At 71.8% G+C, this 57,671-nt stretch carries 42 protein-coding genes, 2 tRNA genes and 2 pseudogenes (1 of these 46 cut by a window edge); 5 read left to right on the forward strand and 41 right to left on the reverse strand.

Going from position 1 to position 57,671, the window contains the following annotated elements:
* From KUM32_RS31820 to KUM32_RS31890, 15 genes and pseudogenes are all read right to left on the reverse strand, one after another.
* Positions 1 to 549 (reverse strand): annotated as a pseudogene (locus KUM32_RS31820) (MBL fold metallo-hydrolase); the annotation flags it as partial.
* Between the two features lie 341 nt (positions 550 to 890).
* On the reverse strand, positions 891 to 2,027 hold the full coding sequence (locus KUM32_RS31825) for a ComEA family DNA-binding protein (protein WP_217145420.1): 1,137 nt from the start codon (positions 2,025 to 2,027) through the stop codon (positions 891 to 893).
* A gap of 116 nt (positions 2,028 to 2,143) precedes the next feature.
* On the reverse strand, positions 2,144 to 2,989 hold the full coding sequence (locus KUM32_RS31830) for a DegV family protein (protein WP_217145421.1): 846 nt from the start codon (positions 2,987 to 2,989) through the stop codon (positions 2,144 to 2,146).
* Between the two features lie 72 nt (positions 2,990 to 3,061).
* Positions 3,062 to 3,802 carry a hypothetical protein gene (locus KUM32_RS31835; RefSeq protein WP_217145422.1) on the reverse strand — a complete coding sequence of 247 codons (741 nt, stop codon included), beginning with the start codon at positions 3,800 to 3,802 and terminating at the stop codon, positions 3,062 to 3,064.
* Between the two features lie 200 nt (positions 3,803 to 4,002).
* Entirely contained in the window at positions 4,003 to 6,897 is a 2,895-nt protein-coding gene (gene leuS / locus KUM32_RS31840; RefSeq protein ID WP_217145423.1) for a leucine--tRNA ligase, read from the reverse strand.
* A 362-nt stretch (positions 6,898 to 7,259) separates the two neighbouring features.
* Positions 7,260 to 7,332 (reverse strand) — tRNA-Ala (locus KUM32_RS31845).
* A gap of 185 nt (positions 7,333 to 7,517) precedes the next feature.
* The gene (locus KUM32_RS31850) at positions 7,518 to 7,751 is read right to left on the reverse strand and encodes a hypothetical protein (RefSeq protein WP_053750770.1); all 234 of its coding nucleotides are present in this window, start codon (positions 7,749 to 7,751) and stop codon (positions 7,518 to 7,520) included.
* A gap of 3 nt (positions 7,752 to 7,754) precedes the next feature.
* Positions 7,755 to 7,928, reverse strand: a complete 174-nt coding sequence (locus KUM32_RS31855) for a hypothetical protein (RefSeq protein WP_217145424.1) — start codon at positions 7,926 to 7,928, stop codon at positions 7,755 to 7,757.
* A gap of 201 nt (positions 7,929 to 8,129) precedes the next feature.
* A tRNA-Ala gene (locus tag KUM32_RS31860) sits at positions 8,130 to 8,202 on the reverse strand.
* A 155-nt stretch (positions 8,203 to 8,357) separates the two neighbouring features.
* A complete protein-coding gene (locus KUM32_RS31865; RefSeq protein ID WP_217145425.1) occupies positions 8,358 to 9,029 on the reverse strand; it encodes a histidine phosphatase family protein in 672 nt (223 codons plus the stop codon).
* Positions 9,026 to 9,472 carry a ribosome silencing factor gene (rsfS, locus tag KUM32_RS31870; RefSeq protein WP_217145426.1) on the reverse strand — a complete coding sequence of 149 codons (447 nt, stop codon included), beginning with the start codon at positions 9,470 to 9,472 and terminating at the stop codon, positions 9,026 to 9,028. Before rsfS ends, KUM32_RS31865 begins: the two co-directional genes overlap by 4 nt.
* Positions 9,473 to 9,557: 85 nt before the next feature.
* Positions 9,558 to 11,333, reverse strand: a complete 1,776-nt coding sequence (locus KUM32_RS31875; protein WP_217145427.1) for an LCP family protein — start codon at positions 11,331 to 11,333, stop codon at positions 9,558 to 9,560.
* Positions 11,334 to 11,349: 16 nt separating this feature from the next.
* Positions 11,350 to 12,060, reverse strand: coding sequence for a nicotinate-nucleotide adenylyltransferase (gene nadD, locus KUM32_RS31880; RefSeq protein WP_217145428.1), 711 nt, complete (start codon positions 12,058 to 12,060; stop codon positions 11,350 to 11,352).
* Between the two features lie 58 nt (positions 12,061 to 12,118).
* Positions 12,119 to 12,286: a hypothetical protein gene (locus tag KUM32_RS31885; RefSeq protein ID WP_217145429.1), complete on the reverse strand. Its 168-nt coding sequence runs from the start codon at positions 12,284 to 12,286 to the stop codon at positions 12,119 to 12,121.
* A 121-nt stretch (positions 12,287 to 12,407) separates the two neighbouring features.
* Positions 12,408 to 12,569 carry a hypothetical protein gene (locus tag KUM32_RS31890; protein WP_217145430.1) on the reverse strand — a complete coding sequence of 54 codons (162 nt, stop codon included), beginning with the start codon at positions 12,567 to 12,569 and terminating at the stop codon, positions 12,408 to 12,410.
* A gap of 142 nt (positions 12,570 to 12,711) precedes the next feature.
* Between KUM32_RS31890 and KUM32_RS31895 the strand changes: the two genes are divergently transcribed.
* Positions 12,712 to 13,854: a M48 family metallopeptidase gene (locus KUM32_RS31895; protein WP_254406430.1), complete on the forward strand. Its 1,143-nt coding sequence runs from the start codon at positions 12,712 to 12,714 to the stop codon at positions 13,852 to 13,854.
* 530 nt (positions 13,855 to 14,384) lie between these two features.
* Here KUM32_RS31895 and KUM32_RS31900 read toward each other — a convergent pair.
* The 5 genes from KUM32_RS31900 to proB all read right to left on the reverse strand — a co-directional run bounded on the left by KUM32_RS31900 (position 14,385) and on the right by proB (position 19,454).
* On the reverse strand, positions 14,385 to 15,449 hold the full coding sequence (locus KUM32_RS31900) for a hypothetical protein (RefSeq protein ID WP_217145432.1): 1,065 nt from the start codon (positions 15,447 to 15,449) through the stop codon (positions 14,385 to 14,387).
* 84 nt (positions 15,450 to 15,533) lie between these two features.
* Positions 15,534 to 16,133, reverse strand: a complete 600-nt coding sequence (locus KUM32_RS31905) for a hypothetical protein (RefSeq protein WP_217145433.1) — start codon at positions 16,131 to 16,133, stop codon at positions 15,534 to 15,536.
* A gap of 105 nt (positions 16,134 to 16,238) precedes the next feature.
* A complete protein-coding gene (locus tag KUM32_RS31910; protein WP_217145434.1) occupies positions 16,239 to 17,525 on the reverse strand; it encodes a glutamate-5-semialdehyde dehydrogenase in 1,287 nt (428 codons plus the stop codon).
* Positions 17,526 to 17,623: 98 nt separating this feature from the next.
* Positions 17,624 to 18,016 carry a hypothetical protein gene (locus KUM32_RS31915; protein ID WP_217145471.1) on the reverse strand — a complete coding sequence of 131 codons (393 nt, stop codon included), beginning with the start codon at positions 18,014 to 18,016 and terminating at the stop codon, positions 17,624 to 17,626.
* 313 nt (positions 18,017 to 18,329) lie between these two features.
* Positions 18,330 to 19,454 (reverse strand): glutamate 5-kinase, encoded by a 1,125-nt coding sequence (proB, locus tag KUM32_RS31920; RefSeq protein WP_217145435.1) that lies wholly within the window; start codon positions 19,452 to 19,454, stop codon positions 18,330 to 18,332.
* Between the two features lie 361 nt (positions 19,455 to 19,815).
* Here proB and KUM32_RS31925 point away from each other — a divergent pair, with 361 nt between their 5' ends.
* Positions 19,816 to 21,870 (forward strand): hypothetical protein, encoded by a 2,055-nt coding sequence (locus KUM32_RS31925; protein ID WP_217145436.1) that lies wholly within the window; start codon positions 19,816 to 19,818, stop codon positions 21,868 to 21,870.
* A 110-nt stretch (positions 21,871 to 21,980) separates the two neighbouring features.
* On the opposite strand, the gene galE is transcribed toward KUM32_RS31925, so the two are convergent.
* A complete protein-coding gene (gene galE / locus KUM32_RS31930; protein WP_217145437.1) occupies positions 21,981 to 22,952 on the reverse strand; it encodes a UDP-glucose 4-epimerase GalE in 972 nt (323 codons plus the stop codon).
* A 345-nt stretch (positions 22,953 to 23,297) separates the two neighbouring features.
* Between galE and KUM32_RS31935 the strand changes: the two genes are divergently transcribed.
* Positions 23,298 to 25,529 (forward strand): bifunctional glycosyltransferase/CDP-glycerol:glycerophosphate glycerophosphotransferase, encoded by a 2,232-nt coding sequence (locus KUM32_RS31935; protein ID WP_217145438.1) that lies wholly within the window; start codon positions 23,298 to 23,300, stop codon positions 25,527 to 25,529.
* A gap of 23 nt (positions 25,530 to 25,552) precedes the next feature.
* The gene (locus KUM32_RS31940) at positions 25,553 to 29,161 is read left to right on the forward strand and encodes a bifunctional glycosyltransferase/CDP-glycerol:glycerophosphate glycerophosphotransferase (protein WP_217145439.1); all 3,609 of its coding nucleotides are present in this window, start codon (positions 25,553 to 25,555) and stop codon (positions 29,159 to 29,161) included.
* Between the two features lie 68 nt (positions 29,162 to 29,229).
* On the opposite strand, the gene KUM32_RS31945 is transcribed toward KUM32_RS31940, so the two are convergent.
* The 17 genes and pseudogenes from KUM32_RS31945 to KUM32_RS32020 form a co-directional block, all read right to left on the reverse strand.
* Positions 29,230 to 31,200 carry a glycosyltransferase gene (locus KUM32_RS31945; RefSeq protein WP_308408766.1) on the reverse strand — a complete coding sequence of 657 codons (1,971 nt, stop codon included), beginning with the start codon at positions 31,198 to 31,200 and terminating at the stop codon, positions 29,230 to 29,232.
* Between the two features lie 351 nt (positions 31,201 to 31,551).
* Positions 31,552 to 32,988: a GTPase ObgE gene (gene obgE / locus KUM32_RS31950; protein WP_217145441.1), complete on the reverse strand. Its 1,437-nt coding sequence runs from the start codon at positions 32,986 to 32,988 to the stop codon at positions 31,552 to 31,554.
* Positions 32,989 to 33,092: 104 nt separating this feature from the next.
* Positions 33,093 to 33,347 carry a 50S ribosomal protein L27 gene (gene rpmA, locus KUM32_RS31955; protein WP_003976205.1) on the reverse strand — a complete coding sequence of 85 codons (255 nt, stop codon included), beginning with the start codon at positions 33,345 to 33,347 and terminating at the stop codon, positions 33,093 to 33,095.
* A 14-nt stretch (positions 33,348 to 33,361) separates the two neighbouring features.
* On the reverse strand, positions 33,362 to 33,682 hold the full coding sequence (gene rplU / locus KUM32_RS31960; RefSeq protein ID WP_004931419.1) for a 50S ribosomal protein L21: 321 nt from the start codon (positions 33,680 to 33,682) through the stop codon (positions 33,362 to 33,364).
* A gap of 409 nt (positions 33,683 to 34,091) precedes the next feature.
* The gene (locus KUM32_RS31965; RefSeq protein ID WP_217145442.1) at positions 34,092 to 38,384 is read right to left on the reverse strand and encodes an Rne/Rng family ribonuclease; all 4,293 of its coding nucleotides are present in this window, start codon (positions 38,382 to 38,384) and stop codon (positions 34,092 to 34,094) included.
* Positions 38,385 to 38,658: 274 nt separating this feature from the next.
* Positions 38,659 to 39,423 carry a TIGR03936 family radical SAM-associated protein gene (locus KUM32_RS31970; RefSeq protein ID WP_217145443.1) on the reverse strand — a complete coding sequence of 255 codons (765 nt, stop codon included), beginning with the start codon at positions 39,421 to 39,423 and terminating at the stop codon, positions 38,659 to 38,661.
* 48 nt (positions 39,424 to 39,471) lie between these two features.
* Positions 39,472 to 39,677 (reverse strand): annotated as a pseudogene (locus KUM32_RS44100) (hypothetical protein); the annotation flags it as partial.
* A gap of 221 nt (positions 39,678 to 39,898) precedes the next feature.
* Complete coding sequence (locus KUM32_RS31975) at positions 39,899 to 41,839, reverse strand: TIGR03960 family B12-binding radical SAM protein (RefSeq protein ID WP_217145444.1); 1,941 nt, start codon at positions 41,837 to 41,839, stop codon at positions 39,899 to 39,901.
* Between the two features lie 102 nt (positions 41,840 to 41,941).
* Positions 41,942 to 43,141 (reverse strand): rod shape-determining protein RodA, encoded by a 1,200-nt coding sequence (gene rodA / locus KUM32_RS31980; protein ID WP_217145445.1) that lies wholly within the window; start codon positions 43,139 to 43,141, stop codon positions 41,942 to 41,944.
* Positions 43,138 to 45,465: a penicillin-binding protein 2 gene (gene mrdA, locus KUM32_RS31985; protein WP_217145446.1), complete on the reverse strand. Its 2,328-nt coding sequence runs from the start codon at positions 45,463 to 45,465 to the stop codon at positions 43,138 to 43,140. Before mrdA ends, rodA begins: the two co-directional genes overlap by 4 nt.
* Before the next feature lie 120 nt (positions 45,466 to 45,585).
* Positions 45,586 to 46,257, reverse strand: a complete 672-nt coding sequence (gene mreD, locus KUM32_RS31990) for a rod shape-determining protein MreD (protein ID WP_217145447.1) — start codon at positions 46,255 to 46,257, stop codon at positions 45,586 to 45,588.
* A gap of 13 nt (positions 46,258 to 46,270) precedes the next feature.
* A complete protein-coding gene (gene mreC / locus KUM32_RS31995; RefSeq protein WP_217145448.1) occupies positions 46,271 to 47,257 on the reverse strand; it encodes a rod shape-determining protein MreC in 987 nt (328 codons plus the stop codon).
* Positions 47,258 to 47,501: 244 nt separating this feature from the next.
* The gene (locus KUM32_RS32000) at positions 47,502 to 48,521 is read right to left on the reverse strand and encodes a rod shape-determining protein (RefSeq protein WP_030381728.1); all 1,020 of its coding nucleotides are present in this window, start codon (positions 48,519 to 48,521) and stop codon (positions 47,502 to 47,504) included.
* Positions 48,522 to 48,840: 319 nt separating this feature from the next.
* Positions 48,841 to 49,254, reverse strand: a complete 414-nt coding sequence (gene ndk, locus KUM32_RS32005) for a nucleoside-diphosphate kinase (protein ID WP_217145449.1) — start codon at positions 49,252 to 49,254, stop codon at positions 48,841 to 48,843.
* Between the two features lie 114 nt (positions 49,255 to 49,368).
* Entirely contained in the window at positions 49,369 to 49,728 is a 360-nt protein-coding gene (locus tag KUM32_RS32010) for a DUF4233 domain-containing protein (RefSeq protein WP_217145450.1), read from the reverse strand.
* 6 nt (positions 49,729 to 49,734) lie between these two features.
* On the reverse strand, positions 49,735 to 51,258 hold the full coding sequence (locus tag KUM32_RS32015) for a folylpolyglutamate synthase/dihydrofolate synthase family protein (protein WP_217145451.1): 1,524 nt from the start codon (positions 51,256 to 51,258) through the stop codon (positions 49,735 to 49,737).
* 185 nt (positions 51,259 to 51,443) lie between these two features.
* The gene (locus KUM32_RS32020) at positions 51,444 to 54,068 is read right to left on the reverse strand and encodes a valine--tRNA ligase (RefSeq protein ID WP_217145452.1); all 2,625 of its coding nucleotides are present in this window, start codon (positions 54,066 to 54,068) and stop codon (positions 51,444 to 51,446) included.
* A gap of 137 nt (positions 54,069 to 54,205) precedes the next feature.
* Here KUM32_RS32020 and KUM32_RS32025 point away from each other — a divergent pair, with 137 nt between their 5' ends.
* Positions 54,206 to 55,174, forward strand: a complete 969-nt coding sequence (locus KUM32_RS32025) for a hypothetical protein (protein WP_217145453.1) — start codon at positions 54,206 to 54,208, stop codon at positions 55,172 to 55,174.
* A gap of 73 nt (positions 55,175 to 55,247) precedes the next feature.
* Here the strand turns inward: KUM32_RS32025 and clpX are convergent, their stop codons facing one another.
* The 3 genes from clpX to KUM32_RS32040 all read right to left on the reverse strand — a co-directional run.
* The gene (gene clpX / locus KUM32_RS32030) at positions 55,248 to 56,534 is read right to left on the reverse strand and encodes an ATP-dependent Clp protease ATP-binding subunit ClpX (protein WP_076974314.1); all 1,287 of its coding nucleotides are present in this window, start codon (positions 56,532 to 56,534) and stop codon (positions 55,248 to 55,250) included.
* A gap of 192 nt (positions 56,535 to 56,726) precedes the next feature.
* On the reverse strand, positions 56,727 to 57,407 hold the full coding sequence (locus tag KUM32_RS32035; protein ID WP_308408767.1) for an ATP-dependent Clp protease proteolytic subunit: 681 nt from the start codon (positions 57,405 to 57,407) through the stop codon (positions 56,727 to 56,729).
* Between the two features lie 84 nt (positions 57,408 to 57,491).
* Positions 57,492 to 57,671 carry the final stretch of an ATP-dependent Clp protease proteolytic subunit gene (locus KUM32_RS32040; protein ID WP_217145473.1) on the reverse strand. 426 nt of this gene lie beyond the right edge of the window, so only the last 180 of its 606 coding nucleotides appear in the window; its start codon lies off the right edge, out of view — the gene reads right to left on this strand; the stop codon is at positions 57,492 to 57,494.

The raw sequence follows: 57,671 nt of genomic DNA on the forward strand, positions 1-57,671 counted from the left end.
CGGCGGGCCACCGGGAACGTCCGTGGCGTCCGTGGCGTCCAGGTCCACGAGCACCAGCACCGGCGTCCGTGTCGCCGTCACCGTGCCGACCGCCTCCGTCACCCGTCGCGCTTCGGCTTCGATCAGCACGGTGGGCGGCATCGCGTGGTTCCCCCGGACGCGGGGGCGGGTGAGGCGGGGATCGGCGGTGATCTCCACCTCGGAGGTGACGGTGGCGTACTGCCGCGCCAGCGCCGGAAGAGGTCCGCGGCGCAGGTCCGCGCCGTGCAGCGCGGCCGAGGTGGCGGCCGCGGCGACGCAGAGGAGCAGGGCGGCGACCGACGCCTGGGGACTTCCGCGAGGCGTGCGCCGCCGCCTCGTCCACAGCAGCAGCGTGCCGGCCGCCGTCAGAGCCCCGACCACGGCACTCACGGCCCACACGGTCGGCACGTCGAGCACCAGCGCCGCCGTCCCCCAGGCCGCGAGCGCGGGTGGCACCAGCCGCAGGTCGGCGGGGGCCTCCTGCCGGGGGTGGGCGGCACCGAGCCGATGCCCGGAAGCGACGTGCACGGCCGCACGCGGGGACACCGCCCGGTCGGCGGAAGCGGCAGGAGCGGCGGAGGGGGCCGCACGGCCGACGGAACCGGCAAGGACGGTGGGACCAGCGGGGGCGGCGGAGTCGGCGGGACCTCCGGGGGTGGCGGAGGGGGCCGCACGGCCGACGGAACCGGCAAGGACGGCGGGACCAGCGGGGGCGGCGGAGTCGGCGGGACCTCCGGGGGCGGCGAGGACGGTGTGATCGGCAGCAGCCGCGGACGCGGCGGCGTGCGTGGACCGGGCGTGGGAGGTCCGGCGGGTCGGTGGGCCGGCGGGGCCTCTCGGCCGCCCCGGGCCCTGGCCGGGTCGCGGGCTCATGGCCGCACGAGGTCCCGCAGGTCGGCGAAGCGGCGCTCGCCGATGCCGTTGACCTCGCGCAACTCGTCCACCGAGCGGAATCCGCCGTGCTGTGTGCGGTAGTCGATGATGTGCCGGGCCAGCACGGGGCCGACGCCCGGCAGCGTGTCGAGCTGGTCGACGGTGGCCGTGTTGAGGGACACCGGTGCGGCGGGGGCCGCCCCCGCCGTGCCACCCGGGCTGCCTGGGCCGCCCGGTCCGCCGGTTGCGCCGGCCCCGCCCGGACTGCCGGGGGCGGCCCCCGTGACCGGTGCGGGGGCACCGACGATCACCTGTTCTCCGTCCACCAGGAAGCGGGCCCGGTTCAGCCCTTCGGTCCTGGTGCCGGGTCGTACGCCGCCGGCCGCGCGCAGGGCGTCCGCGACCCGTGAACCGGCCGGGAGACGGTGGACACCGGGCTTGCGGACCCTGCCCCCGACGTCCACCACGATCTCGGCACCCGCCCCGGACGGCCCGGCCTTGGTCCCGGACGTGCCGGTCCCGGACGTGCCGGTCCCCGACGTGCCGGCTCCGGACCTGCCGGTCCCGGCCCCGTCTCCGGCCGCGCCGCTCGCGTCCGCCCGGCCGAACGCCGCCGCCTCCCGCACCACCTCGGGCGCCGCCACCGGCTGGGTGCGGCCGGTCCAGAAGTGCTGCACGGCGAAGACCGCCGCGACGACGAGCAGGACCGCGAGCGCGGCCACACTGCGCCGCTCCAGCCCGCACCGCGTCTGCAGCCACACCGGTAACCGCTCGCGCAGCGCCGAGCCGGCCCGCCCCCGCCAGGCCGCCGCGTCGCCGTCGGCCGCGTCCGGGGCCTCTCGCTCCTCCCGCCTCCGTGCCGCACCGCCGTCCGCGGCGCCGCCGGAGCGTTCGTCGCCGTACGGCCCGGCCGGCGGCGGCCCCTTCCCCGGCTCGCCCCACTGACCGGCGTGTTCGTCGAACAACGCCTCCGCGCGTCGCCGGAGCTCCTCCGCCGACGCATCACGGTGCCCGTGTCGCGCCCGGCCGAGGGAGCGGGGAGCGCGGCGGTGGCGGAGCCGGCCGTCGGAGGCCGGTCCACGACCCGGGCCGCTGGTCGCGGTCGCTGTACGTGAGCGTGATCGAAGAGCCATGCGCCGAGGATCGGTCACCCCGGCACTCCCGCGATGATCATGCTCGATTCCAGGGGACTACCGCCGGGTTGTGGACAACTCCGGCCCCCGCACGGGTGACACGGGACGGCCGGCCCTCAGCGGGACGAGACCACGACCCCCAGCAAACCGGGCCCCGTATGCGCCCCGATCACGGCGCCGACCTCGCTGACATGGAGGTCGGCCAGCCCGGGCAGCCGGTCCCGCAGGCTGTCCGCCAGGGCCGAGGCCCGGTCGGGGGCCGCGAGGTGGTGGACGGCGATGTCGACGGGTGCGCTGCCGGCGCGGTCGGCGACGATCTCCACCAGCCGGGCGATGGCCCTGGACGCCGTACGGACCTTCTCCAGGGGCTCGATGCGGCCGCCGTCCAGCCGCAGCAGCGGCTTCACCGCGAGCGCGGAACCGAGCAGGGCCCGGGCCGCCCCGATCCGGCCGCCACGACGCAGGTAGTCGAGGGTGTCGACGTAGAAGAAGGCGGAGGTGCTCGCGGCCCGTTTCTCCGCGGCCGTGACGGCTTCGTCCACCGTGCCGCCCGCCTCCGCCGCCTCGGCCGCGGCGACGGCGCAGAATCCGAGGGCCATCGCGATCATGCCGGTGTCCACGACGCGCACGGGAACCGGGGCCTCGCGCGCGGCGACCACGGCCGCGTCGTGGGTCCCGGAGAGTTCGGCCGAGAGGTGGAGGGAGACGATGCCTTCGGCGCCGGATGCGGCGATCCTGCGGTAGGTCTCGGCGAAGAGCTCGGGACTGGGGCGGGACGTGGTGACGGGGCGCCGCTTCTGCAGGGCCTGGGCCAGCGAGCGGGCCGAGATCTCGGTGCCCTCCTCCAGTGCCCGGTCACCCAGGACGACCGTCAGGGGTACCGCGGTGATGCCGTGCCGCTCCATCGTCCGGGCCGGGAGGTAGGCCGTTGAATCCGTGACGATAGCGACATGGCGGGACATGAGCTGGAGGTTACCTGGCGTAGCGCCCGTGCGGCAGACCGGCCCCGACGACCGGGTGTCCACGGTCCCGTGTCAGGTCGTGCTCTCCGGGCGGGCCTTCTTCTGCCAGGGGTACACGGGGCTCTGGACGGGCGGGGTGATGGCGGGCCGCGCGGGATCCTCCGCCGGACCCTGACGCGGGGTCTGCGGCCGGGGCTGCCGCGCGGCGGGGGCGTCGGCGACCGGGGTCCCGGGCCAGGACGGCGGCGCGGCGGCGGGTTCCGTCCCGGCCTCCGTCCAGTGCCGCAGGGCGCCGGCCTCGACGTCGATCTGGGCGCTCAGCGAGTCCAGGTCGTCGTCGGCGAAGCGGCGGGCCCGGTCGCGGGCCGCCCAGCGCAGGGCCTCCGCGGAGCGGGTGATGCGCTCGGTGCGCTCGCGCAGCGCGGGCAGGCGCTCGCCGAGCGTGGCGCGGTCGGGCTCGGCCTCCAGCCGCCTGAGCTCGCCGTCCAGTTCGAACCCGTGCGCGCTGAGCCGCTGGAACAGGGCGAGGGACTCCTTGAGGGACTCGTCCTCGGCCACGCCGGCGTGCAGCGCGTCCTGCGTGGCCCGCATCGACGTGCGCAGGGCCAGCCGGAGCTGGGCGAGCTCGCTCGCCGGGCCCGTCTGCACCAGGGACTTGGCCCGCAGTGTGTGGTCCTCGACCGTGCGGCGGGCCTGGGTGATGCCGCGGTCCACGCCGCGCTTGGCCGCGCCGACGGCCTTGACCGTGGCGTAGGCGCCCAGCACGAGGGCGAGCACGAAAAGCAGGGCGAAGACTGCGATCACTGCTTCCACGATGCTCCTCCTCCGAGCGTCCGGCCCGTGGACCGGCGAGCCGCGGCACGGCACCCGCCGCGCCGCTCTTCCACGGTAAACGCAGCGGGCAGGCCCAGGGTTCCGACAGAACCCCGAACCTGCCCGCACAGAACCCCGAACGAGCCCGCACAGAACCCCGCACCAGCCCGTAGGGGCTACCCCGAGCCCCTGGTCACCGCCTAGGCGGGGACGATGTTCACCAGCTTGGGCGCCCGCACGATCACCTTGCGGATACCCGCCCCGCCCAGCGCGGCCACGACCTTGTCGTCGGCCAGCGCGGCCTTCTCCAGGTCGTCCTCGGAGATGGAGGGGGCGACCTCCAGCCGCGCCTTGACCTTGCCCTTGATCTGGACGACGCAGGTCACGGTCTCGTCGACGACGTAGGCCGGGTCGGCGACCGGGAAGTCCTGGTGCACCACGGAATCCGTGTGCCCCAGCCTGCGCCACAGCTCCTCGGCGACGTGCGGGGCCAGGGGCGCGACCAGCAGCACCAGGCGCTCGGCGACCGAGCGGGGGACCACGCCTCCGGCCTTCGTCAGGTGGTTGTTCAGCTCCGTGACCTTGGCGATGGCCGTGTTGAAGCGCATGCCCTCCAGGTCCTGGCGCACGCCGTCGATGGCCTTGTGCAGGGCCCGCAGGGTGTCCGTGTCGATGTCGGACTCCGCGACGTCCGCCACCGTCACCTCACCGGTGTTCTCGTCGACGACGTTGCGCCACAGCCGCTGCAGCAGCCGGAACTGGCCCACCACCGCGCGCGTGTCCCACGGCCGGGAGACGTCCAGCGGCCCCATCGCCATCTCGTACAGGCGCAGCGTGTCGGCACCGTACTCGGCGCAGATCTCGTCGGGGGTGACCGCGTTCTTCAGGGACTTGCCCATCTTGCCCAGCAGCCGGGAGACCTTCTCGCCCTGGTAGTAGTAGGCGCCGTCGCGCTCCTCCACCTCGGCGGCCGGCACCGCGATCCCGCGGCTGTCCCGGTAGACGTAGGCCTGGATCATGCCCTGGTTGAACAGCTTGTGGAACGGCTCGGCCGAGGAGATGTGCCCCAGGTCGAACAGGACCTTGGACCAGAAGCGCGCGTACAGCAGGTGCAGCACGGCGTGCTCGGCACCGCCGACGTACAGGTCGACGCCGCCGTGCGGCAGGCCCTCGCGCGGGCCCATCCAGTACTGCTCGGTCTCCGGGTCGACCAGCCGCTCACCGTTGTGCGGGTCCAGGTAGCGCAGCTCGTACCAGCAGGAACCGGCCCAGTTGGGCATGGTGTTGGTCTCGCGGCGGAACCGGCGGGGGCCGCGCCCGTCGCCCAGGTCCAGGGTGACGTCGACCCAGTCCTCGTTGCGGGACAGCGGGGTCTCGGGCCGGGTGTCGGCGTCGTCCGGGTCGAAGGTGCGCGGGGAGTAGTCCTCGACCTCGGGCAGTTCCAGGGGCAGCATCGACTCGGGCAGGGCGTGGGCGACGCCGTCCTCGTCGTAGACGATCGGGAAGGGCTCACCCCAGTAGCGCTGGCGGCTGAACAGCCAGTCGCGCAGCCGGAAGTTGACGGTGCCCGCGCCGACTCCGGTACGCTCCAGCCACTCGGTGATGCGGGCCTTGGCGTCGGCGACGCCCAGGCCGTCCAGGCTGATCTCGTCGTTCGACGAGTTCATGATCTTCGCGTCGTACGACCCGAAGGCGTCCTCCCACGTCGCGGGGTCGGTGCCCCGGCCGTCGGTCGGCTCGACGACGCAGCGGATCGGCAGCTCGAAGGCGCGCGCGAACTCGAAGTCGCGCTGGTCGCCGGCGGGGACGGCCATGATGGCGCCGGTGCCGTAGCCCATCAGCACGTAGTCGGCGATGAAGACCGGGATCCGTTCGCCGTTGACCGGGTTGGTCGCGTAGGCGCCGATGAAGACGCCGGTCTTGTCCTTGGCCTCGGCCTGCCGCTCGACGTCGGACTTGGCCGCGGCCTGCGCGCGGTACGCGGCGACGGCCTCGGTCGGGGTGGCGTGGCCGCCGGTCCACACCTGGTGGGTGCCCTCGGGCCAGGCGGCCGGGGTGAACTTCTCGACCAGCGGGTGCTCGGGCGCCAGCACCAGGTAGGTCGCACCGAACAGGGTGTCCTGGCGGGTGGTGAAGACGGTGATGTGCTCGCCGTCGACGGGGAAGTCGACGCGGGCGCCCTCGGAGCGGCCGATCCAGTTGCGCTGCTGCAGCTTGATGGCCTCGGGCCAGTCCAGCTCGTCCAGGTCGTCCAGCAGCCGGTCGGCGTAGGCGGTGATCCGCATGTTCCACTGGCGCAGCTTGGACTTGAAGACGGGGAAGTTGCCGCGCTCGGAACGGCCGTCGGCGGTGACCTCCTCGTTGGCCAGTACGGTGCCCAGGCCGGGGCACCAGTTGACGGGCGCGTCCGAGGCGTAGGCCAGGCGGTACTCGCCCAGGACGTCAGCGCGCTCGGCCTCGGTCAGCCGGTCCCAGGTGCCGCCCTGGGGCAGCGCGCGTTCACCGGACTCGAACTGGGCGACCAGTTCGGCGATCGGGCGGGCCTTGCGCGCCTCCTCGTCGTACCAGGAGTTGAAGATCTGCAGGAAGATCCACTGGGTCCACTTGTAGTACTCCGGGTCGATCGTGGCGAACGACCGGCGCTTGTCGTGGCCCAGGCCCAGCCGGCGCAGCTGGCTCTGCATGTTCTTGATGTTGGCCTCGGTGGACACGCGCGGGTGCGTGCCGGTCTGCACGGCGTACTGCTCGGCGGGCAGGCCGAAGGCGTCGAAGCCCAGGGTGTGCAGGACGTTGTGTCCGGTCATCCGCTGGAAGCGGGCGAAGACGTCGGTGGCGATGTAGCCCAGGGGGTGTCCGACGTGCAGGCCCGCACCGGACGGGTAGGGGAACATGTCCATGATGAACTTCTTGGGCTTGGCGACCAGCTCCGGGTCGCCCGCCAGGTCACCCTCGGGGTTCGGCGCGGCGTACGTCCCCTCGGCGTCCCAGAAGTCCTGCCAGCGTGCCTCGATCTCGGCGGCCATGGCAGCCGTGTAGCGGTGCGGCGCGGCGTCCGCCGACACGGGGGCGGTCGCCGCGGGGTTCGTCTCGCTCATGATCCTCAAAGCTCCATCGATCGTCTCTGCCAGCGGCTGCGACATCCGGAAACGAAAAATCCCCTCGCACAGGAGGGGACGCCGCGCCGATTCCGGCCACCGGACTACGACCGGGGCCGGGACTGATCAGCGCGGCTCGCTAAGCAGAAGGCGTACGGCACGCATGGCGTCAGGGTACCGCAGTCGCCGAGCGACCGGCGACGGGCTTGCGGGCCACGCCTGGCCCGGAGACCCGCGGACCGGCCCCGCCCTCGCGCGCCGGTCTGCCGGCGCTTGCCCCCGGGCCGGGGACGACGGGCGCTCAGGCGCCGGCATACGAACGAACCCCCCGGATCGATGATCCGGGGGGTTCGTTCTTCCTGTGGAGCTAAGGAGAATTGAACTCCTGACCTCCTGCATGCCATGCAGGCGCTCTACCAACTGAGCTATAGCCCCTTGCTTTCATGCGGTTGGGCCGCATGCTTTCCGTGTCGCCCGGTTTCCCCGGCGGCGACGCCAACATTACACGGTCCACCGGGTCCAACACCAAATCGTTTCCGTTCTGTCCGATTTGGAGTAGTTCGACTTCGGAGCGGTCCTGCGCTGGTCCGACGACGCCGGTGCGGTGGCTTGGGTGGCCGCTAGGCCGTCACGAACGAGTAGAACCGCTTGAGCGTGCAGTGTTCCTCGAGAAGCCTGCCGTAGATCGGCTCACCCTCGAGTTCGCGGTACGTCTCGATGGGGTCGCCTTTTATGATCAGCGCCCGCGCGCACTCCTCGCACCAGTACTGGTACTCGGGGTTGACCGGCTCCATGTCCCGCACGATCGGGGTGCCGCTGCCGCACCAGTCGCACTTCCGCCTGTGTGCACCCATCGGTCAGCTCCAGCTGTGGCCGCAGGCCGTGCACACGTACGAGATCCCGCCGTTGTCACCGAGGACCTGGGCCACGTGTGCGGAACCGCAGGAAGGGCAGCCGAGGCGGGTGGCCGTGTTCCGTGCCACCGTTCCGCCGAGGAGGTGACCGACCTCCTCGAGGATGCTCGAAGGCATCGCCACTCCCTCCCGTCGGGCCGCGGTCCCCAGCCGGCCGTTTGATTCTGCCACGACCGGGCCGGGGCGGTCAGCGACGCCTCAGTACCAGTCCGGACACGGAATCCCCAGGGGGTATGCGCCCGTGGGGCTCGTGTTGCCCCAGCGCAGGAAAACGAAAAATCCCGCCCCCCGAAGGGGACGGGATTCGTCCGTGGACTGTGGAGCTAAGGAGAATTGAACTCCTGACCTCCTGCATGCCATGCAGGCGCTCTACCAACTGAGCTATAGCCCCTTGCGGCCACCCGGCCAGGCCGTGTGGTGTTTCGCCCCGCTCGGCGGGGCGAACAAGAAGAACTTTAGCCTGCGACCTGCCGGAAAGTGAAATCCGGGTCCCGGGCCCCGCCACCTGCGGCTCAGTCGTCGTCGCCGGGCCCCGCCACCTGCGGCTCAGTCGTCGTCGCCGAGCACCGGCTCCGGCAGCGTGCCGGCGTTGTGCTCCAGCAGGCGCCAGCCGCGGGCGCCCTCGCCCAGGACGGACCAGCAGCAGTTGGTCAGGCCGCCGAGGCTCTCCCAGCTGTGCGGCTCCAGCCCGAGCAGGCGGCCGATGGTGGTGCGGATCGTTCCGCCGTGGCTGACGACGACGAGGGTGCCGTCCTCGGGGAGCTTCTCGGCGTGCCGGAGCACCACGGGGGCGGCACGGTCGGCCACCTCGGTCTCCAGCTCGCCGCCGCCGCGGCGCACCGGCTCGCCGCGCTTCCACGCCGCGTACTCCTCACCGTGCCGGGCGATGATCTCGTCGTGCGTCAGCCCCTGCCAGGCGCCCGCGTAGGTCTCCCGCAGGCCCTCCTCCAGCGTCACCTCGAGGCCGGTGAGCGCGGCGAGCTCGGCGGCCGTGTCGGCGGCCCGGCCGAGGTCGGAGGCGACGATCGCGTCGGGACGCAGGTTGACGAGCAGCCGGGCGGCGCGACGGGCCTGGGCGACGCCGGTCTCGGTGAGCTGGACGTCCGTGGAGCCCTGGAAACGGCGCTCCACGTTCCACGAGGTCTGGCCGTGCCGCCACAGGATGACGCGACGGCCGCGGCCGGGCCCGCCGGCCGTCACCTCACCGGTGGCGCTCATCGCCAGTCCCCGTCGGTCTCCGTCGCCTCCTCGGCGGCCTGGAGCCGGGCGTGCTCCTCCGCCTTGCCGCGGGTCTCCTTGGCGTCGGCGGGCAGCTCCAGCTCGGGGCAGTCCTTCCACAGCCGTTCCAGCGCGTAGAAGACGCGCTCCTCGCTGTGCTGGACGTGGACGACGATGTCGACGTAGTCGAGCAGGATCCAGCGCGCGTCACGGTCGCCCTCTCGGCGGACCGGCTTGGCGCCGAGCTCCTTGCCCAGCCGCTCCTCGATCTCGTCGACGATCGACTTGACCTGGCGGTCGTTGGGCGCGGACGCCAGCAGGAAGGCGTCCGTGATCGACAGCACGTCGCTGACGTCGTAGGCGATGATGTCGTGCGCGAGCTTGTCGGCGGCCGCCTGGGCGGCGGTGTTGATGAGTTCGATGGAGCGGTCGGTCGCGGTCACTGCCTGGCTTTCGGGTCGGCGGTCGGTTGACCTCAAGGGTCTCACGACCGCCGACGGCACCCCACGTGACGAACGACGCCGCCGGCTACGACGCCGGTTCGTAGTCCCGGCCGAGGACCACCGAGACCTTCGCGTTCGCGGAGACCTCGCCCTGGGTGACGGAGTCGGTGGGCAGGCCCAGCGTCTTGGCGACCTCGACGGCGTCCTCCTTGTCGGCGGCCTCGGCGTAGACGACCTTCGACGTCGCCTCGGTGCCGGACGCGGTACCGCCCTCCAGGAAGGTGAAGCCGCCGTTGAGGAGGACGACGCGGGCCTGGCCGGCGCGGTCCTCGACGCCGGTGGCGTTCCGGACGGAGACGCTGACGGCCGCGTCCTCGTCGGGGCTCTTGGCGGTGCCGCCGAGGACGTCCTTGACGACGCCCTCACCGGCCCCGGCGCTGAGCCGGCCGTCGTCCTCGACGGGCAGCAGCGCGGTCTTGAAGTCGCCGCCCTTGGCGAGGTCGGAGAGGCCGGCGAGGAAGGAGCCGAGGTCCTTCTCGGTCAGCGGCGGGTCGAGGATCAGCCCGAGGGTCTCGATGGTGGTCGTCGCGGCCTGCGGGTCGGAGGACAGCTTGCGCAGCACCCCCTGGAGGACCTGCCCGAACCGCTGCAACTGGGCGTCGGCAGCCTCGCCGGAGCCGCGGTGGGTGGCGTAGGCGACGGCCATCTTGCCGCTGAGGGTCTGGCCCTCGCCCTTGCGTACGAGCGGCGTCGCGCCCTTGTCCTTGGCATCCGGGTCGGGGACGTCGGCATCGGTGTCGATGTCGATGGTGCCGACCAGGTCGACGAGGACCTGGAGGTAGGGGGTGTCCAGGCGCCAGGTGCCCTCGATGTCGGTGCCGAGGGCCGTGTCGAGCGCGGTCCGGGTCGCGTCGGGGCCGTCGTCGTCGACGGACTTGGCGAGCGTGGTGGAGGTGCCGTCGTCGCTGGTCAGGGTGAGGGAGTTGGGCACCAGGACGGCGGTGCCGCGCTTGGTGGTGGTGTTGTCCACGAGCAGGGCGGTGGAGGTGCCGCCGCCCTTGGTGTCGTGCAGGTGGACGGCGATGACGTCGCGCTTCTGGGCGCCGGCCGCCGTCGTACCGCCCGGCTCGGAGTCCGACGAGGACAGGCCGGGCAGTTTCCCGGCGTACCAGAGGTAGCCGACACCGCCGACCACGACCAGCGCCAGCACGACGGCCAGGGCGACGACACGCGTGCGTGCGCGACGCCGGGCCTCCTCGCGGCGCTCGGTGCGGTTCTCCGTGAACTTCATCCAGTCGATGACGTCCTCGGAGTCGTCGGCCGGCTCCTCGACGAAGGCGAACTGCTCCGTGCGGTAGTCCCGGTCGGGTTCGGCGGGGCCGGCCGCCGAAGCCGCCGCCTCCGTCTCCTCGGGCGGGCCCGCCTGCTGCGGGATGTGGGTGGTCTGCTCGGGGACCCGCGGCTGCGGGCCACTGGTCGCGGCCCGGCCGTACGGGTCGTACGGCGCCTGCGTGGGCAGGCCTCCCTGGGGCGCGGCGGCGACGTGGCCGTCGCCGTGGGCCGGGTACTGCTGACCGGTGTCGTAGCCGGTCTGGGAGCCGTAGGCGTCGTAGGGGGCGTACGGCTGCTGGGCGGGCGGCTGTCCGCCCGTGGCGTACGGGTCGTAGCCGTGGCCCTGCTGCCCGTACTGCTGCTGCGCGTACGGGTCGTACGGCTGCTGCGGGCCGGGCTGTGCCGGGTCCTGGCCCTGGGGATGGGTCTGCGCCTGGGCCGGGCGGTACACCGGCCGGCCGTACTCGTCATAGCCGACGAGTTCGTACGGGTCGCCGCCCCCGTACCCCGCGTCGTATCCGTCGTTCACCGGTGCCCCTCTCGGCTCACTCGCCGCGGTACAGCTGGCGCTTGTCGATGTAGCGCACCACTCCGTCCGGCACCAGGTACCAGACGGGGTCGCCCTTGGCGACTCTCGCACGGCAGTCCGTGGAGGAGATGGCGAGGGCGGGGACCTCGACGAGCGAGACGCCGCCCTTGGGGAGTCCGGCGTCCGTCAGCGTGTGTCCGGGCCGGGTGACGCCGATGAAGTGCGCGAGGGAGAAGAGCTCCTCGCTGTCGCGCCAGGTGAGGATCTGCGCGAGGGCGTCGGCGCCGGTGATGAAGAACAGGTCCGAGTCCGGGTTGAGCGCCCGCAGGTCGCGCAGGGTGTCCACGGTGTAGGTGGGGCCGCCGCGGTCGATGTCGATGCGGCTCACCGAGAACTGCGGGTTCTCGACGGTCGCGACGACCGTCATCAGGTAGCGGTCCTCGGCCGCCGAGACCGTGCGGTGGCTCTTCTGCCACGGCTGTCCGGTGGGCACGAACACCACCTCGTCGAGGTGGAACTGCGCGGCGACCTCACTGGCCGCCACCAGGTGTCCGTGGTGGATCGGGTCGAAGGTGCCGCCCATGACGCCGAGGCGGCGCTTGCCCGATCGCGACGGGCCGTTGCCCGGGCCGGTGGCGCGGGCGGGCACCGCGCGGTTCTGCGTGCCGCGCGCCGGAGCGTGCGCCGTGTCGTGCGCCGACCCCGTAGGCATGTCCTGCTCTCCCATGCGTGCAGACCCTACCGGCCCGGCCCGGAGGCTCCGGCCGGGCCCACGGCCCGCGCGCTCAGCGGTCGCGGTTGAACCGGGTGGTGATCCACAGCAGCAGCATCAGGATGACGAACGCGCCGATGCCGGTGACGTAGGGGCTGAGGCTCTCGTGGTTGCCGCCGTGATCCTCGCCGCCCTCGGCGGCAAGGGTGACAAACTGGGCAGCGGTGCTGGGGAAGCTCATCGTCGGCAGGACCTATCCGGTGTGGGCGGGACAAAGACGTCCGCTCATCGTATGCGGGCGTCCCGGCGGCGATCACGCCGACTCCGCCGTTGGGGACGGTCGGGGGAACCTTCGGATCGCCTCAGTCGTCCTTCCGCTTGTACCCCCGCAGCAGGAACCACGCGGTCAGCACACAGCCCAGCACCATCACGACCAGGATGACGCGGAGCAGGTTTCCCGGCCCTTGCTGTCCGGCCGCGGTCGCCGCCGCGGCGAGCCAGTCGGTGTGGGGGGTGTGCGCCATGACGTGGACTCCTTCGCTGTACTGCCCGTCCACGGTATCTCCGCCTAGGCTGGGCTCGGCCTCGGGGGTGCAAAGGGCCGCACAAGGGTTCGCAAAGGGCCGTACACACGCACAGGCCACACAGACGCACATGGGGGAAGACATGTCCGACGGCCACCAGCACAACGGGCACGAGAACGTGCCGAGCAGGCAGCGCAGGCGCTTCCCGGGGATCTCCTCGCGTGCGTACGAGCATCCGGCCGACCGCAGCGCGCTGGTGGCGCTGCGGAAGCTGAGCGGCTTCGACACGGTCTTCAAGGCGCTGAGCGGGCTGCTGCCGGAGCGGAGCCTGAGGCTGCTGTTCCTGTCCGACTCGGTGCGCGTCTCGGACCGGCAGTTCGCCCATCTGAACGTCATGCTGCGCGACGCCTGCTACATCCTGGACCTCGAGAAGGTCCCCCCGATGTACGTCAACCAGGACCCGACTCCGAACGCGATGTGCATCGGCCTGGACGAGCCGGTCATCGTCGTCACCACGGGCCTCGTCGAGCTGCTGGACGAGGAGGAGATGCGGGCGGTCGTCGGGCACGAGGTCGGGCACGCGCTGTCCGGGCACTCGGTCTACCGGACCGTCCTGCTCTTCCTGACGTCCCTCGCGGTCCGGGTCGCCTGGATCCCGCTGGGCAATCTGGCGGTCATGACGATCGTGACCGCGCTGCGCGAGTGGTTCCGCAAGTCGGAGCTGTCCGCGGACCGGGCGGGTCTGCTGGTCGGCCAGGACCTGCAGGCCTCCATGCGGGGCCTGATGAAGATCGCGGGCGGCAACCACCTGCACGAGATGAACGTGGACGCGTTCCTGGAGCAGGCCGACGAGTACGAGGCAGGGGGCGACCTGCGCGACTCCGTGCTGAAGATCCTGAACGTGCTGCCCCGCTCGCACCCCTTCACCACGGTGCGGGCCGCCGAGCTGAAGAAGTGGGCGGCCACCCGGGACTACCAGCGGATCATGGACGGTCACTACCCGCGGCGCGAGGAGGACAAGGACACCTCGGTCCGGGACTCCTTCCGTGAGTCGGCGTCCAGCTACGCCACGCACGTCCGCAGCTCCAAGGACCCGTTGATGAAGCTGGTGAACGACATCGCCGGCGGCGCCGGTGACCTCGGCGACCGGGTGCGGCGGGGCTTCGGCGGCTTCACGGCCTCCCCGCCGAGGCCGCCCGAGGACACGGAGGGACCGGAGGGCCCCGGGGACACCGGCGGCGGCCCGCGGACCCCGGACGACCGGCCACCGCACGACAGCGCCTGACCCTCGCCCCCGGCGGTGGCGCCACGTGCGACCGGCGCCGCCCTCCGGCGCGGACGTGCCGCCCCGCCCGCCGCGCGCCCGGACCCGGCCGCGTTCGGCACACGACGGTCGGGGGGCGGTACACGGGTACGCGACGGCACCCCGGCAGCCCGCCCACGGGGCACGAGTCCGCCCACGGGGCACGAGCCGGCACGCGGGGCGCCGCGCGGGCGTCGGCGCTCAGCCGGTCCGGCGCCCCCGCCTCCCGCCCCGCGACACCGGCCGAAGCACCCAGTACGCCCGGCCCCGCCCGGGCCACACCGCGTCGGCACGCCGCCCACGGCACGAGCGGGCACGTGGGCACCGGGCGCCCAGCCGGTGCGGGGCCCCGGGCCGCCCCTTCTGCGACACCAGCCGAAGATCCCGGCACGGCCGGCCCCGCCCGGGCCACACCGCCTCGGCACGCGCGCCTGCGCACGGCGCTCGGTGGCAGGCGCACGCCGGCGCCTGACCGGTGCCGTCGGCCGGCTGGGGTGGGTGGTGGCCCGGGCTCAGGGCGTCGGCTGGGCGCCCTTCGCGAGGGTGCCGCACAGGGCCGTGGCGCTGTCCGCGGTGTACGGGTCGGTGCCGGCGGGGCCGCCGGTCCTGGCCGTCTGGCCCGCGAGCAGCGGGCGGAGGTGGTTGGCCGAGTCCTCGGCGCAGGAGAGCGGGCCCGCCTGCACATGGGTCGCGACGAGCTGGGTCTGGTGCAGCCGCAGGTCGTCCCGGTCGAAGCGGAAACGCAGCTCGCGCCGGACGGTGAACAGGGAGGCCTCGGCCCGCTCCTCGCCGGCCGCCCGCAGCGGGTAGACGATGGTGTGGTCGGCGGTGACCTCCAGCGTGGAGGCGTCGCTCTCCTCGGCCCGGAGGCTGCCCCGCACCCGGATCTCGTCGTCGGCCAGCTCGGCCCGCGCCGGGTCGAAGCGCACCAGCCACCCGGTGGGCGCGTGCCGGCCGTCCGCGGCGGGCCGGCCGAAACTCGCGTCGAACTGGTCGAGCTGCTCCGGGTCCAGCAGCGTCCGCACCGAGCGGACCTCCCCGCCGCCCAGCACGCCCGGGTCGAGCGACGAGCGCACGACGTAGCTCCTGGCGGTGGTCAGCGCGCTCATCACCTGGTCGTCCGAGAAGTGCGCGGTGCGCCTGGCGTCCGGCAGCGGGACGCCCTCGGCGCCGGACCGGAAGCGCGCGGCCGGGCTGTGGTCGTACAGCCGGGCCACGTCCTCGGCCCCGGGCACCCGGCCCTGGGGGGCCAACGGGACGACGGTCATCCGCACCGGCTCGGCGGGCCGTGCGGAGGGGCTCTGGTACGGGTGCCGTACGCCCATGTAGATCGCGGTGCCGAAGGCGACGGCGATCAGCACGACGAGGACCAGGGCCTGCCGGGTCAGTCCCCGGTGCAGGGGCGCCCGGCGGCGTACGGCCGGCGTGTGGTCGGCCATGCGCTCCCGGGCGGAGAACTCCTGGAGGCGGGCAGCACGGACGAACGACTCGTCGAACACGACGGATCGGTACTCGTCCTCTCCGCCCCCGGGGGCGCCGTCCGGCGTCCCTCCAGGCGGGTCGCCAAGCCCTGCCATACCTTCAGGGTAGGTCTGGGGAAGGTCGCGTAAACGCGCTGGTGCAGGTCAAGTTGGGCCAGGTTCGGGCCGCCGGACGGCAGGTCAGGGGCTGCGCGGAATCACCGGGACGGCCGGCGGGGAGTAGTCGGCGGAGGCCGAGGGTGCCAGCGGCGGGCCGCCCTGCTCGGGGCCGGTCGAGACGGGCGGCGGCACCTGCTCCGTGCTGCTGTCACCGGACGCGCCCCGGTAGACGGCCGCGAAGGCCAGCGCGACCATGCCGACGCCCATCACGAGGGCGAGCATCCAGGCGACGGGACGGTGCCAGCGGACCTGCTTGCCGTACGCCGCGGGTGCGCCGTACGGCCGGTCGAGGAGGTCGCGGTCGTCGTCCGGATCGTCGAAGTCGGGATCATGGCCGAAATCGCCGTACCCGTCGTCGTATCGCTCGGCTCTGGCGCGGCCCCGGCGGGCCGCCTCCGCCTCGGTGGCCTCGGCTCTGGCCTCCGCGGCGGCCAGGAGGCGTTCGACGGCGGTCGGCTCATGCACCTCGGCCGCCCGTACGAAGGCCTCGTCGAAGACCACGGAGGCGAACTCTTCGTCCGACACCCCGTGGTCGTGGTCGTCGTCGGGCTCCCAGCCGTCAGGGAACGGCCTACCCCCCACGTCCTCCGGCACGGGTCCACAGTAGACCCGGTGGGTCAATTTGGGCAGACGGTAGGGAAATTCATCCAGTGGGTGAGATGCCCCGATCGGGTCACGGGCGCACCCCGCGGCATGTGCCGTTCACATATGCCGCCGGCGCGCGCCTCAGCGGCGCACGTGCCCGTCACCCGTGACGATGTACTTGGTGCTGGTGAGCTCCGGCAGCCCCATCGGGCCCCGGGCGTGCAGCTTCTGGGTGGAGATGCCGATCTCGGCGCCGAAGCCGAACTGGCCGCCGTCGGTGAAGCGGGTGGAGGTGTTCACGGCCACCGTCGTGGAGTCGACCAGCCGGGTGAAGCGCCGGGCGGCCTGCTGCGAGGTCGTCACGATGGCCTCGGTGTGGCCGGAGGTCCACAGCCGGATGTGCTCGACGGCCTTGTCGAGGGAGTCGACGACCGCCGCGGCGATGTCGTAGGACAGGTACTCCGTCTCCCAGTCCTCCGGTGTGGCCTCGACGGCCGTCACCTTGGAGTCCTCGGCGTACGCCATCACGCGCTCGTCGGCGTGCACGGTGACCCCGGCCGCCGCGAGGGCGTCCAGCGCGCGGGGCAGGAAGTCGGCGGCGATGTCCTGGTGCACGAGGAGGGTCTCGGCGGCGTTGCAGACGCTGACGCGCTGTGCCTTGGAGTTGATCAGGATGTCGACGGCCATGTCGAGGTCGGCCTGCGCGTCGACGTAGACGTGGCAGTTGCCGGTGCCGGTCTCGATGACGGGGACGGTGGACTCCTGGACGACCGTGTTGATCAGCGAGGCGCCGCCGCGCGGGATGAGCACGTCGACCAGGCCGCGGGCCCGCATCAGCTCGCGCACGCTCTCCCGGCTCTCGCCGGGCACCAGCTGCACGGCGTCGGCGGGCAGCCCGGCCCCGCCGACGGCGTCGCGGATCACCCGGACGAGGGCGGTGTTCGACTGGTACGCCGAGGAGGAGCCGCGCAGCAGCACGGCGTTGCCGGACTTCAGGCACAGGGCGGCGGCGTCGACCGTGACGTTGGGCCGGCCCTCGTAGATGATGCCGACGACGCCGAGGGGCACGCGGACCTGGCGCAGGTCGATGCCGTTGGGGAGGGTGGAGCCGCGCACGACCTCGCCGACCGGGTCGGGCAGCGCGACGACGTCGCGGACGTCGGAGGCGATGGCGCGGACCCGCTCCGGGGTCAGGGTCAGCCGGTCGATGATGGCCTCGCTGGTCCCGGCGGCGCGGGCCTTGGCCACGTCCTGCGCGTTGGCCTCGACGATCTCGCTCGTGCGGACCTCCAGCGCGTCGGCGACGGCGAGCAGCGCGTCGTCCTTCGCGGCCCGCGGCAGCGGCGCGAGGTCGGCCGCGGCGGCCTTGGCCCGGTAGGCGGCCCGGGTGACCGGGGACATCGAGTCGTACGGCGAGAGCGTGGTCATGGGGGGAAGGGTAGTGGGCCGGGGCTGACCGGCCGGTGCCCGTCCCGCGCATCGAGACACGCACCCGGAGGGGGTGGAAACGCGCGTACCGGACAGGGTCAGAAGGGGTGGACCCCGACCGGCGTCGCGGGCGCCGGTCCGTACCCCGCGGCGATGCGCTGGTGGTAGGTCGCCCGGTCGATGACCTCCAGGCCGACGATCTCCCAGGGCGGCAGCCCCGCGGTCTGCCGGTGCTCACCCCACAGGCGCAGGGCGACGGCTGCGGCGTCGTGCAGGTCGCGGGCCTCTTCCCAGTACCGGATCTCCGCGTGGTCGTCCGCGTATCTGCTGGTCAGCAGGAAGGGGTGGTCGTGGGCGAGCTGCTCCAGGGCACGCCGGACCTCGGGCAGCGGGGCCCGGGCGCCGGAGACGCTGAGGGTGACGTGCCACAGGCGCGGGGTGTGCTCGGGCTCCTCGCCCCGGAACCGGTCGCCGGCCGAGACGCTGGCCAGGGCGCGCTCCTCGCCGGTGGTGCGGGATCCGCCGCGGGCACCGCCGCCGGGGCGGGGTCCCGCGCCGGTGCGGGAGGCCCCGCCGCCTCGGGAACCGGTGGCGCTGCGGGAGCCGTTGCCGGCGCGGGAGCCCGTACCACCGTGGGGCGCCGCCGCCCCAGGGCGCACTTCGCTCACGAGGGGCCTCCTTCACGCGCACGGCTCGGCCCGGTGGTCGGCCGGGCTTGTCCCTGAGGAAAGTTGAGCAGGCCACACAAGATCGCGGGGCGGTTTTACGGAACGTCCACCGCTGGGTCAGGGACGTTTCGGCCGATTACGGGTGCAGGATGACCAGATCGTCCCTGTGTACGATCTCCCGTTCGTACGCCGGCCCCAGTTCCCGGGCCAGTTCCCGGGTGGAGCGGCCGAGCAGCCGGGGGATCTCCTTGGCGTCGAAGCTGACGAGCCCCCGGGCCACCGCGCGCCCCGCGGTGTCCCGCAGCTCCACGGGGTCGCCCGCGGCGAACTCGCCCTCGACGGCCGCGATCCCGGCCGGCAGCAGTGACTTGCGGCCCTCGACGACCGCGCGCACCGCCCCGTCGTCGAGGACGAGCGCCCCCTGGGGGGTGGAGGCGTGCTGGAGCCACAGCAGGCGGTCGGCGGAGCGTTTGCCGGTGGCGTGGAAATAGGTCCCGGTGTCCCTGCCGGCGAGACCGTCGGCCGCGTGCACCGCGCTGGTCAGGACCACGGGGATGCCGGCGGCGGCGGCGATCCTGGCCGCCTCGACCTTGGTGACCATGCCGCCGGTGCCGACACCGGCCTTGCCCGCGCTGCCGATGTCGACCCCCGCGAGGTCGGCCATGTCCCGGACCTCGGCCAGCCGGGAGGTGCCCGGCCTGCTGGGGTCGCCGTCGTACACGCCGTCCACGTCGGACAGCAGCACCAGCAGGTCGGCGCGGACCAGGTGGGCGACGAGGGCGGCGAGCCGGTCGTTGTCGCCGAAGCGGATCTCGTCGGTGGCGACGGTGTCGTTCTCGTTGACGATCGGGAAGGCGCCCATCGCCAGCAGCTTGTCCAGGGTGCGGGAGGCGTTGCGGTGGTGGGCGCGGCGGCTCATGTCGTCGCTGGTGAGCAGCACCTGGCCGACACGGACGCCGTGGCGGGCGAAGGAGGCGGTGTAGCGGGCGACCAGCAGCCCCTGCCCGACGCTGGCGGCGGCCTGCTGACGGGCCAGGTCCCTCGGGCGGCGGCGCAGGCCCAGCGGGGCGAGGCCGGCGGCGATGGCGCCGGAGGAGACGAGGACGATCTCCTTGTCCGTCCCCCGCACCTTGGCCAGCACGTCGACGAGCGCGTCGACCCGGTCGGCGTCGAGGCCGCCCGCCGCGGTGGTCAGCGACGAGGAACCGACCTTGACGACGATCCTGTGGGCCTCGCCCACGGCCTGCCTTGCCCCTGCCACTGTGTCGTCCGCCCTCCCGCGCCGACGCGCGCCGGTCCGCGCGCTCGCCAGGCAATCTACGCGAAGGGGATCGCGCCCCGCGTCGCGGTCCAGGCTGCGGACAGGGCGGCGGACGGGGCCGGCGTCCGTCGCGTCGAGGGCGCGGTCAACACGCGCGTGTCGTCGGGAGGTCGCCGGGCGTTAACCCGGACGTCCGATGCGCGACGAGCCTGGAGCGACCGCAGTGCCCCTATCCCTGCCCCGCCGCCGTCTTCCCCGCCGCCGTCTCCCCCATCCCGGTCCGCTCCATCCCGGTCTGCCCCGCCCCGGACGGCCCCGCCTGGGTCTGCCCCGCCTGGGCCTGCCGCGTCGGCGGACCGCCGTGAAGCTGCTCGTCGTGGGGACCCTGGCGGCGGCCTGCGCCGCGCAGGTCGTGGCCGCGCTGCTGCCGCACGTGCCGCTGCTGCTCGTCGCGACCGCCGGTTCACTGGCCGCCGAGGGCGTGCTGTACCGGTGGCAGCGGGGCATGGTGTCGCTCTTCGCCAAGTCGCACGCCGACGTCACGGTCCGGCACGTGCTGCGGGACCTGCTGCTCGTGGTGGGCCTGCTGCGGCTCGGCGAGCAGCACCGGGAGACGGTGTACGCCCCGCTCGTCGCCGGCCTGCTCGCCTTCTACGGGCTGCACTGGGCGATCCAGGCGGTCTCGGTCCTGGTCCGGCGCACCCGGACACTGCCCGTGGTGACCCGGAACATCGACGTCTCGGCCCTGCGCCTGTCCCCGGCACCCCCCGCGCTGCTGCGCCGTCCAGGTCCCCGGCTGGCGGTCTTCGGGCTGCCGGCGACGGCCGGTCTGCTGGCCACGGCGGCCACCGACGCGCCGGTGTACGGCGCGGCCGGCCTCGCGCTGTCCCTGGCGGCGGCGCTGGCCGGCCTGGGCGCGCTGCTGCTGCGGCTGCTGCCGGGGCGCCGGCCCGCGAGCGAGCAGGAGGTGCTCGACTGGTTCGACGGGTGGCTGGCCCGGTACCGGCCCACCGTCGGCCTGTACTTCTCGGGCGGGGCGTCCTCGGCGTACCAGGCCAACATGTGGCTGGAGCCCCTCGCGCGGCTGGACGGGCGAGCGCTGATCGTGCTGCGGGAGCGGCACATGGTGCAGCGGATCGCCGCGACCGGCATCCCGGTCGTGTGCCTGCCGAAGGTGTCGACACTGATGCGTCTGGAGCACTCCACCCTCCGGGTCCTCCTCCATCCCTCGAACTCCGGGAAGACCTCGCAGGTCCTGCGCATCCCCACGATCAAGCACGCCTTCGTCAACCACGGGGAGAGCGACAAGCTGTCCTCGTGCAACCCGTACGCGAAGGCGTACGACGAGGTGTGGGTGGCGGGTCCGGCGGCGCGGGAGCGGTACGCGCTGGCCGAGGTGGGCGTGCAGGACCAGGACGTGGTGGAGATCGGCCGTCCGCAGCTGGGCGCCGTGCGGCCGTACGCGGGGCCGCCCGCTCCCGGCGCGTACACGACCGTGCTCTACGCGCCGACCTGGGAGGGCTGGGACGGCAACCCCGGGAACACGTCGGTGATCGAGGCCGGCGAGAACCTCGTACGGGCGCTGCTCGCGGATCCGGGCGTACGGCTGCTGTACAAGCCGCATCCGCTGACGGGGTCGGTGGATCCGCGGGCGCGCGCCGCGGACCTGCGCGTCCGGGAACTGGTCCGGGCGGCGAACCGGGAGCGGGGCGGGCCCCGGCCGGACGCGGCGGCGGCCGCCGCGCTGAGCCGGCGGACGGCGGAGCTGGACCGGCTCACGACGGCCGGATTCCGCTCCGCCGCGGACCAGGCGGAGCGGATGCTGTGTCAGCCCGCGCCGGAGCCGGGGCGGGCGGGGGCGGTGGCGCGGGCGACGGCCGCCTGGGAGGAGGCGTACTGGGCCTCGCGGCCCGACTGGGAGCACCAGGTCGTCACGGACGCCCGGCCACCGCTCTACTCCTGCTTCAACCGGGCCGACCTGCTGATCAGCGATGTGTCCAGTGTGGTCAGCGACTTCCTGGCGAGCGGCAAGCCGTACGCGGTGGCCAACACCAGCGGGCTGGCCGAGGACGTGTTCCGCGCGTCGTTCCCGACGGTGGCGGCGGCGACGGTGCTGACGCCGGACGCGGCCGGGGTGCCCGCGCTGCTGGACGCGGTCCGTCATCCGGAGCGGGACGAACTGGCCGGGGCGCGCGCCGCGTTGGCGCGCCGTCTGCTGGGACCGGCCGAGCCGCCGTCCCAGGAGCGCTTCGCCGCGGCCGTGCGGGCGCTGTCCGCGGCGGCCGGTGAGCACCGGGCGCGCAGGGCGCGGCGGCTGATGTCGGAGTCCCCGCTGCCCGGGCCCCGGCAGCATCCGCCCGTGTCCCCGTCCGCCACCGCCGCGCCCGATCCGGCCGGCCCGCCCCGGGTGCTCTGAGCCGGGCCGCCGTGCGGCGCCGGCCCCGGGCCGCGGTGCGCTGGGCCGAGGGGGCCGCCGCGCACCGGCCCCGGGCCGCCGTGCCCGGCGTCCTCAGCCCGCCGGCCGGTTCAGCCGTGCCGGTGGCACCAGCCCTGCCAGGCCGACTCGATCATGTCGTCCAGGCCGTGGCGGGCCGACCAGCCGAGTTCCTCACGGGCGCGGTCGGCGGAGGCGACGACGCGGGCCGGGTCCCCGGGCCTGCGCTCGGTGACCTGGGGGACGACGTCCTGCCTGCCGGTGACCTTGAGGATGCGGTCGACCATCTCCCGGACCGAACTGCCCTCACCCCGCCCGATGTTGAGGGTGAGCGAGGTGCCCTCCGGGGCGTCGGTCAGGCGCCGGGCCGCCGCGAGGTGGGCGGAGGCGATGTCCTGGACGTGGATGTAGTCCCGTACGCAGGTGCCGTCGGGGGTGGCGTAGTCGGCGCCGAAGACACGGGGGGCGTCGCCCTCCGCCAGGCGCTCGAAGACCATGGGGATGAGATTGAAGACACCGGAGTCGGACAGTCCGGGTTCGGCCGCGCCCGCGACGTTGAAGTAGCGCAGGGAGGCGGCCCGGATGCCGTGGGCCCGGGCGGCGGCGTTGATCAGCCACTCGCCGATCAGCTTGGTCTCGCCGTACGGGCTCATCGGCAGGCAGGGGGTGTCCTCCGTGACGAGGTCCACGTCCGGCATGCCGTAGACGGCGGCGGAGGAGGAGAAGACGAGGCGGCCGACACCGGCCGACGTCATGGCCTCCAGGAGGGTCTGCAGGCCCGTCACGTTCTCCCGGTAGTAGTGGAGCGGAAGCTCCACCGACTCCCCCACCTGCTTCTTGGCGGCGATGTGCACCACACCTGTCACAGCATGGTCACGAATCGCGCCCTCCAGGAGCGTCCCGTCCAGCACGCTGCCGACCACCAGCGGCACGCCCTCGGGCACGCGGTCGGTGCTGCCGGTGGACAGGTCGTCGTAGACGACCACGCGCTCACCGCCGTCGACCAGGGCGCGCACCACATGCGCACCGATGTACCCGGCTCCGCCCGTGACCAGCCAGCTCATCCTCATGCCTCCCAGGTCTTCGTCACTGGGTGCAGACTCGTCCGTACGCCGGGGAAAATCGAGTCGGGCACTTGGGACGGAAGGCGACCAACGCCAATAAAGGGGACAGGGGGACGGACTGTGAGGAAGTTCTCCAGCCGCCCGGAAGCTGTCGATTCGCCCCCGGACCGCGGACGTTTCCCGCCGTGGCGGGGCGGGGACCCTCCGCCTACCGTGCCCGCGGAAACTTCGCGTGAATCCTTTACGCTGATGCGGCGGCGCGCTCCAGGCCCCCCTACGGCGCCGGGAACGCGTTCCGGTCGCAGCCCGCGGTCCCGTGGTCAGTTCTCGGAACAGGTTGTAAGGATGCCCAAACTCTCTCTCGTCGTCCCCGTGTACAAGGTGCAGGGCTATCTGCCCGAGTGCCTTGACTCCGTACTCGGACAGGACTGCACGGACTTCGAGATCATCGCGGTCGACGACTGCTCGCCGGACGGGTCAGGGGCCATCCTCGACGAGTACGCCAAGCGTGACTCCAGGATTCATGTGATTCACCTCACGGAGAACGTGGGGCTGGGCCGCGCGCGCAACGCCGGGCTGGAGAAGGCCACCGGTGAGTACGTCCTGTTCCTGGACAGTGACGACACGCTGTCCGACGGCGCGTTGTCGGCCATTCGCGACCGGCTGGAGGCCACGGGCAATCCCGAGATCCTCGTCTTCGACTACGCCCGCACCTACTGGGACGGCAGGCGCCGCCCGAACATGCGCGCGGACCTGCTCAAGGAGGAGGGCCCGGACGTCTTCTCCCTGGACGAGCGCCCCCGGCTGCTCGACCTGCTGCAGATCGTCTGGAACAAGGCCTACCGGCGGGACTTCGTGACCCGCACCGGGCTCACCTTCCCGCCCGGGTACTACGAGGACGCCCCCTGGACGTTCTGCTCCCTGATCAGTGCCGAGCGGATCGCCGTACTGGACCGCGTCTGCGTGCACTACCGGCAGCGCCGCGAGGGCGGCAACATCCTCAAGACCGTCAGCCGCAAGCACTTCGACGTCTTCGACCAGTACCGGCGCGTCTTCGACTACCTCGACGCGCACCAGGAACTCGCGCAGTGGCGAGGCCCGTTGTTCCGGAAGATGGTCGACCACTACCTGACCATCCTGGAGCGGCCGGGCCGCCTGCCGCAGGACGCGCGGGCGGAGTTCTTCCACCGCGCCGCGGCCGACTACCGCGCCCGCGTCCCCAAGGGCTTCTCCCGCCCGCTCGGCGGACGCGGCCACAAGTACGGGATCCTGGAGCGCGACGCGTACGCGACCATGGTCAGCGCCCTGGCCGCGGTGAAGTTCCGCCAGCGGGTCAGGACCAGCACCCGCTCCGCGCTCAACCGTTCCAAGCGCAGCGCGATGGGTGCCTTCTACCACTCGCAGCTGAGGCTGCCGCTCGACGACGACCTGGTGTTGTTCTCCGCCTACTGGAGCCGCAGCGTCTCCTGCAACCCGGCCGCCATCGACGCCGAACTGGCCCGGCTGGCGCCGCGCATGCGCCGCGTCTGGGCGGTCCGCGCGGAGAACGTGGCCGACGTGCCCAAGGGCGTGCGGGTCGTGCGGGTGGGCTCGCGCGAGTACTGGTCGGCCGTGGCCCGCGCCAAGTACCTCGTGAACAACGTGAACTTCCCGGACGCCGTGGTCAAGCGCGAGGGCCAGGTCCACGTGCAGACCCATCACGGCACCCCGCTGAAGACCATGGGCCTGGACCAGCAGAAGTACCCGGCCTCCACCGACATGGACTTCGACAAGCTCCTGGAGCGGTGCGACCGCTGGGACTACAGCATCAGCTCCAACCGGTTCTCGACCGTCGTCTGGGAGCGGGTCTACCCCTGCTCCTACACCACGCTGGAGACCGGCTACCCGCGCAACGACGTCCTCGTCAACGCCACCTCCGAGGACGTGCGCGCGGCGCGTGCGGCGCTGGGGCTGGCCGACGGCACCAAGGCGTTCCTCTACATGCCGACGCACCGCGAGTACCAGCCGGGCTTCACCCCGCCGCTGGACCTGGCCCGGCTCGCCGACGAGCTCGGCCCGGACGTGACCGTGCTGGTGCGCGGCCACTACTTCTACGGCAGCTCCCCGCACGTGTCCGAACTGCGCCGCACCGGCCGCATCGTCGACGTGTCCGGGCACCCCCGGGTGGAGGAGCTCTACCTCGCCGCGGACGCGCTGATCACGGACTACTCCTCGGCGATGTTCGACTACGCCGTGCTGGACCGCCCCGTCATCAGCTACGTCCCCGACTGGGACGTCTACTCCGCCGTGCGCGGCACCTACTTCGACCTGCTCCAGGAACCGCCCGGCGCGGTGGCCACGACACAGGCGGAGCTGCTGCGGCTGCTCGCCTCGGGCGACTACGACAGCCGGGAGACGACCGAGCGCCGGGACGCCTTCCGCCGGCGTTTCTGCGAATTCGACGACGGACACGCAGCCGAACGCGTGGTGCGACGCGTCTTCCTCGGTGAGGAGACCGCGCTGCCCATCGTCCCGTTCGACGAACGCCCTCACGCCCCGACCCCCGCCCAGGCGCTCGAACTGGTCGAGCGGGCCTGACCCCGAAAGGAGATCACCAAGCCATGGCCCCTCGGCTCAGTGTCATCGTCCCCATCTACAACGTGGAGCGGTATCTACCCGCGTGTCTGACGTCGCTCGCCGCGCAGACCATGCCCGACCTCGAAGTCCTCATGATCGACGACGGGTCCCCCGACGGTTCCGCTGCCATCGCCGAGGAGTTCGCCGCGCAGGACCCCCGCTTCCGGCTCGTGCGGCGGGAGAACGGCGGCCTGGGCGCGGCCCGCAACACCGGTCTGGAGCACCTGGCGCCGGAGAGCGAGTTCATCGCCTTCGTCGACAGTGACGACATCATCCCCTCGGACGCCTACCGCCTGATGCTGGCGAGCCTGGACGCGAGCGGCTCCGACTTCGCCACCGGCAACGTGCTGCACATCAACAGCAGCAAGATCTGGCAGTCGCCGATGCACCGCATCCTGTCGCGCGGTGCCGTGCAGGGCACGCACGTCTCCCGGGACCGGCGCCTGCTGACCGACCGAATAGCCTGCAACAAGGTCTTCCGCAGGTCCTTCTGGGAGGAGCACCACTTCCGCTTCCCGGAGGGCGTCCTGTACGAGGACACCCCGGTGATCGTCCCGGCCCAGTTCCTGGCCCGGTCGGTCGACGTCATCAGCGCGCCGACGTACTACTGGCGGCTGCGGGACGGTGAGGCCGCCCCGTCGATCACCCAGCGCCGCGCGGAGCCGAAGGCGGTCCGCGACCGCACGGCCGCCGTGGAGTCCGTCAGCCGGTTCTTCGGCGGGCGCCCCGAGCCGACGGCGGCCGAGCTGAAGCGCGAGTACGACCGCACCGCGCTCACCGGCGACCTGCGGATCTTCCTGAACGTCCTGCCACAGGGCGACGAGGAGTTCCACGCCGAGTTCTTCCGGGTGGTCAACTCCTACCTCGACCAGGTCGATCCCACGCTGGTGATGGAGCTGCCCACCCCCGCCCGGGTCAAGTGGCTGCTCGTGCGCAAGCACGCCCTCACCGAACTGCTCGAGCTGTTCGAGTCGGAGCGGCGCGGCGACCGCGTCCGCATCGAGGGCCTGCTGCGCAAGTACGCCGCCTTCTCGGCGCTGGAGAACAGCCAGGTCCGGCTGCCCAAGCGGGCGCTGCGCATCGATCCCGACATGAAGGCCACCGCTCCCCTGCGGGAACTGGAGTGGCGGGGCGGCAAGCTGCGCATCGCCGGGCACGCCTGGATCAACCGGGTGGACCAGTCCTCCCCGCGCAGTGCCGTCAAGGTGCTGGCGATCAAGCGGGACGGCTCGCGCAAGCGCACGGTCGTGCCGCTGCGCAACGTGCACGCTCCCGAGTGCACGACGCTGTCCGGCCAGCGTCAGTACAACTACGACTGGGCGGGCTGGGAGTACGAGCTGGACCCGGCGCGGCTGCGACGCGGCAAGACCTGGCAGGAGGGCACCTGGCACCTGGGCATCGGCATCGTCGCCTCGGGTCTGGTCCGCAAGCGCGCCATCCACACCAGCGGTGCCGCGGCCCAGAACCACGCCACCTACCAGTGGCTGGACGACGACTTCCGCCTGCTGCCCAGCACCGCCACGGGCTCGCTCAAGCTGCGCATCGAGCGGGTGCGCGCGCTCATCACCGCCCGCCGCCAGGTCGGCGACCTCCTCGAACTGGAGGGTGAGGTCCGGGTGCCGCTGGCGGCGGACGAGACGGTCTCCCTGGCCGTCACCAACCGCAAGAGCGGCGAACGCCTCGACTACGAGGTGGAGCTGAGCCCGGCCACGGGTGAGCGCACGCCGTTCCGGGTCCGCGTCCCGCTGCAGGACGTCGCGCTGCTCCCCGAGCACATCGACGCCACCGGGACCGACGTGTCCAGCGGTGGCGCCGACCCGGCGCAGGTGGCCCAGCGCAACTGGTCGACGCAGCTGGTGGCCACGGACGCCGACGGCAAGCAGCGCAAGTTCGGCACCGTGGTCGCGGACAGGCTCCCGGACCTCCAGGTCCGCCTGCCGCAGTCGCTGGGCGAGCAGGTCGACCGCTTCGAGCTCGCGGTGACGGCCGGCAACACGGGCTACCTCAAGTTCTCCAGCCGCTCCCTGCGCGCCCGCATCACGGACGTGCGCTGGGCGGACGGCCGGTTCTCGGTGTACGGCGAGGCCCCCCGTGACGTCACCGGCTGGACGTTCCTGGTCAAGGCCCGCGACTACTTCGACGAGAAGACCGTCGAGCTGAAGGCGGACACGAGCGGTCACTTCGAGGCCCACTTCACCCCGTCCCGCATGTCCGGCCCGTCGAAGACGCTGCCGCTCAAGACGGGCCGCTGGAACCTGTACCTGCGGTCCTCGGACGACGGGCCCGACATGCCCTGCGTCCTCGACCGGCACGCCACCTCCAAGCTGCCGCTCTCCGGCGAGCACGACGGACGCGGCTACGACTTCGAGGCCCGCTGGTTCGACCACCCGCAGCTGCACTGCCTGCCGGACCTCACGATGCAGGAGCGCGGTGCCTACCACCAGGCCCGGATGCGCCGGGAGGTGTACGAGGCGGGCCGCAGCAAGCCGCTGCGCGAGGCCATCCTCTACATCAGCTACAACGGCAAGCAGTACTCCGACAGCCCCCGGGCCATGCACGAGGAACTGGTGCGCCGCGGCACGGACCTGGAACACCTGTGGCTGGTGCGCGACGGCCAGGTGGAGCTGCCGTCCACGGTCAGCCCGGTGCGCTTCCAGAGCAACGACTGGTACGACGCGCTGGCCCGCTGCCGCTACATCGTGACCAACGCGCACCTGCCGCACTGGATGGAGCGCCGCCCCGAGCAGGTGATCGTGCAGACCTGGCACGGCACCATGCTCAAGAAGATCGGCCTCGACATCGCCGCTCCCAAGTTCAACCCGGACTACCACGAGCAGCTCAAGCAGGAGGCGGCCAACTGGTCGATGCTGGTCTCCTCCAACCGCTTCAGCACCCCGATCCTCAAGCGGGCCATGGCCTACGACGGCGAGATCGTGGAGACGGGCTACCCCCGCAACGACTACCTCTACGCCGCGGACCGCGACGAGCGGGCCGCCGAGATCAGGCGGCGGATCGGCATCCCCGAGGGCAAGAAGGTCGTCCTGTACGCGCCGACCTGGCGCGACGACCTCTCGCACCGCCGGGGGCAGTTCAAGTTCGAGCTCCGTCTCGACCTGGACGACGCGCGGCGGCGGCTCGGTGACGACCACGTCCTGATGATCCGCAGGCACTCGAACGTCGTGGACAGCATCCCCGGCGCGGGCAACGGCTTCGTCTTCGACGTCTCGGAGTACCCGGATATCGCGGACCTGTACCTCGCGGCGGACCTGATGATCACGGACTACTCGTCGGTGATGTTCGACTACGCCCACCTGCGGCGCCCGATGCTCTTCTTCACCTACGACCTGGAGCACTACCGGGACCGGCTGCGCGGCTTCTACTTCGACTTCGAGAACGACGCCCCCGGTCCGCTGATCCACACCTCCGCGGAACTCATCGACGCGATCCGGGACATCGACGCCGTGTCGCAGAAGTACCGCGCGGAGTACGAGGAGTTCCACCGGCTCTTCTGCGACCTGGACGACGGCCACGCCGCCGAGCGCACCGTCGACCTGATGTTCGAGCAGGCGCGCAGGTTCGCCGGCGAGAACTGATCGGAGACACGGAAAGGGCCGCCCGTCGACGGACGGGCGGCCCTTTCCCATGGGGTGCCGGGCGAGTGTCAGACGGTCACCGTCTTGACGGACAGCTGCGCCCCGCTGTTGAAGTACGGTCGCACCTCCACGCCCTTGGGCGCCCGGGGGGCGGTGGTCCCGTTCACCTTCCGCGCCACCCGGCGGATCTGCTTGGCCAGGGGCCCCGGTTCGGCGGCCGCGGGGGTCCGCAGGACCGGCCGCGGGTAGGTGAAGACGTCGATCGGGTGCAGGACGTCGGTGGCGAGCTTGCTGAGCGGAAGCCTGTCCTCGCCGGGAGCCGGCCGGAGCCACAGGTCCCAGATGGTCTCCTTGGCGTTGTGCTCGTCGATCAGCAGCCGGCTGTCGATGTCGGCCACCAGGGTTCCGTCCGCGCCCGGACGCGCCTCGAAGGAGAGCGTCTTCGCCTCCTCGCCGCGCCGCGACGCCTCGATCACGGTCCCGTTCGCCACGGCACCCCACAACGCGGTGTCGATGCTCAGCGTCAGCCCGTCGACGGTGAGCCGCGCCACCTCCGCGTGCCGCTCCCTGACGCGGCTGCGGATCCGCAGCCGGCCGTCGTCGTGCCGGTGGGGCAGCAGCAGGGCCAGGGCGGGACCGGCGGTACGCGGCAGCGGCACCGAGAGCAGGTCACGGGTGTCGATGCCGAAGCCGTCGGTGGTCAGCGGCACCTCCACGCCGTCCGGCGTGCCGACGAACACCTCCCACTCCCCCTCGGGCAGTCCGTCCCGCCACGGCACGACCGCCTCTCCGGCGGGCGACAGCGGGAACCGGAGCTCCACTTCGTCCCTGCCGAGCCTGCGGCAGATGACCTCGACCCCGGAGAGGTCGACGGGCATCCGGTCGGCGGTGAGCAGCACGGACCCGTCGGCCTGCACTCGGGCGGTGGCGCTGCCGGGCAGACGGCGGCGCACCAGGGCCCGCTCGATGATGGCCTCGAACCGCTCGCGGCTCGCCGTCTCGTGGAAGCGCTCGGCGTTGCGCACCGCCGCGCGGCCCATGGCCCTGCGGCGCTCCTCGTCCTCGACGAGTTCCGTCATCGCGGCGGTCATCGCGGCGACGTCGCCCTTGGGCACGACGAACCCGTCCTCGCCGTGGGTGATGATGTTCCGCGGACCGTGGTCGGCGTCGGTGCTGATGACGGGCAGTCCGGCGGCCATCGCCTCGACGATGACGTTGCCGAACGCCTCGCGCTTGGACGGCATCACGAAGATCGAGCCCTTGGCGAACTCGGGCGACACCGGCGTGGCCGGTCCCATCAGCAGCACGTCGTTGTAGAGACCGAGCTCCTCGATCTGCTTGCGGAGCTTCGCCTTCTCCGATCCGTTGCCGTAGATCCTCAGCTTCCAGCCGGGGTGCTTGGCGACCACCGGGGCGAACGCCTCGATGGCCATGGCGAAGTTCTTGTTCTCCTTCAGCAGGCCCGCGGCGATGATCACCTTGTGGTCCCCGGTCGACCGGTGCGTGGAGGCCGGGACGCAGTTGGGCATGACCTCCAGCCGGTTGCGCACGCCGGGCACCTGCTTGCCCAGGCTCACGACCTCCTCGGGGGTGAGGGCCGTGATGGCGTCCAGCACGTGGTACGTCTTGAAGAGCGGCTTCTTCTCCCACTCCGCGTAGATCGCGGGCATGGAGTGCTCCTGGGCCATGCGCAGAGGTTCCTTGCGCGCATGGCTGAGCATGACCGTGATGCGGGGGTTGGAGCTGACCACCACGTCGGCGTCGGTGTTCGCGAGCCACTCCAGGAGCCGGAGCTCGGCGAGCCGGCTGATCCACGGAACCTTCTCGTTCGGCGGGGCCGGGTAGACCTTGGGCGCGACGCCGATCAACGGGTCGTCCAGGTCCGACACCGGGGAGTTCCCGCGCAGGTCCGTGAGGACGGTGACCCTGACCCGCGAGTCGAGCGGGAAGTACGACTCGTCCCGCGACTTGCGCAGGCACACGATCTCGACTTCGTGCTTCTCCGCCAGCGCCCCGGCAAGGTTCTGCGTGGCGCTCACCACTCCGCCGATATGGCAGAGGTTGCTGACAATGAAGGATATTTTCATCTACGTAATCTCATCCAGCGGGGAAGCGTTGCATCCCCGGCGAGGGCCACAATCGTCTCATGAAAGACTCACAAACCGCCCTCATGGTTGTGCGCGCACGGCCGGTATGTGCGCGGGCACGAGAGCGGCGGGCCGGGACCGCTTCCACGGGACGCGGAGCCGCGGGCCCCGGAGGGACACCGGGCCCGGCCGCCACGACGGAGGCCGCCGCCGCCCCGGGAACGCCGAAGTGACCGGGCCGACGGCACATCGCCGTCCCGGTCACTTCTCGCGTGCCCGCCCCGCGGGACGGGGCGAAGGAGCCTAGAAGGGCTCGAAGCCGTCGAACTCCCGCTCCGCCTCGTCCCGTTCGGCGTCCCGGTCCCGGCGTCGCTGGGCGGCGGGGCGCGGCGCCTCGAACCGGTGGTCCTCGCCGCGGCGGCCGAGCATCTCGGCGCCGGCCGTCACCGACGGCTCCCAGTCGAAGACGACCGCGTTGTCCTCGGGGCCGATGGCCACGCCGTCGCCGCCGCGGGCGCCGGCCTTCAGCAGCTGCTCCTCGACGCCGAGGCGGTTGAGACGGTCGGCGAGGTAGCCGACGGCCTCGTCGTTGTTGAAGTCGGTCTGCCGCACCCAGCGTTCGGGCTTCTCACCGCGCACGCGGAACAGGCCGTCCTCCTCGCGGGTGACGGTGAAACCGGCGTCGTCCACGGCCTTGGGCCGGATGACGATCCGCGTGGCCTCCTCCTTCGGCCGGGCGGCACGCGACGCCGCTACCAGCTCGGCCAGCGCGAAGGACAGCTCCTTCAGCCCCATGTGGGCCACGGCCGACACCTCGAAGACCCGGTAGCCGCGCGCCTCCAGGTCCGGCCGCACCATCTCGGCGAGGTCCTTGCCGTCGGGCACGTCGATCTTGTTGAGGACGACGATCCGGGGCCGGTTGTCCAGCCCGCCGTACTCCCGCAGCTCCGCCTCGATGATGTCCAGGTCGGAGACCGGGTCGCGGTCGGACTCCAGCGTCGCCGTGTCCAGGACGTGCACCAGCACGCTGCACCGCTCCACGTGCCGCAGGAACTCCAGGCCGAGCCCCTTGCCCTGGCTGGCGCCGGGGATGAGGCCGGGGACGTCCGCGATGGTGTAGACGGTCGAACCGGCCGTCACCACACCGAGGTTCGGCACGAGCGTCGTGAAGGGGTAGTCCGCGATCTTCGGCTTCGCCGCGCTCAGCACGGAGATCAGCGAGGACTTGCCGGCGCTCGGGTAGCCGACCAGCGCCACGTCGGCGACGGTCTTCAGCTCCAGGTGGATGTCCCGGAGGTCGCCGGGCTCGCCGAGCAGCGCGAAACCGGGCGCCTTGCGCCGCGCGGACGCCAGCGCCGCGTTGCCGAGGCCGCCCCGGCCGCCCTGCGCGGCGACGTACGAGGTGCCGTGCCCGACCAGGTCGGCGAGGACGTTGCCCGCCTTGTCGAGGACGACGGTGCCGTCGGGCACGGGCAGGACGAGGTCCTGGCCGTCCTTGCCGGAGCGGTTGCCGCCCTCGCCGGGCTTGCCGTTGGTGGCCTTGCGGTGCGGGGAGTGGTGGTAGTCGAGGAGCGTGGTCACCGACTGGTCGACGGTGAGGATCACGTCGCCGCCACGGCCGCCGTTGCCGCCGTCCGGGCCGCCGAGCGGCTTGAACTTCTCACGGTGGACGGAGGCACAGCCGTGGCCTCCGTTACCCGCGGCGACGTGCAGCTCGACGCGGTCCACGAAGGTGGTCATGGGATGTGCCTCCAGTTACTACGGGGTTGTCTCTTGGGTAACACGCGAAAGGCGGACCCGCTTCCCGCTGGGGGAAGTGAGGTCCGCCTCGCGAAGGTTTCCGATCAGGCGACCGGAACGATGTTCACGACCTTGCGGCCACGGTGGGTGCCGAACTGCACCGCACCGGCCTGCAGCGCGAACAGCGTGTCGTCGCCGCCACGGCCGACGCCCGCACCCGGGTGGAAGTGGGTGCCACGCTGGCGGACCAGGATCTCACCCGCGTTGACGGCCTGACCGCCGAAGCGCTTCACGCCGAGCCGCTGGGCGTTGGAGTCGCGACCGTTCCGAGTGGACGATGCGCCCTTCTTGTGTGCCATCTGTTCTCAGTCCCTTACTTCGCAGCCGCGGGAATCTCAGTGACCTTGATCGCCGTGTACTGCTGGCGGTGGCCCTGACGGCGGCGGTAGCCGGTCTTGTTCTTGTAGCGCAGAATGTCGATCTTCTGGCCCTTGTGGTGGTCCACGACCTCGGCCTGGACCTTGATGCCGGCCAGCACCCACGGGTCGCTGGTCACAGCGTCGCCGTCGACGACGAGCAGGGTCGAGAGCTCGACCGTGTCGCCGACCTTGGCGGTGGAAATCTTGTCAACCTCAACGATGTCGCCGACAGCAACCTTGTGCTGGCGACCACCGCTGCGCACGATGGCGTACACGCGGATCTCACTCTCTCGCTCGGGAACGGCACCCCCGCAGTCCAGCCGCCCGGTGACACACGCGGACGGCCTCTCCCGGTCGGGGCCCATCACGGCCCGTGTCCGGAAGGAAAGAGGTTTACGGGGATGTGACGCGTCAGTCGACACGCCGACGGTCAAGATTACGGGGCGGCACGACAGGGGTCAAACCGGCGAACTCGTCGCCGTCCACCCCGGTCTCCCCGGCCACCGCCCGCGGACGGACCGGGCACGGACGTGGGCACGGACGTGGGGACGGACTGGGGGGACGGACTGGGGAGAGACCGAGGACAGACCGGGGACAGACGTGTGGTCCTGCCCGATCGGATTCCGAATGGATTCCGAACGGACAGGACCACGTGTCGGTCGCGTCGGTCGACGGCGGGGCCGGTCAGCCCTCGTCGGTGGCGGCCGTGACCGAGGACGGCGCCTGCTGGGCGGCCGCCGCGGTCTTCCTGGACGCCGCCTTCTTGGCCGTGGCCTTCTTGGTGGCGGCCTTCTTGGCGGTCGCCTTCGTGGCGGTCGCCTTCGTGGCGGTGGCCTTCGTGGCGGTCGTCGTCTCGGCCGCCTTCTTGGCCGTGGCCTTCTTCGCGGTCGTCGTCTTCTTGGCCGCGGTCTTCTTGGTGGCGGCCTTCTTCGCCGTGGCCTTCTTGGCCGTCTTGCGGGCCGCCGCCTTCTTGGCCGGGGCGGCCGCTTCGGCGGCCTCCGCCTCGGGTTCGACGGCCTCCGCCTCGGGCTCCTCCACGGCCGTGGACGGCTCCGCCGCGTCCTGCGCCGGGGCCGACGGGACGACCACGACGGCCGTCTCCTCGGACGCGGTGGACGTGGTGGGCTTGCGCACGGCCCGGCGCCGCGGACGGGCCGGGGCGGCGCTCTCGGCGACGGTCCCGGACGGCTCGGCGGAAGCCTCCTCCGCCGCCGGAGCCTGCGGCGCCTGCTCGGGCCGCGCGGCCTCCTCGGACGGCGCCGCTTCGGGGACCGTCAGCACGGCGGCCTCGGCGCCCGCGGGCGAACCGGCCGGTGCGGACACCTTCCGGGTGGCCCGACGGCGGGTCCGGCCCTTCGGCGCGGCCTCCTCGGCGGCCGGTGCCTCGGCGCCGGCCGGGGTGCGCGTGGCAGCCGCGGTCTCCGTGACCTCCGGGGCCGGGGCACCGGAGAGCGCGTCCTCGACGGCCGCGGGCTCGGACAGGACCTCGGCGGCCGACTGCCGCACGACCGGACGCTCGATCTCTTCCTCGGCCGTGACGTCCTGTGCCGTCGGTGCCTCGGCGAGGGCCTGGGCCTCCCTGCGGGCGGCCTCGCCCCTGGCCGCCTTCGGGGCGCCCGCCGGGGCCGACGCCCGCCGGCTCGTGCGCCGCCGGCCGCGACCACGCGTGGCGGCGGCCTCGGCCTCCGCGGCGCTGCTGTACAGCTCCTCGTCCGCGCTGAAGTCGGGCGCCGGCAGGGCGACCGGCTCGGCCACCTCGGCGGCGACCTCCGCCTCGGACTCGGCGTCCGCCTCCTGCTCCGCGGTCACACCGGTCTCGACTCCGGCCACGGCCTCGTGCTCGTGCGGCTGCTCGGCGCCGGCCCGCGCCCGCTTGCGGCGCTTGCCACCTCCGCCACCGGCGGCGGTGGCCGGCTGGTCCAGGTGGACGATGACACCGCGGCCGTTGCAGTGGACGCAGGTCTCCGAGAACGACTCCAGCAGGCCCTGGCCGACCCGCTTGCGGGTCATCTGCACCAGACCCAGCGAGGTCACCTCGGCGACCTGGTGCTTGGTCCGGTCCCGGCCCAGGCACTCCAGCAGGCGCCGCAGCACCAGGTCCCGGTTGGACTCCAGCACCATGTCGATGAAGTCGATGACGATGATGCCGCCGAGGTCGCGCAGCCGCAGCTGGCGCACGATCTCCTCGGCCGCCTCCAGGTTGTTCCTGGTGACCGTCTCCTCGAGGTTGCCGCCCTGACCGGTGAACTTGCCGGTGTTGACGTCGACGACGACCATCGCCTCGGTCCGGTCGATCACCAGCGAGCCACCGCTGGGCAGCCAGACCTTGCGGTCCAGCGCCTTGGCGAGCTGCTCGTCGATCCGGTAGGTGGCGAAGACGTCGACCTCGGAGGTCCACCTGGACAGCCGGTCGGCGAGGTCCGGGGCCACGTGGGACACGTAGCCGTGGATGGTCTGCCAGGCGTCGTCACCGCTGACGACGACCTTGGAGAAGTCCTCGTTGAAGATGTCGCGCACGACCCGGACGGTCATGTCCGGCTCGCCGTACAGCAGCGAGGGCGCGCTGGAGCTGCCGCCGCTCTTGGCCTTCTTCTGGATCTCCTCCCACTGCGCCTGGAGCCGCTCGACGTCGCGGCGCAGCTCGTCCTCGCTCGCGCCCTCGGCGGCGGTGCGCACGATGACGCCCGCGTCCTCGGGGACGATCTTCTTGAGGATGGTCTTCAGCCGGGACCGCTCGGTGTCGGGCAGCTTGCGGCTGATGCCGGTCATCGAGCCCTCGGGCACGTAGACCAAGTAGCGGCCGGGGAGGGAGACCTGGCTGGTCAGGCGGGCGCCCTTGTGGCCGATGGGGTCCTTGGTGACCTGCACGAGGACCGACTGGCCGGACTTGAGGGCGGACTCGATACGGCGCGGGCCGTTCGCCATGCCCAGCGCCTCGAAGTTGACCTCACCGGCGTACAGGACGGCGTTGCGGCCCTTGCCGATGTCGATGAAGGCGGCCTCCATCGACGGCAGCACGTTCTGCACCTTGCCGAGGTACACGTTGCCGACGTACGAGGTGGCCTGCTCCTTGTTGACGTAGTGCTCGACGAGCACCCCGTCCTCCAGGACGCCGATCTGCGTGCGCTCGCCGTGCTGGCGGACGACCATGACGCGCTCGACGGCCTCGCGGCGGGCCAGGAACTCGGCCTCGGTGATGATCGGAACGCGTCGGCGCCCCTGCTCCCGGCCTTCCCGGCGGCGCTGCTTCTTGGCCTCCAGGCGGGTCGAGCCCTTGATGGACTGCACCTCGTCGGAGGGCTCGGCGCTCTTCTCCCGCGCGGGCCGGGGCTCGCGGACCTTGACGACGGTGCGCTCGGGGTCGTCGGCGGACGACTCGGACTCACCGGAGCCGTCCCCGGCACGGCGCCTACGGCGACGGCGACGGCGGCTGCTGCTGGAACCGCCGCTCTCGCCGGAGGTGTCCTCGCCCTCCTCGGCGTCCTCCTCGGCCTGCTCGGCGGTGTCCTCGGCGTCCTGGGCGGCCTGCTCGGCGGCGGCGTGCTCGGTGTCGGCGTCCGCGGACTCGCCGGACTCGCCCTCGAGGGCGTCACCCCGGCGACGGCGACGGCCGCCCCGGCGACGGCGCCGGCGCGAGCCGGACTCCTCGGAGCCCTCGGCGTCGTCGTGGTCCTCGCCCGTCTCGTCGGCGTCGGGCTCGGTCTCGGGCTCGGGCTCGGCCTCCGGCTCGGGCTGCGCTACGGCGGCGGACCGCTCCTCGGCGGCCTCCTCGGCGGCGGCGCCACGGCGCCGACGGCGGCGGCGCGTCCCGGCGGACTGCTCCTCCTGGAGCTCCTCCGCCTCCTCGGGCGCCTGCGTCTCGGCCGGTGCGGAACCGGCACCGGCCGCCTCGGCGGCGGCCTCGGCCGCGGCCCGCTCGGGCGTCTGGAACTTCGGCTCGGCGAACACGGGCGCCTGGAACACGGCCACCGCCGGACGGGACGGACGCTTGGGCGCCTCCGCCTCGTCGGACGCGCCGGCGGTCCCGGCCGGCGCGGCGAAACCGGTGGCGGCCTTGCGGGCGGACCGGCGGCGCGCACGACGCGGAGCGGCGTCCTCGACGGGCTCGGCGGGCGCGGCGGGCGCGGCGGTCTCCGGGGCCTTCGCGGCCTCGGGGGCCGCAGCGGGCTCGCTCGCCTCGGTGCCGGCCTCGACGTCGGCCGGCTCCGGTGCGGTCCCCCGCCGGGTGGCACGGCGCCGAGTGCGGCGCGGAGCGGCCTCCTCGGCGGCCTCCGGGGCGACCGGAGCAGCCTCGGCGGACTCACCCTCCCCCGCGGCAGCGGACACCGCCACCTCAGCGGCAGCCGGCTCCGCAGGCGAGGTCACACTGCGCGTCGCACGACGCCGCGCACGACGCGGAGCAGCCTCCTCGGTAGCCTCCGGGGCGACCGGAGCAGCCTCGGCGGACTCACCCTCCCCCGCGGCAGCGGACACCGCCACCTCAGCGGCAGCCGGCTCCGCAGGCGAGGTCACACTGCGCGTCGCACGACGCCGCGCACGACGCGGAGCGGCCTCCTCCGTGACCTTGGTGGCCGTGGCGGGCTCGGGCTCGGCGGGGGCCTCGGGGGCGGAGGACGCCGGGACGACGGTCTCGGCCACCTCCGGCGGCGTCGGGGCCCCGGCGGGCGCGGAGGCGCGGCGCACGGCACGGCGCCGCGGCCGGCCCGCGGGCACGGGCTCCGGAGCCGCTTCGGGGGCCTCGGCCGCCTCGGCCGCGGCCTCGTCCTTCTCCTCCGCCTCGTCGGCCGTGGCGGTCACCTCGGCGGGCGCGACGGTCTCCGAGGGCGTCTCGGACGCACCGGAGGGCGGCCCTGCCGGGCGGGACGCGGCCCTGCGCCGGCGACGCGGCGGCAGGGTGTCGCTGGGGGTGTTCGGCTCGGAGTCCGTCGAGGCCGTCGAGGTGGTCGAGGGCTCTGTGGGTTCGATCGCTTCGGGCATGCGGGGGTTTCTCCCGTCAGGCTCCCGGGCGCCGCGCCTGGTCCGGCATCGATCATGCCGACCGCCGGTGACGTCCGCGGCTCGCGCGATGCGCGGTCGCCGCCGTCCGGGGCGCGGGCGCCGCTCGGGAGCTCTCCGTGTCTTGTCTCGCCGGTTCCGTACCCCTTGTCGGGTACGGCCTGGCGAAAGTCTTGTGGTCGGTGCGCTGCCCGACCCAGGTGGCTCCCGAGTTCGAGGGCGGCGCTACGACGTCCGTCCCTACGCGGAACCTTCCTTACGCCGGCGCCTTCGCGGCGGCAGCAGCGGCGGCCGGTTGCGGCTCGGGCGTTGCTGCCTCGCGGTCGGGCGCGAGCGGGTCGGTCACCGCACCGGTCTCTTCATCGAACAGCCCCTGCGCCAGCCTGGTCACCGCTGCGGGGACCGGCGGCGCCAGGTCGGCCACGGCGCTGAGACCGGACAGGACGTCGTCGGGTCGTACGGCAGGCGTCACGTGCCGAACAACCAGCCGCAGTATCGCACAGGGCCGGTCGGTCGGCCTATCGGCCGGTGTACCGCTCTCCAGGCTCGCGACGGCGGAGCGGGCGTCGAAGGTGCGGACGCCGTTCTTGGTCCTGCGCTGGACCTCGACCGCCTCGGCCGAGTTGAAGGCCGCCACGGCGCGCTCGGCGTCCGCGGCCTCCACCCCGTCCAGCCGCAGCTCCCACACGGAAGCCGTCAGCCGGTCGGCGAGCCCGGACGTCCGGGCCTCGACCGCCTCGACGATGTCGAGCCCGGCGGGCAACGACTCGTCGAGGAGCAGCCTGAGCCGCTCCGGGTCACGCGCCTCGGTGAGCGCGATCTCCAGATACTCCGCCTCACTGCCCGTGCCGGTGGGTGCGGCATTGGCATACGACACCTTCGGGTGGGGCGTGAACCCCGCCGAGTACGCCATGGGCACCTCGGCGCGGCGCAACGCACGCTCGAAGGCGCGCTGGAAGTCACGGTGGCTGGTGAACCGGAGGCGGCCGCGCTTGGTGTAACGCAGTCGGATGCGCTGCACCGCGGGTACGGGCGGCGGGCCTTCGGGCTGTCGCTTGCCCAGTGTCGTTCAGTCCTTCGTGAGAGCGGTCGTACTGCTACCAAGAGTACGTGCCTCGGCGGCGGATGGTTCCCCCGGTCCACCGGTCCCCCTCGTACCCGCTCCCCGGACAGCGTCCGACGCACGTCGGCGCGGGCCTGCCGGACGGACGGGCGGGCCGAGGCGAGCGCCTGCCGGGCGGCCCGCCCGTCGCTGCGCGAGGCCTGCGGCACGGGGTGCGACCGGCGCACCGAACCCGCTGCCCGTGCTGGTCGGCGTCCACAACGCCGTGCGGTTCGCACCGTCCCTCTGCTGACCGCTGTCGTACAGCACACCCACGTCGCCACGGCCGTCACCGTCGAAGTCACCGGAGACGACCTTGGAGCGGCTCCAGTCCCCACTGGGGCCGCCGTCCGTGACGTTGTCCCCGGCCTTGACCGGCCGACGGCGACGGAACCTACTTCACCGTCAGCGGCAGCAGCTTCTTGCCGGTCGGGCCGATCTGGATCTCCGTGTCCATCGCCGGGCACACCCCGCAGTCGAAGCACGGCGTCCAGCGGCAGTCCTCGACCTCCGTCTCGTCGAGGGCGTCCTGCCAGTCCTCCCAGAGCCAGTCCTTGTCCAGGCCGGAGTCGAGGTGGTCCCAGGGCAGGACCTCCTCGTAGGAGCGCTCGCGGGTGGTGTACCAGTCGACGTCGACGCCGAGGGGCTCCAGGGCCTTGTCGGCGCAGGCCATCCAGCGGTCGTAGGAGAAGTGCTCGCGCCAGCCGTCGAAGCGGCCGCCGTCCTCGTAGACGGCGCGGATGACGGCGCCGACGCGGCGGTCGCCCCGGGAGAGCAGGCCCTCGACGATGCCGGGCTTGCCGTCGTGGTAGCGGAAGCCGATGGAGCGGCCGTACTTCTTGTCGCCGCGGATCTTGTCGCGCAGCTTCTGCAGCCGGGCGTCGGTCTCCTCGGCCGAGAGCTGCGGGGCCCACTGGAAGGGGGTGTGGGGCTTGGGGACGAAGCCGCCGATGGACACCGTGCAGCGGATGTCGCCCGAGCCGGAGACCTCGCGGCCCTTCTGGATGACGTGCGTGGCCATGTCGGCGATCTGGAGGACGTCGTCGTCCGTCTCGGTGGGCAGGCCGCACATGAAGTACAGCTTCACCTGGCGCCAACCGTTGCCGTACGCCGTCGCGACGGTGCGGATCAGGTCCTCTTCCGAGACCATCTTGTTGATGACCTTGCGGATGCGCTCGGAGCCGCCCTCGGGGGCGAAGGTGAGTCCGGAGCGGCGGCCGTTGCGGGTCAGCTCGTTGGCGAGGTCGATGTTGAAGGCGTCGACGCGGGTGGAGGGGAGGGACAGGCCGATCTTGTCCTCCTCGTACCGGTCCGCGAGGCCCTTGGCGACGTCGCCGATCTCCGAGTGGTCCGCGGAGGAGAGGGAGAGGAGACCGACCTCCTCGAAGCCGGTCGCCTTGAGGCCCTTGTCGACCATGTCGCCGATGCCGGTGATGGAGCGCTCGCGCACCGGGCGGGTGATCATGCCGGCCTGGCAGAAGCGGCAGCCGCGGGTGCAGCCGCGGAAGATCTCCACGGACATGCGCTCGTGGACCGTCTCGGCCAGCGGGACCAGGGGCTGCTTGGGGTAGGGCCACTCGTCGAGGTCCATCACCGTGTGCTTGGAGACGCGCCACGGCACGCCCGACCGGTTCGGCACGACGCGGGCGATCCGGCCGTCGGGGAGGTACTCGACGTCGTAGAAGCCGGGGACGTAGACCCCGCCCGTCTTCGCCAGCCGCAGCAGGAGTTCCTCGCGGCCGCCGGGGCGGCCCTCGGCCTTCCAGGCGCGGATGATCGCGGTGATCTCCAGGACGGCCTGCTCGCCGTCGCCGATGACCGCGCAGTCGATGAAGTCGGCGATCGGCTCGGGGTTGAAGGCCGCGTGGCCGCCGGCCAGGACGACCGGGTCGTCGATGCCCCGGTCCTTGGACTCCAGCGGGATGCCGGCCAGGTCCAGGGCGGTCAGCATGTTCGTGTAGCCGAGCTCCGTGGAGAAGGAGAGGCCGAACACGTCGAAGGCGCCCACCGGGCGGTGGCTGTCGACCGTGAACTGCGGGACGGAGTGCTCCCGCATCAGCGCCTCCAGGTCCGGCCACACGCTGTAGGTGCGCTCGGCGAGGACGCCTTCCTGCTCGTTGAGGACCTCGTAGAGGATCATGACGCCCTGGTTGGGCAGGCCGACCTCGTACGCGTCCGGGTACATCAGGGCCCAGCGGACGTCGCAGGAGTTCCAGTCCTTGACCGTGGAGTTGAGCTCTCCGCCGACGTACTGGATCGGCTTCTGCACATGCGGGAGCAGAGCTTCGAGCTGCGGAAACACAGAAGACACAGACTCGGCGGCTTCGGCAGGCATCTCACGGAACCTTTGTGTGCTGACAGGGGGGACCATCCAGCCTAACCCGGCGAAGGAGGTCCCCCGTACCGCCCGCCGCGCCTGCCCTCCGGCCGCCCCCGGCTACGCCGACATCGGTCTCTGCACGGTGATCGACTGGAGCAGTCCGACCGCCATCCACACGGCGAACATCGACGAGCCGCCGTACGACACGAAGGGCAGGGGCAGACCGGTCACCGGCATGATGCCGAGCGTCATGCCGATGTTCTCGAAGGACTGGAAGGCGAACCAGGCGACGATCCCGGCGGCGACGATCGTGCCGTACAGGTCGGTCGTCTCGCGGGCGATCCGGCAGCCGCGCCAGAGGATCACGCCGAGCAGGACGACGATGAGGCCCGCGCCGAGGAAGCCCAGTTCCTCGCCGGCGACCGTGAAGACGAAGTCGGTCTGCTGTTCCGGGACGAACCGGCCCGTGGTCTGGGAACCGTGGAAGAGGCCGGAGCCGGTCAGGCCGCCGGACCCGATCGCGATGCGCGCCTGGTTGGTGTTGTAGCCGACGCCCGCGGGGTCCAGTTCGGGGTTGGCGAAGGCGGCGAAGCGGTTGATCTGGTAGTCGTCCAGGATGCCGAGCTGCCAGACGGCGAGGGCGCCGAGCGTTCCGGCGCCGAGGAGTCCGAAGACCCACCGGTTGGTGGCGCCGGAGGCGAGCAGCACGCCCAGCACGATGATGACCATGACCATGACCGACCCGAGGTCGGGCATGAGCATCACGATCAGCATCGGCACGGTGGCCAGGCCCAGGGCCTGCAGCACGGTCCGGTGGTCCGGGTAGGGCCGGTCGCCCGCGTCCACGCGCGCGGCCAGCAGCATCGCCATGCCCAGGATGATCGTGATCTTCACGAACTCCGAGGGCTGCAGGGAGAAGCCGCCGGGGAGCTTGATCCAGGAGTGGGCGCCGTTGATGGTCGAGCCGAGCGGCGTGAGCACCAGAAGGATCAGGAACACGGACGCGCCGTAGAGGACCGGTACGGCGGTGCGCAGGGCGCGGTGGCCGAGCCAGACCGTGGCGACCATCAGGGCGAGCCCGATGCCGGTGTTCAGCAGGTGGCGGGTGAGGAAGTAGTACGGGTCGCCCTGGTTGAGCTCGGTGCGGTTGCGGGTCGCGGAGTAGACGAGCAGCGAGCCCATCAGGGAGAGCGCGACGGCGGCCAGCAGTATCGGCCAGTCGAGCCGGCGGGTCAGCGAGTCCCGGGCGAACAGCCGGGTCCACCCGGCCTTCTCGGGTCCGTACCCGGAGACCTGGAAGCTGTTGGCCCCGGTCATGCGCGTGCCCTCCGGCTTCCGCTTCTGCCTGTTCCTGTTCCTGTGCTCCCGCGCCGGCCCGTGCCCGTGCCACCGCGCCGGCCCGCGCCGCCGCGTCGTCGGTGCCGGCGCGTCTCGCGGTTGTCGCCGTTCTGCGCCGGTGTCGTCGCCCCCTGCTGCTGGTCGTCGACGGGGGCGTACTCGTCCTCGGGGGAGGCCTTCTCGTCCGGCTGGAGGTCCTTGACGACGTCCTTGGGGATCTTCGGGGCGGGGATGGTCCCGTCGGTCTTGATCTTCGGCAGTTTCGCCTGCGGCTGGGGCAGGAGCGCCTTCCTCGTGTCGATCGCCCCGTCGTCCGAGACGCCGTACAGCGCGTCGTAGATGTTGCGGACGGCGGGTCCGGAGGCGCCGGAGCCCGTACCGCCCTGGGAGATCGTCATGACGATCGCGTAGTCGTCGGTGTAGGTGGCGAACCAGGAGGTGGTCTGCTTGCCGTAGACCTCGGCGGTGCCGGTCTTGGCGTGCATCGGGATCTTGTCCTGCGGCCAGCCGCCGAACCGCCAGGCGGCGGTGCCGCGGGTGGCGACGCCGGCGAGGGCGTCGTCCATCTTGGCCAGCGTGGCCTTGCTTATCGGCAGCCTGCCGTGGGGCGTGGGCCTCAACTCGTCGACCTGCTTGCCGTCGGGGCTGACGATCGCCTTGCCGATGGTCGGGTCGTAGAGGGTGCCGCCGTTGGAGATGGCCGAGTAGATGGTGGCCATCTGGATGGGGGTGACGAGGGTGTCGCCCTGGCCGATGGAGTAGTTGACGGAGTCACCGGCGCGCATCTTGTTGCCCTCGAGGCAGTTCTCGTACGCGATCTTCTCGACGTAGGAGCCGTTCTTCTTCCCCGTCTTGCACCAGGCGTCCTTGTTGGCCTCCCAGTACTCCTGCTTCCACTTGCGGTCGGGGACGCGGCCGGAGACCTCGTTGGGGAGGTCGATGCCGGTCTCCTTGCCGAGGCCGAACTGGTGGGCGGCCTTGTAGAAGTAGTCCTTGGGGTTCTTGGGCTTCATGCCGCCGTCCTTCAGCCACTCCTGGTGGGCGAGGCGGTAGTAGACGGTGTCGCAGGAGAGCTCCAGGGCGCGGCCGATGCTGATCGGGCCGTAGCTGGCGGACTCGAAGTTCTTGAAGACCTGGCCGCCGACGGAGTAGGAGCTGGAGCAGTCGTAGTTGCCGTCGAAGGCGTAGCCCGCCTCCACCGCGGCGGACGAGGAGACCACCTTGAAGATGGAGCCGGGGGCCGCCTGGCCCTGGATGGCCCGGTTGAGCAGCGGGTAGTTGGAGTCCTTGCCGGTGAGCTTCTTGTAGTCGGCGCCGGAGATGCCGCCGACCCAGGCGTTCGGGTCGTAGGTCGGGTTGGAGGCCATGGCGACGACGCGGCCGGTCCTGGCCTCCATCACCACGACCGCGCCGGAGTCGGCCTCGTAGGTGCGGCCGGTGTTGCGGTCCATCTCCTTGCGGGCGGCCTTCATCGCCTCGTTCAGCTCGTACTCGGCGACCCGCTGGACGCGGGCGTCGATGCTGGTGACGAGGTTGGAGCCGGGGACGCCGGGGTCGGACTCGGCCTCGCCGATGACGCGGCCGAGGTTGTCGACCTCGTAGCGGGTGACGCCGGCCTTGCCGCGCAGCGCCTTGTCGTACTGGCGTTCCAGGCCGGAGCGGCCGACCTGGTCGGAGCGCAGGTACGGCGAGTCGGTGTCCTGGGCCTTCTGGATCTCCTCGTCGGTGACCGGCGAGAGGTAGCCGAGGACCTGGGCGGTGTTGGCCTGGCCGGGGGCGGCGTAGCGGCGCATGGCCTCGGGTTCGGCGGTGATGCCGGGGAAGTCCTCGGCGCGCTCGCGGATCTGGAGGGCCTGCTTGGGGGTGGCCTCGTCGGTGACGGGGATCGGCTGGTAGGGCGAACCGTTCCAGCAGGGCTGCGGGGTCTCGGCGTCGCACAGCCGGACCTTGTCCATGACGTCCTTGGGCTTCATGCCGAGGACACCGGCGAGCTTGGTGAGGACGGCCTCGCCGTCGTCCTTCATCTTCAGCAGTTCGGTGCGGGAGGCGGAGACGACGAGGCGGGTCTCGTTGTCGGCGAGCGCCACACCGCGCGCGTCCAGGATCGAGCCGCGGGGGGCGGGCTGGACGACCTGCTGGACGTGGTTGCCCGAGGCCTCCTTGGCGTACTCGTCGCCCTGGCGGATCTGGAGGTACCAGAGCCGGCCGCCGAGGGTGCCGAGGAGGGAGAGGACGAGGATCTGGATGACGACGAGCCGGGTCTGGACGCGGGTGCTGCGGCCGGTCTCCGGGATGTTAGTCATGGGCGCAGCCCATTCCGTTGAGGGTGGTGGTGGGCGACGGGTGGGGGTGGGTCACTGCGGCTGCCTCCCCCTCTCGGAGCGTGTGCGGGTCGGTGCGGTCGTGCGGGTGGTGCCTCGTCGTCACAGCCGCTTGACCCCTTTGATCCGTCCGGCCCGGGCCATCCGCGCCCGGGCCGCCTTCACCCGCGTTCCGCCCCGCTGCCCGCCGATGCGCAGCCCGGTGCCTCCGGAGAGCCAGCCGGAGGAGATGTCGGCGCTCTGGCCCGTGGAGCCGCTCTCGGCGAGCGGGTCGTTGTCGGCGCGTCTGGCCAGGGCCATGATGCCGGGGACGACGAAGGGCGCGAGCAGCAGGTCGTAGAGGGCGGCCGTGAACAGCAGGCCGGGCAGGCCGACATGGCGGGCGGCGGTGTCGCCGACGAGGGCGCCGACGCCGGCGTACAGCAGGGTGGTGCCGAGGGAGGCGACGACCACGACGGCCATGGGGCCGGTGGCCGACCGCAGCCGGCCGTTCTCCGGTTTGGCGAGGCCGGCGAGGTAGCCGATGACGCAGAGCACCAGGGCGTAGCGGCCGGCGGCGTGGTCGGCGGGCGGGGCGAGGTCGGCGAGGAGTCCGGCGCCGAAGCCGACGAGGGCGCCGCCGACGTGGCCGTAGACGAGGGCCAGGCCGAGGACGGTGAGCAGCAGCAGGTCGGGGACGGCGCCGGGCAGGTGGAGGCGGGCGAGGACGCTCACCTGGAGCACCAGGGCGACGACGACCAGGGCGACGGACAGCAGGATCCGGTTGACGCGCATGGGGTGAAAGCTCCTACTGCTCGTTCTGCTCGGACTGCTCATTCTGTTCGGTCTGCTCGTCCGGACCGGTCTGCGACTGGCCGTCGGCCCCGGCGGACGGGGTGACGGTCACCGTCACGGTCGGCGTGGGTCTCGGCTGCGGCTTGTCCGGGAGCACCGTGTCGCGCGGGTCCTTCTGCGGGGCCTGGACGACGACGCCGACGATGTCGAGCTTGGTGAAGCTGACGAACGGTGTGACGTCGAGGGTGCGGGTCAGGTCGCCGCCGGAGGGGTCGACGCGGGAGACGACGCCGACGGGAACGCCGGGGACGAACGGCTTGTCGGCCTGGGAGCCGAAGGTGACGAGGCGGTCGCCCTTCTCGACGTCGGCCTTGCCGTTGAGGAGTTCGACCCGCAGGGGACGGCCGCCCTGGCCGGAGGCGAAGCCGAGTTCGTCACCGGCCTCCATCCGGGTGCCGACGGTGAAGTCGGGGTCGTTGGCGAGGAGCACGGTGGCGGTGTCCGGGCCGACGGTGGTCACGCGCCCCACCAGGCCGTCACCGTTGAGGACGGTCATGTCGCGCTGGATGCCGTCGTCGGCGCCGGCGTCGATGGTGATGGTCCAGGAGAAGCCCTGCGCGGCTCCTATGGCGATGACCTGGGCGCCCTTGATGCCGTACTGGCCGGCGCCGGCGAGGCCGAGCATCTTGTCGAACTGCTTCAGACGGCTGCGTCCGCGCTCGTCGCTGCCGAGCTTGGCCTTCAAGGCCGCGTTCTGCGTCTCCAGTTCGGCGAGCCGGTCGTGCCGGTCGCCGGAGTCACGGATCGCGGAGACGGCGTTGCCGACCGGGTCGACCGCGGACGACACCCCGTTCTCGATCGGACCGAAGACGGTGGCCGCGGCCCGCCGGGCGCCGTCGACCGGTGAGTCCTCCCCGCCGCGGATGTCCACCGTGATCAGTGCGAACGCGATGGCGATCAGCAGCACCAGGAGCAGCCGGCTCTCTTTCGTGTCCCTCACGTGCGGCGGCCGTGCCTTCCTCGTCGAATTCGGGAATTACCTGGCGGTGTTCAGGAATGCGGGTCATTCGGTACTGCGGCCGGGTGAGGCACTCGGACCACTTCACGTGTGTCGAGCACTCCACGGGTGCCGAGCACTTCACAGGGGTCCGGCACTTCGGGTACGTCAGGTACCAGGACCCTCTATATCAACGATCCGCCGCACGAGAGGAGATCGTCTCGTACGGCGGAACCCGAGTGTCACGTCATCTGCGGGGCTGGGCGTCCAGCACCTGCTGGAGCGCCTCGAACTCCTCGACGCACTTGCCGGAACCGAGCGCGACGCTGTCCAGCGGGTCCTCGGCGATGTGGATCGGCATTCCGGTCTCCCGGCGCAGCCGCTCGTCGAGTCCGCGCAGCAGCGCGCCGCCGCCGGTCAGGACGATGCCCCGGTCCATGATGTCGCCGGACAGCTCCGGCGGGCACTTGTCGAGGGTCGTCTTGACGGCGTCGACGATCGCGTTGACCGGCTCCTCGATCGCCTTGCGGACTTCCGCGGCGGAGATGACGACGGTCTTGGGCAGCCCGGAGACGAGGTCCCGGCCGCGGATTTCGGTGTGCTCGTCGGAGTCGAGGTCGTACGCCGAACCGATCGTGATCTTGATCTGTTCGGCCGTGCGCTCACCCAGCAGAAGGCTGTACTCCTTCTTCACGTGCTGGATGATCGCGTTGTCCAGCTCGTCACCCGCGACGCGGATGGACTGGGCGGTGACGATGCCGCCGAGCGAGATGACCGCGACCTCCGTGGTGCCGCCGCCGATGTCGACCACCATGTTGCCCGTGGCCTCGTGGACCGGCAGGCCGGACCCGATGGCCGCGGCCATGGGCTCCTCGATGATGTGCACCTGGCGGGCGCCGGCCTGGGACGACGCCTCGATGACGGCGCGGCGCTCGACGCCGGTGATGCCCGAGGGCACACAGACGACGACCCGCGGACGAGCCAGATACCGCCGCTTGTGGATCTTCAGGATGAAGTAGCGGAGCATCCGCTCGGTGATCTCGAAGTCGGCGATCACGCCGTCCTTCAGCGGGCGCACGGCGACGATGTTGCCGGGGGTGCGCCCGATCATCTTCTTCGCTTCGGCGCCGACCGCGAGGATGCCACCGGTGTTGGTGTTGATCGCGACGACGGACGGCTCGTTGAGTACGATCCCGCGACCCCTGACGTACACCAGCGTGTTGGCGGTCCCGAGGTCGACAGCCATGTCACGGCCGATGAACGACATTGAGTTCCCCATCAGGATTCGACTGGCCTTCCCAGGAGCTTTTGAGGGCTTTTCAGGTAGGCGAGGTGGGTGCAGTGACGCGTGGAGGCTTCCATCGTAGACGCGCTTTCGCGAACACTGCGCGAGGGTCTTCGCCATTGTCAGCAGATGGCGCATCGCCTCGCTTGTGGAGACGGGCCAACGGTGGCATCAGTTCCCCCGATCAGGCGCGCATATGCCACAGGGCGGTCGCTTTTACACGACCGCCCCGGTCCGCCGCGGGCCATTCGGCTGACGCGGCGTCAGGAAAGGGCACGTCTCCGGCGTGTCCCCGAGGGGGTCAGACGCGGCCCGGGAAGAAGATCTTCAGCTCGCGTTCGGCGGACTCCTCGGAGTCCGAGGCGTGAATCAGGTTCTCCCGGACGATCACGCCGAAGTCCCCGCGGATGGAGCCGGGGGCGGCGGCGATCGGGTCGGTCGGACCGGCCAGCGCGCGCACGCCCTCGATGACCCGCTCGCCCTCGACGACCATCGCCACGACCGGGCCCGACGCCATGAACTCGACCAGCGGCTCGTAGAACGGCTTGCCCTTGTGCTCGCCGTAGTGCTGCTCCAGCGTCTCGGCGTCCAGGGTGCGCAGTTCCATCGCGGTGATCCGCCAGCCGGCCTTGCGCTCGATACGGCTGATGATCTCGCCGGTCAGGCCACGACGGACGGCGTCGGGCTTGAGGAGGACGAGGCTGCGCTGAGTCACGAGGGGCTCCTTGGAATATGCGGGTGTGCGGTGGTGCGAATGCCGCGTTGGCACAAGGTGATGACTGAGGTTACCGGGCGTGTCGCGGCACCCGTCACGCAGCGTCGCGCAACGTCAGGCGGCATCGGGTGCGGACGCGGCCTCGGCCTGCGCCGCGAACCTCGCCTTCGCCTCGTCGATCTTCCGCCCGTAGTGCACCGAGGCCCACCACAGGGCCCCGAAGACCACGCCCAGGAAGAACATCGTCGGCACGACGAAGCCGGAGGCGATCAGGGCGACCTGCAGCGCCCAGCCCAGGGCGACGCCGCCGGGCCGGGTCACCACACCGGACAGCAGCACGCACAGGAACATCGCGATGCCGCTGACCGTCCACACCGTCCCCATGGACAGGTCCGGGTCCTTCATGGCGACCAGTCCGGCGAAGCCGATCACGAAGAGCTCGCCGATCAGAGTCGAAGCACAGAGCGTACGCACGGTTTCTCAGCCCCTCCCGAGGAGCAGTCGGGCCTCGCCGACGGTGATGACGGAACCGGTGACGAGCACACCGCCGCCCGCGAACTCGCCCTCCTCCTCGGCCAGCGTGATCGCGGCCTCCAGGGCGTCCGGCAGCCGCGGCTCGACCTGGACGCGGTCCTCGCCGAACACCTCGACGGCGATCGCGGCGAGCTCGTCGGCGTCCATCGCGCGGTGGCTGGAGTTCTGGGTGACGACGAGCTCGGCGAAGACCGGCTCGAAGGCCTCCAGCAGCCCCCGCACGTTCTTGTCGCCGCTCGCACCGACCACGCCGATGAGCCGGCTGAACTGGAACGCCTCCCCGACCGCCTCGGCGGTGACCCGCGCGCCGGCCGGATTGTGCGCGGCGTCCAGCACCACGGTCGGCGAGCGCCGCACCACCTCCATGCGCCCCGGCGAGGCGACGGCGGCGAACGCCTTGCGCACGGTGTCGACGTCCAGCGGCTCGGGACGCTGCGCGCCGACGCCGAAGAACGCCTCGACGGCGGCCAGCGCGACGGCCGCGTTGTGCGCCTGGTGGGCGCCGTGCAGCGGCAGGTAGACCTCGGGGTACTCGCCGCCGAGCCCGCGCAGGGTCACCAGCTGACCGCCGACGGCGACCTGCCGGGCGACGACCCCGAACTCCAGGCCTTCGCGGGCCACCGTGGCGTTCACGTCGACGGCCTTCTTCAGCAGCACCTGCGCCGCGTCCACCGGCTGCTGGGCCAGGATCACGGTGGCGTCCTGCTTGACGATGCCGGCCTTCTCCCCCGCGATCGCGCCGGGCGTCTCACCGAGCCGGTCGGTGTGGTCGAGGTCGATGGGGGTGACGACGGCGACGTCCCCGTCGATGACGTTGGTGGCGTCCCAGGAGCCGCCCATCCCCACCTCCACGACGGCCACGTCGACGGGGGCGTCGGCGAAGGCGGCGTACGCCATGCCGGTCAGCACCTCGAAGAAGGACAGCCGGTACTCCTGCTGGGCGTCCACCATCTCGACGTACGGCTTGATGTCCTGGTACGTCTCGATGAACCGCTCGGCGGAGATCGGCGCCCCGTCCAGGCTGATGCGCTCGGTGATCGACTGCACGTGCGGCGAGGTGTACCGCCCGGTGCGCAGCTCGAAGGCGCCGAGCAGCGCCTCGATCATGCGGGCGGTGGAGGTCTTGCCGTTCGTCCCCGTGATGTGGAGGGACGGGTACGTGCGCTGGGGGTCGCCCAGCACGTCCATCAGCGCGGCGATCCGGGTGACGGACGGCTCCAGCTTCGTCTCGCCCCAGCGGGTCGCGAGCTCCGCCTCCACCTCGCGCAGCGCCTTGTCCACCTCGGGGTCCTCCGGCCGCGCGGGCACGTCGGCCTGCGGGGGGCCGCCCTGGGTGCGCAGCGTGCGGCTGCCGGCCTCGATGACGGCGAGGTCGGGGTCGCGGGTCGTCTCCGCCTCGACGATCTCCTCGAAGGAGTCGAGAGGGTCGAGGGGGTCGGACTGGTCGTTCTCGCCGGGGATGTCGCTCACGGGGACCAGTCTACGGAGGTCTGGGACGGTGGGGCGGCTGAGGTCCCGTGGCATGCGCGGGTCCGTCGTGGCCCGTCGCGCCCACGCGGCGGAGCCGCACATCGACACGGCCCCGCGCCCCTGGGGCAAGGAGAAGGTCCCCGGCGCGGAATGCCCCGGGGACCTTCTCCTTGACCTAGTGGCGTCTACGCCTCCGGCAGCTTCTCCAGCTGCGCCTGGATGCGGGCGATGTCCTCGTCCGCCTTGGCCAGCCGCCCGCGGATCTTGTCCACGACCTGGTCCGGGGCCTTCGCGAGGAAGGCCTCGTTGCCGAGCTTGGCCGTGGCCTGGGCCTTCTCCTTCTCGGCGGCGGCCAGGTCCTTGGCGAGCCGCTTGCGCTCCGCGGCGAAGTCGATCACGCCGGACAGGTCGAGGGCGACCTCGACACCGGCCACCGGCAGCGTCGCCGTCGCCGTGAAGGAGTCACCCTCCGGCTGGAGCCGCAGCAGCTGCCGGACGGCCGCCTCGTGCGCCGCGAGCGCGGTGCCGTCCAGGGTGAGCCGGGCCGGAACCCGCTGACCGGGCTGGAGGCCCTGGTCGGCGCGGAAGCGGCGGACCTCGGTGATGACGGACTGGAGCGTCTCGATCTCCCGCTCGGCGCCGGCGTCCCGGAAGCCCGAGTCCGACGGCCACTCGGCGATGACGACCGACTCACCCCCGGTGAGGGTGGTCCACAGCGTCTCCGTGACGAACGGGACGACGGGGTGCAGCAGCCGCAGCGTGACGTCGAGGACCTCGCCGAGGACGCGCTTGCTGACCTCGGCGGCCTCGCCGCCGGCCTGGAACGTCGTCTTGGACAGCTCGACGTACCAGTCGAAGACCTCGTCCCAGGCGAAGTGGAACAGGGCGTCGGACAGCTTCGCGAACTGGTAGTCCTCGTAGTACGCGTCGACCTCCGCGACGACCGAGTTCAGGCGGGAGAGGATCCAGCGGTCCGTGGACGACATCTTCGACGCGTCCGGCAGCGGGCCCTGCACCGTCGCGCCGTTCATCAGCGCGAAGCGGGTGGCGTTCCAGATCTTGTTGGCGAAGTTGCGGGAGCCCTGGACCCAGTCCTCGCCGATCGGGACGTCGACGCCCGGGTTGGCGCCGCGGGCGAGCGTGAACCGCAGGGCGTCGGAGCCGTACTTGTCCATCCAGTCCAGCGGGTTCACGACGTTCCCGAAGGACTTGGACATCTTCTTGCCGTTCTGGTCACGGACCATGCCGTGCAGGGCGATGGTGTGGAACGGCGGGGTGCCGTCCATCGCGTACAGGCCGAACATCATCATCCGGGCGACCCAGAAGAAGAGGATGTCGTAGCCGGTGACCAGGACGGAGTTCGGGTAGAACTTCGCGAGCGAGTCGGTCCGCTCCGGCCAGCCCAGCGTGGAGAACGGCCACAGGCCCGAGGAGAACCAGGTGTCCAGGACGTCGGAGTCCTGGTGCCAGCCCTCGCCGCTCGGCGGCTGCTCGTCGGGACCGACGCACACGATCTCGCCGTTCGGCCCGTACCAGACGGGGATGCGGTGGCCCCACCACAGCTGGCGCGAGATGCACCAGTCGTGGAGGTTGTCGACCCAGTCGAAGTACCGCTTCTCCATCTCCTGCGGGTGGATCCTGACCTTGCCCTCGCGGACCGCGTCGCCGGCCGCCTTCGCGAGCGGACCGACCTTGACCCACCACTGCATGGACAGGCGCGGCTCGACGGTGGTCTTGCAGCGCGAGCAGTGGCCGACGCTGTGGACGTAGGGCCGCTTCTCGGCGACGATCCGGCCCTCGGCGCGCAGCGCGGCGACGATGGCGGAGCGGGCCTCCAGCCGGTCCAGACCCTGGAAGGGGCCGTGGGCGGTGATGACGGCGTGCTCGTCCATGACGGTGATGGCGGGCAGGTCGTGGCGCCGGCCGATCTCGAAGTCGTTCGGGTCGTGGGCGGGCGTCACCTTGACGGCGCCGGTGCCGAACTCGGGGTCGACGTGCTCGTCGGCGACGACCGGGATGGAACGGTCGGTGAGCGGCAGCCTGATGAGCTTGCCGACCAGGTGCTTGTAGCGCTCGTCCTCGGGGTGGACGGCGACCGCCGTGTCGCCGAGCATGGTCTCGGCGCGGGTGGTGGCGACGACGATGGTGTCGTCCCCGTCGCCGTACTTCATGGAGACGAGCTCGCCGTCGTCGTCCTGGTACTCGACCTCGATGTCGGAGATGGCGGTCAGGCAGCGCGGGCACCAGTTGATGATGCGCTCGGCGCGGTAGATCAGCTCGTCGTCGTAGAGCCGCTTGAAGATGGTCTGGACGGCCTGGGACAGGCCCTCGTCCATGGTGAAGCGCTCACGCGACCAGGCGACGCCGTCACCGAGACGGCGCATCTGCCCGCTGATCTGCCCGCCGGACTCGCCCTTCCACTGCCAGACGCGCTCGACGAAGGCCTCACGGCCGAGGTCGTGCCGGGACTTGCCCTCCTTGGCGAGCTCCCGCTCGACGACGTTCTGCGTGGCGATGCCGGCGTGGTCCATGCCGGGCTGCCACAGCGTCTCGTACCCCTGCATCCGCTTGCGGCGGGTCAGGGCGTCGATGAGCGTGTGCTCGAAGGCGTGCCCGAGGTGCAGGCTGCCCGTGACGTTCGGCGGCGGGATGACGACGGTGTACGGCGGCTTGTCGCTGTCCGCGTCCGCTTCGAAGTAACCCCGTTCCACCCAGCGCTCGTACAGCTTCCCCTCTACCTCGGCCGGCGCGTACTGGGTCGGCAGTTCGGTGGTGGGTGCGGGCTGCGGCTGCTGAGAGTTCTCGGTCACGGGGGTCAGTTTACGGGCGTCACGGCACTGTCCCGAAACGCGTTTCCTCTGTAACGGTATGGCCCCCGGTGACCTGCGCACGCCATGCCTGCGTCAGGATGTCAGCACCACGTAAACATCTGGAGGGGAACCCAGGAATGAGTCACAACCAGCCGGGCCCGTACGGCGGGCAGCCCCAGCAGCCCGGACCGTACGGCCAGCCGGGGCCGTACGGCCAGCAGCCGCCGCAGGCCCCCCAGCCCGGCTACGGCTACCCCCAGCAGGCCCCTCCCCCGCAGCCGGGCTACGGCTACCCGCCCCAGCCCCAGCAGGGCGGCGTCCCGCCGCAGCAGCCGGGACCGTACGGCCAGCAGGCCCCGTACGGCCAGCAGCCCGCCTACGGCCAGCAGCCCTACGGTGCCCCCCAGCCCCCGGCCCCGGGCGGCGGCGGCAAGAAGAAGATGGGCCTGATCATCGGCGCGGTCGCCGTCGTGGCGGCGATCGGCGTGGGGGCGTACTTCGTGCTGGGCGGCGGTGGCGGCGGCTCGGACATCGCCGACGACGGCCCGCACAAGCTGACGACGCCGGCGACGGTGCTCGGCGAGTACAAGCAGGACAAGAGCGAGAGCGGCAGCATGGACGCCGCTGACATGAAGGACGCCGAGCAGTGGGGGGTGAAGGACGCCAAGGACGTGAGCGCCTCGTACGCGACGGAGAACGAGGAGAACCCGCTGGCCCGTAAGCAGCTCGTGTTCGGTGGCGTCTACGGCTCGATCGACGACCCGGAGAAGGCCCTCGACGGCATGTTCGCGCACATGAAGAAGGAGAGCCAGGAGGGCGGCAGCGACCAGGACGTGACCTTCGTCGGGGAGCCGAAGGAGTACAAGCCCGATTCCCTCGACGGCGCCGTCATCAAGTGCCAGGACGCCAAGTACGACAACGCCAGCGGCGGACCGAACGAGCCGAAGTCGATGACCATGACGTTCTGCGGCTGGGGCGACCACAGCACGCTCGGCTTCGTCATGCCGATGAGCCTCGTGGACATCGCGGCCGGCAAGAAGACCGACCCGGCCGAGGCGGCCGAGATCGCCGCCAAGCTCCGCAAGGAAGTCCGCGTCAAGATCTGACGCCGGAACGGCTGCGCGGAAGGGGCCCGATCGGTCGACCGGGCCCCTTCCGCGTTCGCGCGTACGGCGACGGCTACGCCGTCTTCTGCTCGCCCGGGCCACGCCCCCGCGAATCCCGGGGAATCAGCGTCGGGTTGACGTTGGAGAGGACCACGTCCGCCGTGATGACGACGCGGGCGACGTCCTTGCGGGAGGGGACCTCGTACATGACGCCCTGGAGGACCTCCTCCATGATGGCGCGCAGGCCGCGGGCACCGGTCTGGCGGAGGATGGCCTGGTCGGCGATGGCCTCCAGGGCCTCGCGCTCGAAGTCCAGCTCCACGCCGTCGAGTTCGAAGAGGCGCTCGTACTGCTTGACGAGGGCGTTGCGCGGCTCGACGAGGATCTGGAGCAGGGCCTCGCGGTCGAGGTTGTGGACCGAGGTGATGACCGGGAGACGGCCGATGAACTCGGGGATCATCCCGAACTTCACCAGGTCCTCCGGCATGACCTGCTCGAACTGGTCCTTGGACTCGATCTCCCGCTTGGAGCGGATCGTCGCGCCGAAGCCGATGCCCTTGGCGCCGGCCCGGCCCTCGATGATCTTCTCCAGGCCCGCGAAGGCACCGCCCACGATGAACAGGACGTTCGTCGTGTCGATCTGGATGAACTCCTGGTGCGGGTGCTTGCGGCCGCCCTGCGGCGGGACCGATGCCGTGGTGCCCTCCAGGATCTTCAGCAGGGCCTGCTGGACGCCCTCCCCGCTGACGTCCCGGGTGATCGACGGGTTCTCGCTCTTGCGCGCGACCTTGTCGATCTCGTCGATGTAGATGATCCCGGTCTCGGCCTTCTTGACGTCGTAGTCGGCCGCCTGGATCAGCTTGAGCAGGATGTTCTCGACGTCCTCGCCGACGTACCCGGCCTCCGTGAGCGCCGTGGCGTCGGCGATCGCGAAGGGGACGTTCAGCATGCGCGCCAGGGTCTGCGCGAGGAGGGTCTTGCCGGAGCCCGTGGGGCCCAGCAGCAGGATGTTGGACTTCGCCAACTCGATGGCGTCCTCGCGGCCTTGGGCGCCGCCGTTCTCACCGGCCTGGACCCGCTTGTAGTGGTTGTACACCGCGACGGAGAGGGCCTTCTTGGCCGCCTCCTGGCCGACCACGTAGCTCTCGAGGAACTCGTAGATCTCGCGGGGCTTCGGGAGCTCCTCCCAGCGCACCTCGCTGGTCTCGGCGAGTTCTTCCTCGATGATCTCGTTGCAGAGATCGATGCACTCGTCGCAGATGTACACACCGGGCCCTGCGATGAGCTTCTTGACCTGCTTCTGGCTCTTTCCGCAGAACGAGCACTTGAGCAGATCGCCGCCGTCACCGATGCGTGCCACGGTGTGCTTCCCCTTCGCCTGGGAGACGCCCGGCCGTCGACGTCGCGTCGACGGTCGGCGGACTCCTGGTGCTGCCTTATGTCCGACGGTACCTTGCCGGGCCCCCCGTCCGGGCCCCCCTTGGCACGGTTCGCTTTGACGTGAACCGCGTCAAACCGTGCCAAGGGGCGGCAGACGATACAGCCTCCCGTCTCAGCGGAGAGAGGAGTTGTCCATCTTCCGGGTGGTGATGATCTGGTCGATCAGGCCGTAGCTGAGCGCGTCCTCGGCCGTGAGGATCTTGTCGCGCTCGATGTCCTCGCGGATCTTCTCGACCGGCGTGGTGGAGTGCTTGGCCAGCATCTCCTCCAGCTGCGAGCGCATCCGCAGGATCTCGTTCGCGGCGATCTCCAGGTCGGAGACCTGGCCGCGGCCGGTCTCGCTGTACGGCTGGTGGATCAGGACGCGGGCGTTCGGCAGCGCCATGCGCTTGCCCGGCGTGCCGGCGGCCAGCAGGACGGCGGCGGCGGAGGCCGCCTGGCCCATGCAGACCGTCTGGATGTCCGGCTTCACGTACTGCATCGTGTCGTAGATGGCCGTGAGCGCCGTGAAGGAGCCGCCGGGGCTGTTGATGTAGACCGAGATGTCCCGGTCGGGGTCCATCGACTCCAGGCACAGCAGCTGCGCCATGACGTCGTTGGCGGAGGCGTCGTCGATCTGCACGCCGAGGAAGATCACGCGCTCCTCGAAGAGCTTCGCGTACGGGTCGTACTCCCGCACACCCTGGGAGGTGCGCTCGACGAAGCGCGGGATGACGTAGCGGGACTCGGCGGTCGGGCCGGTGTACTCGGCACGCGAGCGGTCGTACAGGCCGCTGCCGGGGAAGTCGTTCACAGTGTCTCCTGGGAAGGGGCTGAGGCGGTCGGCTGAGGGCTGGCTGGGCGCGCTGGGGCCCCTGCTGGGACCCGCAGAGGGCTCTCAGGCCCCGGTGCCGCCGCCGCCCGGCATACCGGCGGCCGTCGTCATCACGTCGTCGATGAGGCCGTACTCCTTGGCCTCGAAGGCGTCGAACCAGCGGTCGCGGTCCGAGTCGCGGGTGATCTGCTCGATCGTCTGGCCCGTGTGCTGGGCCGTGAGCTCGGCCATGCGCCTCTTGGT

The organism is Streptomyces sp. AC627_RSS907, assembly GCF_019049165.1.

Excerpts from the sequence above, each read along its gene's own strand:
- nadD (WP_217145428.1), bottom strand. The coding sequence starts at position 12,060 with ATGGGAGAGCAGGACATGCCTACGGGGTCGGCGCACGACACGGCGCAC.
- obgE (WP_217145441.1), bottom strand. The coding sequence starts at position 32,988 with ATGACCACCTTCGTGGACCGCGTCGAGCTGCACGTCGCCGCGGGTAAC.
- KUM32_RS31830 (WP_217145421.1), bottom strand. The coding sequence starts at position 2,989 with ATGTCCCGCCATGTCGCTATCGTCACGGATTCAACGGCCTACCTCCCG.
- KUM32_RS31975 (WP_217145444.1), bottom strand. The coding sequence starts at position 41,839 with ATGCCTGCCGAAGCCGCCGAGTCTGTGTCTTCTGTGTTTCCGCAGCTC.
- KUM32_RS31900 (WP_217145432.1), bottom strand. The coding sequence starts at position 15,449 with ATGGCAGGGCTTGGCGACCCGCCTGGAGGGACGCCGGACGGCGCCCCC.
- KUM32_RS31885 (WP_217145429.1), bottom strand. The coding sequence starts at position 12,286 with ATGAGCTTCCCCAGCACCGCTGCCCAGTTTGTCACCCTTGCCGCCGAG.
- KUM32_RS31940 (WP_217145439.1), top strand. The coding sequence starts at position 25,553 with ATGGCCCCTCGGCTCAGTGTCATCGTCCCCATCTACAACGTGGAGCGG.
- mreD (WP_217145447.1), bottom strand. The coding sequence starts at position 46,257 with ATGCGCGTCAACCGGATCCTGCTGTCCGTCGCCCTGGTCGTCGTCGCC.
- rodA (WP_217145445.1), bottom strand. The coding sequence starts at position 43,141 with ATGACCGGGGCCAACAGCTTCCAGGTCTCCGGGTACGGACCCGAGAAG.
- KUM32_RS31850 (WP_053750770.1), bottom strand. The coding sequence starts at position 7,751 with ATGGGTGCACACAGGCGGAAGTGCGACTGGTGCGGCAGCGGCACCCCG.
- KUM32_RS31855 (WP_217145424.1), bottom strand. The coding sequence starts at position 7,928 with ATGCCTTCGAGCATCCTCGAGGAGGTCGGTCACCTCCTCGGCGGAACG.
- KUM32_RS31825 (WP_217145420.1), bottom strand. The coding sequence starts at position 2,027 with ATGGCTCTTCGATCACGCTCACGTACAGCGACCGCGACCAGCGGCCCG.
- KUM32_RS31910 (WP_217145434.1), bottom strand. The coding sequence starts at position 17,525 with ATGACCACGCTCTCGCCGTACGACTCGATGTCCCCGGTCACCCGGGCC.
- rpmA (WP_003976205.1), bottom strand. The coding sequence starts at position 33,347 with ATGGCACACAAGAAGGGCGCATCGTCCACTCGGAACGGTCGCGACTCC.
- KUM32_RS31895 (WP_254406430.1), top strand. The coding sequence starts at position 12,712 with ATGTCCGACGGCCACCAGCACAACGGGCACGAGAACGTGCCGAGCAGG.
- KUM32_RS31935 (WP_217145438.1), top strand. The coding sequence starts at position 23,298 with ATGCCCAAACTCTCTCTCGTCGTCCCCGTGTACAAGGTGCAGGGCTAT.
- galE (WP_217145437.1), bottom strand. The coding sequence starts at position 22,952 with ATGAGCTGGCTGGTCACGGGCGGAGCCGGGTACATCGGTGCGCATGTG.
- KUM32_RS32000 (WP_030381728.1), bottom strand. The coding sequence starts at position 48,521 with ATGTCGTTCATCGGCCGTGACATGGCTGTCGACCTCGGGACCGCCAAC.
- KUM32_RS31865 (WP_217145425.1), bottom strand. The coding sequence starts at position 9,029 with ATGAGCGCCACCGGTGAGGTGACGGCCGGCGGGCCCGGCCGCGGCCGT.
- leuS (WP_217145423.1), bottom strand. The coding sequence starts at position 6,897 with ATGAGCGAGACGAACCCCGCGGCGACCGCCCCCGTGTCGGCGGACGCC.
- mrdA (WP_217145446.1), bottom strand. The coding sequence starts at position 45,465 with ATGACTAACATCCCGGAGACCGGCCGCAGCACCCGCGTCCAGACCCGG.
- KUM32_RS31890 (WP_217145430.1), bottom strand. The coding sequence starts at position 12,569 with ATGGCGCACACCCCCCACACCGACTGGCTCGCCGCGGCGGCGACCGCG.
- KUM32_RS31965 (WP_217145442.1), bottom strand. The coding sequence starts at position 38,384 with ATGCCCGAAGCGATCGAACCCACAGAGCCCTCGACCACCTCGACGGCC.
- KUM32_RS32025 (WP_217145453.1), top strand. The coding sequence starts at position 54,206 with ATGAGTCACAACCAGCCGGGCCCGTACGGCGGGCAGCCCCAGCAGCCC.